The following is a 57,671-nucleotide window of genomic DNA, read 5'->3' on the forward strand; positions in this document are numbered from 1 at the left end:
AACTGTAAGAGAAATACCATCAATTGCTACAGAACCTTTTTTTACAATCAACCCTTTAAAGTTTTCAAAAGGCTTTATTCCGATTATTCTACTTTTCCCATGAATTTTTTGCATACAGACTGTGCCAATACAGTCAACGTGACCAAGAACTATGTGACCACCAATTCTATCTCCCATCTTCAAAGCGGGTTGTAAGTTTACAGGCATTCCCTCTTTTAAAAATTTGAGTGTTGTCCTTTCAATTGTTTCGGGGGAAAGGTCAAAGTCAAATTTGCTATTTGCAATATTTGTAACTGTCAGGCACACACCATCAACTGCTATGCTGTCACCAATTTTTGCTTCTATCTTTTTCACTTCTATACTCAGCTTTGCAATATCCTCAATTTTTTTCATTGTAATAACCCTACCAACCTCTTCAACAATACCGCTAAACATAACTTATATCTCCTTCAATGATAGTAGAGTTTTTAAAAATTGTGACTTTTGGATTTACAAGCTTTGGGAAAAACTCTTCAAAGCCTTCCGCACCAACTACACCTTTTGTGTTCTGACCCCCTATAAAAACATTGAATATCAATGAATACCAGTAATCAGCAATTCTTTTTTTCAAAAGAGAAAAGTTCAGCATACTTCCTCCCTCAACAAGAACTGATATTATCTTTTGCTGTGCAAGTTTTGAAAATACATCTGAAAGTTCAAGATGACCATCTTCTGATTGCTTTGCAAAGATTATTTTTATTCCTTTTTGAGAAAGAAGTTTTATTTTCTGGGTATCATTTACATTTTCACTGCACACAATGTAGGTAGAATACTCATCAGAGGTTTTTACAATATTGCACTCTAAAGGAATTCGAAGGTTTGTATCAATTACAACTCTTATAGGTTGTCTGATTATTTCACCATACCTCACATTTAAAATTGGGTTATCTGAAATTACAGTATTTACAGACACAAGGGTTGCCATATATTTTTGACGAAGGCTGTGTACAAAGACGTTTTCGTCATCTGTGTTAAACAAAAATCTCTTATTTGAAGGTGTTGCAATTTTGCCATCAATGCTCTGAGCAACTTTTATGGCAATGTAGGGAATACCCTTTTTCATGTATTTAAAAAACTCTTTGTTGACACTTTCTGCTTCTTTTTGAAGCACACCTTCCACAACTTCAATCCCGTGCTGTTTTAAAATTTGTATGCCCTTGCCATTGACAAGGGGGTTTGGGTCTCTTGTGGCAATTATAACCTTTTTAATCCCACTTTTAATGATTGCTTCTGTACAAGGCGGCTGTTTGCCAAAATGACAGCAGGGTTCTAAAGAGACATACATTGTTGCATTTTTGAGCGAGTTGCCATTTTTTATTGCATCTTCGATTGCCAAAACTTCTGCATGCTTTTCACCATACTTTTGATGATATCCTTTTCCAATTATTGTTCCGTTTTTTACAATCACGCATCCCACTCTTGGGTTAGGCAGCACTAAAGGAGAAGCTTTCTTTGCAAGCTCGAGTGCCATATTCATGTAATAGCTGTGAGATAGGCACTTCAATAATATCCTCCCCTCCAACGAAAATTGATACACAAAAAATTAAAGCCTCGAAAGTGTTTTTCCACCTTCGAGGCTTTTTGGGCTTTTATATGATGTATAAGAAAATCTTCCTTACACATCCACTCCTTCTCCCATCCGGACTGTAACCGTTGGCACCGGAATTTCACCGGTTCTGCAAAAGCCTCGTTGGCTTTTGCTCGCGGGCTTTTACCGCCAGTGGGGAATTTCACCCCGCCCCGAAGGATGGACTTTTACCATTGGCTTATATTCGATTTTATATTTCATTATATTCATAAGTTTTCAAAATTTCAATAGCAAAATTTACCTTATACTCGAATAGGTGTAAAGATATTTACCACAGCGAAAGAATGTACGAAAACAATAATGAAAAGCCCATAAAAAGAATTGTGGCTGCCTCCCTCCTGTTTGATATAATAAAAAAGTGTAATATTCCATTCAAAAGAAACATCAAAAAACTACCAGGATGGGAGGGCAGCCTACTATGAATATTATACCATATCATGAACTCAGAAAAATATCTCCTGAAAAGGCCAGAGAATTAATTCGAAAAGTATTTGAGGCAAATAACAAAAACATATCAAAAACTGCTAAAATATTAGGTGTATCAAGACACACTGTAAGAAGAGCAGTATATGGTCCTGTTGAGGATAAGTCTAGAAAGCCTAAAACTTGCCCTAAAAAACTTTCTTCTGAGCTTGAAAATCTCATTATCCAAGAGGCTAAAAAAACAGGATTCAGATACAGACGTCTTTCTCTTTATTTATTCAGAAAATATGGCGTTAAAATAAGTGAAAACACGATAAAATCTATTCTCAAAAGAAATAGTGTGCCGAGAAAGACAAGAAAGACGAAAAAGGGAGAAAGAAGTCTTTACGATTATGAGTCTCTCATCCCATTTTCTGAATTTCAGCTTGATACGAAACATCTTTTAGACAAAGAAAGCCTCCCAAAAGAAGTATATGAGCACATGATAAAATACAATCTACCGTGTTATGAGTGGAACATGATAGATGTTGCTACAAGGACAAGATTTACAGCTTATTCATATGAGCTTTCATCTACTTTTGGTTTTATGTTCATAACATTAGTAGTTTTATGGCTTAGGACACATAATGTAAGAAACCCAATAAGGATAAGATTAGATAATGGAGCAGAGTTTTGTGGTGGGAGCGAAAAAAAGCTAAAGGAGTGGAATGAGATGTTGTCATTTTTGGGAGTAGAGCTAAATCCTATTCCACCAAAAGCAAAACACTTGATGGGTATAATTGAAAATTCACATAGAGCAGATGATGAATATTTTTTGATGATTCATGCTGAAAGATGCATAACAAAAGACGAATTTATGACAAGAGCTCAAAAATGGCAGGATACGTGGAATTTTTATAGACCTCACAATGGTAAAGGAATGAATGGGAGGACACCTTTCGAAAAGTTTAGAGATTCAAAAATTCTGGTCTCCTCCCATGTATTTCAATTTCCTACTTTACTTCTTGAAGACTTATTAAAGAAAGTGGGGACTTTTTATTCTCTGTTCTGTAATAAATTAGGTGGTAAATATGTCTTCACCACGTGCCAAAATTTACCTTATACAAAGTTTGTAGACTACAGCAAGGCTTAATAGTAATAATGCCCGAGTTTTGCAGCAAAAAATTATTATCAAATTTTAAACAATTTGATTTTACTGAGATAGAAAGTCAAAAAATTTTTAAAATTTTAGCAAATTTTTGTGGTGTTTTTTAGCAAAATGTGATATAATACTCTTAAAATATTAATTATGAGATATATTGAGAAAAGGTGCACTTATCCCATTTGATAAACAACGCGGTTGGTATTGTGAAAAAATGCTTTGGTGGTGGAATTGGGGGCAGGCTTGGAGTGTTGCAGATAGTCTAAGATATTGGTTACTTAGTGCAAATAATGCTACATATATAGGGAGGTCACAACAGTTGAAAAAAAACAATGCAAAAAGGTATAATTTTGACCAGGTGATATTAAATGTTACTAAGTGTACAAAAAGTTAAAGAGATATATGGCATTAGTCGAAGGCTATTTCCTAAACTGGGAAAAGGAAGGGTTAATAATACCTCTCAGGCTCCCTAAGGGAAGGAGAAGGTATAAAAAAGAAGACATAGAAAAACTACTTGGCATGATAGAAGAAAAACCAAACCAACCGTTGTTTTGTATGCAAAACTCTCCACTAAAAAGCAAGAAGAGTACCTTAAAAACCAAATCAGAAGACTTGAGGAATACGCAGAGTCTCAAGGCTGGCAGTATTGAGGTTATATCTGAAATAGCCAGCAAAGTAAAATGAAAACAGGAGAGGGCTATTAAAACTTTTGAACAAAATCAAAAGAGGAGAAGTTGCAAAAGTTGTAATAGAATATCCTGACAGACTTGCAAGGTTTGGATTTGAATATCTTAAGTTTTTCATGGAGAGTTTTGGGGTAGAACTTGTAGTGTTAAATGGCAGAGAAAACGAAGAAGATATAAAAGAAGAACTGGCAGAGGACTTAATAGCGGCAGTATACATCTTTTGCAGCAAGGATTTATTGGCAAAGAGGTGCTAATAAAAGACATGGTAACAGTTCAGGCCAAGCTAATCTTTGAGGGCAGTGAAGATAAGCAAAGAGTATTAGACCTTATGAGAAGATGGTCCTCTTGTATGAGGTATGCATATAAGAGGCTTCTGGAAGGGCATAAAAGGAATGAACTCAAAAAGCAGCTGCAGGGGATTTTCAATCTTAATTCTCGATACGTTGATGATGCGATAATGAAAGCAAAAAGCATTTTGACCTCATGCAAAGAAAGAGGAGAAAATCCCAAGAAGGTTGTTTTTGGTGGCAGGCAGCTTTTTGAAAAACTCCAGAAGAGGCACATAAACGGTAAAGCGTACAAGAAACTTCAACTTAAGTGGCAGGAGAAGAGGAAAGGGAATCTGTACTCAAGAGGAGACAGGAGCAAGAAGGGGAATCTCAACACAAGGATTGAGATAGATGAAGATTGTACAAGACTTAGAATCAACGTAGGAGAAAGGGAGTACGTATATGCGAGAATACAGCCCGGATGGAAGATAAAAGATGGGAGGTATATTGATAGGAATCAACTTCTTGAGGCGATAAGTATTTGTGGACAGCCATATTCTGTCCAGCTGAAACTTAAAAGTGGTGTAGTATATGCCTACTTTGCTATTGAAGAAGTTTTTCCTCAGCCTGCGATAACGAGAGCGAATGGAGTTATAGGGATAGACACGAACGCATATCCGAGGCACGTGGCATGGGTAGAAACAGATGAGCATGGACAGCTTCTGGGATATGGCAGAATACCAATGCCAGAACTTGAGAGCGGGAGTTTTGAGAAAAAGGAGTATTACAGGTGGCAGTATGCACACATGATAGTACAGATGGCGAAAGAGAAGCAAAAAGCCATAGTGATTGAGAGCCTTAGCATAAAAGACAGGGGAAGAAGAGAAGATTTTTCAGGTAGAAGATCAAGACGAATAAGGCATTACTTTGGGTACAGATCACTTCTGGAGAAGGTAAAACTTTTAGCAAAGCGAGAAGGGATAGAGGTTATAGAAGTAAACCCTGCATATACTTCGGTAATAGGGATGCTGAAGTATGCACCGCAGTTTATGGTGAGCAAGGATGTTGCTAGCTCGTACGTGATAGCTCGAAGAGGGCTTGGCTTGAGAGACAGAATACCGCACAACTATATGATGTTTCTCGGTAGACTTGATGTAAACGAACTGGAGGAACTGAAGGAGTACGTAAGGAAGGTAGTTAAGAACACATACGTTAGGAAAAAGCAACTCAGAGAGATAGGTAGAGTGATAAAGTTTTTACAAAGCCTTGAGAGTGAGGCAGAGAGACTATCTGTACCACTGGATGGAACAAGTACAGGTAGTCGTGGCAAAAACCACAATCTCTGGCAAGTTCTCAAGGTAGCGGTGGTGACTCCACTCTCTCCTGAGAGGGTTTTAAGAGACCTCTCTGTCCTGAAATCGCTTTTGGTTTCGGGGCAAGTGGGGAAGACCTATAAAGGCGCAAGTTCCTGTTTCTTGGGACAGGGGCTATGGCTTTCCCAAATACCGCCTGCTGGGGCTGGGAAAGCTTGAAGGGCGGGCTATAAATACTCCAGCCGCCAAACTCGTGCAATTTTGCACAGTTTGGTTGACCAGGTGGGATTATAATTCTCAGTTAGACTTTAACTATTTATTGAAACCAGGAGATATATTATTCTATGATTGGAATTCTGACGGAACATATGATCATTCTGCTATTGTAGTGGTTTATGCCAGAGACCCTAATTCTGGGATAAACGGTGTTTTACAAGATCAACACACAACAGATAGAAAATGGGCTATATGGCACTTAAAGCCATATAATCTTAATCCTTGGTCTACAATTATATTTGCTGTTAGACCACAATAGGATAGGGAGGAAAAATTTTGTGAAAAAAAGAAAATTATTTGTATTAGGTTTATTAGCACTTATTACAATAGTTGCAACTATAATTAGTTATAATGCAAAAAGTATTCAGCAATTAAATAATGAGGAGGAAATAAAAAGAGTAGTGAAGAGTGCACTAAATATTTATAGTAAAATTGTGTATCCATCAGAGTATACAAAATCCCCAGATATTAAAATTCCTTCGCAGCTTATAGACAGAAAGATGAATGAAGTTACCCAAGAATGTGAGAAATATTACAGTGCAAAGTCAGGAATTTTAGCAAATAAAATAAAGGTTTTTCAAACAGCTGTTTTAGGAGATGCTTATTCACCTTCTGATATAAGGACTGTTGAATGGAAAATAAATAATATAAAATTTTTAGAAACAAGGATTGAAGGTGATACAGCAACAGTCATAGCAGATGTATATTGCGAAAACAAAATGATTGCGTTGATTCCAATTGATAATATAAATGAAAATGTAAAGCCTGAAGAAATGACAATAGAATATCAGAAAAGGCTGTATGAAGAAACGCAAAAACTTCCAAAAAAATTGGTGACATATAATCCCAAAGGTGTAATGAGGTATTATTTTAATTTAACAAAAGAAAACGGAATATGGAAAATAACTTCAGAAAACTTTAATTACCTGCCAGGTTATGAGCCTTAATATTATTTCAACTTCTGTTTTGTTGTATAAAAAGTTTCTATTTAAGGTATGTTAAAAGTTGTGTTAAAATTCAAGCTTCCTTTAGTGACAATAATGAAAAAAGAAATAATTAAATAATTCCTACTAATCTGGCTCTTTGTCAAAAAGATGTTGATATTTAGAATTTCACACTACTTTTGACAAAGAGTCTTTTTCTTCTATTTTACCTGCAAATCTCCTTTAATCAATATAGACAAAATATGGTCAATCAAGGCTTGTTAAGAATTTTGCACTTCCAATTTATAACGTTAGTTATAAAGTTAGGTTATATTGTTAATGCATTTTCTAATGCTGGGGACTCCATTTTTCCATTTTGTACGGCATAAGTTCTCTTCCTGTAAGTAAATATTAATTTCTAAAACTTCAACAGACTGAAAGTATCCACCTGAATTTACTTCTTGCCTTTTCAATATCATGCTATTTACACATAAAGCGGTGTTTGTAGAAAGAGCTTCCTTAATTCCTCAGGGTATTTCATATGGACAGAATAAAACTCTGCTTTTTCTGATATTGCAGCAATAAAATCGAGGAGTGAGAATATGAAAATAAAAATATTTTTAATGATTTTGTTTTTTATTCTTTTGGGAATAATACTTTTCTTTGGTAATGGAGAACCAAGATACTTTATAGTTTTTCTTCTTGCTTTTTTTCCAATTGGAACTTTTTTATTTTTTGCAGGTGCGTATAAATTTCTTATCTTGTTTTTGCAAAAGAAAGGCAATACTCAAAATGTTAGTAAAATTAAAAAGTGGGTTGATGAGAATCTGAATTTTTTATTAAAAATGATTATTTATCACTTCGTCTGTATTTTGATATTCATAATTTACACTTCAGCTGCATGGGATAGTTTATTAAATTCATCTTCCATTGATTCTTTTGTTATATACACACCAATACTAATTTATGAGATTAGAAACAATAGTTTTGTTTTAGTCCTTATATTGTTTTACATTTTTGCTCTTCCGTTTTGGATATCAATTGATATTTACATTTACAGTGTGGGATTTTTGATAACTTTTATTCAACACAAAATAAATATGCTTAAGTTTAATACTAAAATGATAGGTCCATTATCTCCATGGGAATATTGTATAGCAAGTTTTTTACAATTCGATTCACCGTTAACTATTTTAAACACTATTCTGCTCTATCTTTTTACACTGATATTAACTTTTGCTTTTGTTAAATTATCTTTTTCAAAACTCAGAAAAATTATATAAGTTGTGATAAATAAACATAAAAATTGTTAAGAATTTAAAAGTTATTTTCAAAAAATTTGTGAAGTGGAAAAATCGACTGAATATACGATAAGAATATCAAGTGAAGTTTCAATATCCAAAGGTAAGTAGTAGTTTACTAAAATTTTTGTTGAAAAACCAAACAACAATGTGATAAAGTATATAACAAAGAATAATCGAAATCGCTTACAACTTCTATATTTTATAAAATTGTGAAGCAAAATGAAAGGGGGTAGTGTATTTTGCCGTCAATTGAAGATGTTGCAAAAAGAGCTGGTGTTTCAAAGGCAACTGTATCAAGAGTTATAAATGGAACAGCGAATGTATCTGAAAAAAAGAAAAAGGCTGTTTTGGAAGCCATTAAAGCTTTAAATTATACTCCGAATGTAACAGCAAAGAATTTAGCAAGAAGAAAGACGGATACAATAGGAATAATAATCCAGCAACTGAGCAGCTGGTTTTACAGTGAAGTAGTTGCCTTGCTTAACCAGTATATAACTCAGCGTGGATACGGAGCTATATTTTGTCAACTAATAGATAATATTGACTACTTTAAGTTCCTTGTGGGAAGAGTGGATGGAGTTATAGTTTTTGGATATAAAACTATTAATAAACAAGCATTAAAACTATTATATGCTAATAATGTTCCAGTTGTTCTTGCTGAGAACAACACTGAGTTTCCAAATGTTCCAAGAGTAAATGTAAACAATCTGCAAGGTGGCTACATTGCAACAAAGTACCTTATTGAAAAAGGTTGCAGGAAAATCGTACATATATCAGGTCCACTTGAGTCTTTTGAAAGTATTGCAAGATATGAGGGATACAAGGCAGCATTGAGAGATTTTGGTGTAGACTTTGATGAAGAACTTCTCATCGAAGGAGATTTCATGTTTCAAAAGGCATATGAAAGTATAAAAAAGCTTTTAAAAAACAAAAAAATAGATGGTATATTTGCAGCCAACGACCTTATGGCATATGCAAGTATGTATGCATTGGATGAGATGGGGATATCTGTTCCTGATGATGTAAAGGTGGTTGGATTTGATGATGTGGATTTAGTAGGACTTCAGCTCAGCAAGATGCCAAGACTTACAACAGTTCGTCAACCAATTGACCTTATGGCAAAGACAGCTTGTGATATTCTTTTTGGAAAAATAGATGATCCAACCAAAAAATTTGAAAGTGAATATATTCTTGACACACAGCTTATAGTAAGACAATCTGCTTAATATATATTTTAAAATTCAAGAAAGGAAGGTGTTTTATATGTATTTTATTGGAATTGACGTTGGAACATCTGGGACAAAGACCATCTTAACTGACTCAAAAGGTAACATCTTAGCAACAGCTACATTTGAATATCCTCTTTATCAGCCTCAGATTGGCTGGGCTGAGCAAAATCCAGAAGACTGGTGGGATGCAAGTGTTAAAGGGATTAAAGCTGTGCTTGAAAAATCCAAGGTAAACCCTGAGGAAGTCAAAGCTGTGGGACTTACCGGGCAGATGCACGGGCTTGTAATGCTTGACAAAAACTACAACGTTATAAGACCATCAATCATCTGGTGTGACCAGAGAACGGCAAAAGAATGTGATGAAATAACAGAAAAGGTTGGCAAGGAAAGACTTATTGAAATTACAGCAAACCCTGCACTGACAGGTTTTACAGCGTCAAAGATTCTGTGGGTAAGAAACAACGAGCCCCAAAATTATGAGAAGGTCTATAAGATTTTACTTCCAAAAGACTATATAAGGTTTAAACTTACAGGCGAATTTGCAACAGATGTATCTGACGCATCTGGTATGCAGCTTTTAGATATTAAAAACAGGTGCTGGTCTGATGAGGTACTTGAAAAGCTTGAGATAGACAAAGAGCTTCTTGGAAAAGTCTATGAGTCGCCACAGGTTACGGGAAAAGTGAGCAGGCAAGCAAGCGAAATTACAGGTCTTTGTGAAGGTACGCTGGTTGTTGCAGGTGGAGGAGACCAGGCAGCAGGTGCTGTTGGAAATGGCATAGTAAAGACAGGAGTAATTTCATCTACCATCGGTTCGTCTGGCGTTGTGTTTGCTCATCTTGACGAGTTTAAGATTGACCCGCAAGGAAGGGTTCATACATTTTGTCATGCAGTGCCAGGAAAATGGCATGTGATGGGTGTAACACAAGGGGCCGGACTTTCTCTCAAGTGGTTTAGGGACAACTTTGCACACATCGAAAAAGCTGCGTTTGAGTTTATTGACAAAGACCCATACATTTTGATGGATCAGGAGGCAGAACTTGCAAACCCAGGCGCAGACGGACTTATTTTCCTGCCATATTTGATGGGGGAAAGAACGCCCATTTTAGACCCGTACGCAAAAGGAATATTCTTTGGGATAACGGCAAAGCATACACGAAGAGAGTTCATTAGAGCTGTCATGGAAGGTGTTGTATTTTCACTTAAAAACTGTCTTGATATTTTGTATGAGATGGGCATCGAGGTTAAAGAGGTGAGAGTTTCAGGCGGTGGTGCAAAGAGCAAGCTCTGGAGACAGATGCAGGCAGACATATTTGAGATGGATGTGTGGACGTTAAATTCTAAAGAAGGACCTGCGTTTGGTGCAGCTATCTTGGCAGCAGTTGGTGCAGGAGAATATCAGAAGGTTGAAGAAGCCTGCGATACTATGATTCAAAAGGTAGATAGCTGCAGACCAAATGAAAAACTATTTGAAATATATAGAAAAACATATAAACTTTACAACAGCATATATCCAAGGGTTAAGGATTTATTCAATATATGAGAGAGCCAAGTTTGGCTCTCTTTTTTGTCATTTTGTTTGAAGGATTTTTGCGCCCTTTGTCGAAATAATAAGGTGTATGACTTTCTTGACAGGGGGACTGAAGGTTGAAACTTCGAAGGAGTTTGTGGTTGGGAGTTTTTGAGTTTTTTCTTTTCTTTTTAATAGGTTTTCCACTTGCAGTTCAGGTTGCTGAACTTTTTTTTCATATTAGAAAACCCATCATTGAATATTTTCAAATTGTAACCTTGTTTCTTGCAATTGTATTTTTTACAGTTTTTTATATTATTAGATATAGTGGTATGTTAAAGAAATATGAAGTATTTGAGAAAAAACAAAAGTTTATAATTAAGAAACTAAAAGAGGAAAAGGACAATATTGAAAAAAGTTATTTTGATAGTATTCAACTGAACAAAGAGATGACAAATATTGTAAAGAGATTAATCGAAACAGAAAGAGATTTAAGAGAAAAAAATGAGTGGCTTAAAAATTTTTTTGAACTCTCGACCAGAATTATTAGTCTTTCAACTGTAGAAAATATAGTTGCAACTGTAGGTGAATATAGCCTTGGGAGTTTGCAATTTTTTCGCATGAGCGTTTATCATGATGGTGATGATAGGACCTTCAGAATCTTGGGGCAGTTTGGGCAAAAAGATGCGCATGAACATCTGCTTTTGAACAGGGCGAAAGAGGATACAAATATTGCTTATAAAATAGAAAATAAAAACATAGTAAAGATAGCGATTCCAGTTGTTTCAGAAGAAAAATGTGAAGGTATTTGTTTTTATGGAATAAAATGCAAAAGCACTTTGAGCGAAGATATTGAATATTATATCAGCCTGTGTAATTTTATAACTATAGCTATAAAAAATGCTATTTATTATTCAAATCTCAAAAAGCAAAAATCAGAAATTGAAGATTTATACGAAAAAAGCACTTACATGAACGAAAAGCTAAGAGAAACTGTGGAAGAATTAAATAAATCAAAAGCAGAACTTGAAAAGAAAAACAAAGAAATTGAGAAGTTTTTTTACGAAACAATCTTGTGTTTGTCTAAAGCAATTGAGTATAAGGATGTGTATACAAAAGGACACTGCGAGAGAGTGCAAAATATTGCTTTAAAGATTGCCGATGAGCTTTCACTTTCACAAGAAGAAAAGGATGTTTTAAAGGTTGCATGTTTGCTTCATGACATAGGGAAGATTGGTGTAAAAGAGGACATACTCAACAAGAGAGGTTCTTTAGAAGCTCATGAGTATGTAGAAATACAAAAACATCCTTTAATAGGTTATAATATTTTAAAAGATTTAGATTTTACCGAGAGAATCAAAAAGGTTGTGCTTCAGCACCATGAAAGGGTGGATGGCAGGGGTTATCCATTTGGACTGAAAGATAAAGAGATAGACCTTCTTGCCAAGATTGTAGCTGTTGCCGATGCATATGATGCAATGACCTCTGATAGACCCTACAGAAAAGCTTTTGATAAGGAGACAGCGCTAAGCGAGATGAAAAGATGTGCCGGCAGCCAGTTTGATACTACTATAGTAGAAAAACTGCTTAATTTAGCACAAAAAGGTTTAGTGATGTTTTTATAGAAAAATAAAAAGGTGTATGTTAAAATTATTAAATAAGCTTTGATAGGAGCAAGGAACAGAAATGTTCAAGGTCATATTGGCTATAAAAAACCAAAGACTATTTTCTATTGTAAAAAATACCTTTATTGAAAATGGCTATACCATTGCCGATACTGCTACAGACTTTGCAGATTGCCTGAGAAAGATAAGAGTTTTAAAACCAGATATTGTTATTATGGAGTATGGGTTTAGTGTTGGCAGTATGGTGGAGATGATAGATATTTTGAAAAATGATAGAATATGTCCTGTTGTCATCTTGGCAAACCAGGCACAAAGGTCTAATATAGAAAGCGTAATCTTAGAAGACGATGAGTTCAATATTTTTTTATACAGTCCATTCAATAAATGGGCGTTCATATCTTTTGTTGAGACTATTATAAAAAATTGGATGAGATTAAGAAAGTTAGAAGAGCAAATAAGAAAGCTTCAGGATGATTTAGAGACAAGAAAGCTTGTTGAAAGGGCGAAGGGAATTTTGATGAAGGAGCTAAAGCTTGATGAGGAAAGCGCAATGAAAAAGCTTCAAAAGCTCAGCATGGATCGTCAGATGCCTATTAAAGAAGTAGCAAAGAGAATCATAGAATGGAAACTGAAGAACAAAAAGTGAATAAGGTAAGTCTAATGAATGTGCTTATATTTGGCGGGTTTGATACAGAGAGTGGAAAACTTTATGTTATGAATGAGTACATAGAGGTACTTGTGATGCTAAACGCAAAACCCATAATTTTTCCTATAAGTATCTTGTCAACCGAGCTTTTAAAAGAGTACATACAGGTGTGTGAGTGTGTTCTTTTTTGCGGTGGTGAGGATGTTCACCCCAAATTTTACGGCAAAGAACCTCAGTGGGGAATAAGAAGAATCAATCTTTTAAGAGATAAAATAGAGCTTGAGGCAATGAAAATTTCATATGAGATGGACAGAAGAGTTTTAGCAATCTGCAGAGGCGTGCAGGTTATGAATGTTGCGTTTGGTGGGACTTTGATACAGGACATAGAGAGAAAATCCTCCATCTCTCATTACCAGAATCTTAATGGTATGTATGGATATCATACTGTTGAAGTTGTTGGAGGGTTGTTCACTTGCATCTTTGGTTCCCAAAAGATTTTGGTAAACTCTTTTCACCATCAGGCAATAGACCAGCTTGCACCTGGGTTTGAAATAGAGGCAGTGTCAACAGATGGTATTGTAGAGGCAATTTCAAAAAAAGATAGAAGTTTTTTTGTAGGTGTGCAGTGGCATCCTGAGCTTATGGCAAAAGATGATATGTTTCAAAGGAGGCTTTTTGAAAGATTTTTGAAGGAGTGATGTATTTTGAGTATTGATAAAATATCTGAAATAATTTTAAAATACAGCGGAAAAATAATTTATTCATTAATAGTACTGATTGCAGGTTTTTTAATATTAAAATTCTCTAACAGAATGCTGGAAAAATGGAAGAAAAAACAGAGAAGTTCTGTATTTCCAATTAATCAAAAGAGAATTGACACTCTTGCAGCACTTTTCAAAAGTATTATAAAATACTCTATATACTTTTTAATTGTTGTACTCATTCTTGAAAACTTCAATGTTTCTATCAAGACAATCTTAGCTGTTGCCGGGATAGGCGGGCTTGCGATAGGTTTTGGTGCACAGAGTTTAATTAAAGATGTGATAGCTGGACTTTTTCTTATCATTGAAGACCAGCTATCTGTTGGCGATTATGTTACAATAGATGGAAGAAGTGGTACTGTTAAAGAAATGGGAATAAAAACAATTAAGATTCTTGACTATAACGGTTCAATTCACATTATACCAAACGGTTCCATAGGTGCAATTACAAACTGGTCGAGGCATAACTCAAAGGCGATTGTAGATGTTAAGCTCAATACAAAGATGAACTTTGATGAGGTATCTTTAAAGCTCCAAGAGGTGTTCAAAGAAATTGAAGAAGAATTTAAAGAAGACATTGTCACACCACCACAGATTGTGGGTATAGTTGACACTAACTGGATAGAATATACACTCAGAATTGTGACAGAGACAAAACCTCTTCGCCACTGGGATTTAGAGAGGGCGATGAGAAAAAAGATAATTGAAAAGCTTTTTGTAAGCTAAAAAAACTAAAAACTTGGAAAGGGGTAGTAACTAAGGAAGATGAAAGTTTCAGAGCTTTTCATGCCAACCTTGAAAGAAACACCTTCTGATGCAGAGATAGAATCACATAAACTTATGCTAAGATCTGGTTTTATGAGACAGCTCTCCTCTGGCATCTATGTGTATCTTCCTCTTGGCTACAGAGTTTTGCGAAAGATAGAGAATATTGTCAGAGAAGAGATGGATAGAAGCGGTGCTCAAGAGGTTCATATGTCTGCACTTATGCCAAAAGAACTGTGGGAAGAGTCAGGAAGATGGGCAATATTTGGACCAGAGATGTTTAGAATAAAAGATAGAAATGAAAGGGAGTACTGTTTGGGACCTACTCACGAAGAAGCATTTACTTATATAGTCAGGAATGAGATTTCATCTTACAGGGACCTTCCAAAAATTTTGTATCAAATTCAAACAAAGTTTCGCGATGAAAGAAGGCCGCGGTTTGGTGTTATGCGCTGCCGAGAATTTACAATGAAAGATGCTTATTCTTTTGACATTGATGAAAAAGGCTTGGACATATCATACCAAAAGATGTATGATGCCTATGTGAGGATCTTCAAAAGATGCGGGCTTGATGTAAAGATTGTAGAGGCAGACACAGGTGCGATGGGCGGGGCAAGTTCACACGAGTTCATGGTTCCATCTTCAGTTGGCGAGGCAGAGATTGCATATTGCAAAGCGTGCGGATATGCTGCTAACCTTGAAAAGGCAGAATGTTTGGACATACCAGTGGAAACCAATGAGGATCTAAAAGAAAAACAGGAAGTCTACACTCCAAATGTAAGAACAATTGAGGAGCTTGTAAATTTCCTGAGTATCGACAGCACGAAGTTTGTAAAGACAATGATTTACAAGGCAGATGATAAATTTGTTGCAGTACTGGTGAGGGGAGATAGAGAGGTAAATGAGACAAAGCTAAAAAATCTTTTAGGAGCTACAGAGCTTGAGCTTGCATCGGCAGAGGATGTAGAGAGAATTACAGGTGCAAAGGTGGGATTTGCCGGACCAATTAGCCTTTCGATAGATGTGTATGCAGACAACGAGATAAAATACCTCAAAAACTTTGTGGTGGGCGCAAATAAAACAGATTATCATATAAAAAATGTAAATCTTTCAGATTTTAAAGTAACAAGATTTGCAGACCTCAGAAATATAACCCAAGACGACCTTTGCCCTAAATGCCGCTCTCAAAAGGTGACAATTGAAAGAGGAATTGAAGTTGGTCATATATTTAAGCTTGGCACAAAGTATACAGAGGCTTTTGGCTGCGTATATACAGATGAAAAAGGTGAAAAGAAATTCATGATAATGGGATGTTATGGTATTGGTATCAACAGGACAGCTGCTGCCATCATTGAACAGATGCACGATGAAGACGGTATAATCTGGCCAATAACAGTTGCACCGTATGAGGTAATTGTCGTGCCTGTGAATGTAAAGGATGAAAATCAGAGCAAGATTGCATTTGAGATTTATGAAAACCTTCAGAAAAATGGAGTTGAGGTTTTGATTGATGACAGAGATGAAAGAGCTGGTGTTAAGTTCAAGGATGCAGATTTAATAGGAATTCCATTTAGAGTTACTGTTGGGAAGAAGGTATCGGAAGGAAAGATTGAAATTAGAAACAGAAGAACAAAAGAATCTTTTGAATTTGAAATTGACAATGCAGTAGAGTTTATAATAAATCTTATAAAGCAAGAAAAAGCAAAGTACCAGGTATAATATTGAAATTGATTGTGAATAAAAGGGGCTGCAGATAAAAGCCCCTTTTTGTTATTTTAAGAAAAATTTCAATTTCGGGGAGGTCTTGAAAATGAGAATTATTGATGTTAGCATTCCAATTTCAAATGATATGGTTTATTTTCCTGGCGACCCCAAACCACAAATATCAAGAGTTTACAGCATGGAAAATAAAGATCCGGCAAATGTGAGTAAAATTATACTTTCATCTCATACAGGGACACATATTGATGCACCAGCCCACTTTATAAAAAATGGTAATACAATTGATAAGATTCCTTTAGAGAGGTTAATTGGAAAAGTCAGGGTATTAGATGTGGGTAAGGAAGATAGCATAACAAAGAAGTTTCTTGAAAGCAAGGATATTCAGTATAATGAGAGGATATTTTTTAAAACAAAAAATTCTTGGTATCTAAAAAGGGATACAAAGTTTTTTAAAAATTTTGTTTACTTGAGCGCCGATGCAGCTGAATATCTGGTAGAGAAAAAAGTTGAAGTTGTTGGGATTGACTATCTTTCAATAGAAGAATTTAATTCAAATAATTTTCCTGTGCACAGATTGCTTCTTTCAAATGATGTTGTTATTGTTGAAGGTTTATGTCTTTTAGATGTGAATGAGGGAAGATATAAATATGTAGCCCTGCCCCTTAAGATAGAGGAATGTGACGGTGCCCCTGCAAGGGTTATAATAATTGAAGATTAGTTTACAATATATTTCAATATAAACATATTGTTGGCAAATAAACATAATGTGTATTACAATATTATTCAAGAACAAAAAATATATGGTAGAATGAATGATTGCATTGGATGAAAGAAAAAGGTTGGAGGAACTTGGACTTAAGATAGGAATTTTGAGAGAAGAAAAAAGGATATCTCAAAAAGAATTGGCAAAAAGACTTGAAATTTCTCCTCAAGCCCTGGCAAATTACGAAAAAGGCAAAAGAATGCCCGGAATTAACATTCTTGTAAGACTTTCTGAAGAGCTTGATGTGAGTATTGATTTTCTGCTGGGGCTTACTGATATAAGAAAGCCAAGGAGTAGGATGGTAAAGGAACAATTGGAGATGCTTGAGAGTATTCAAGAAAAAGAAGAGATATTATCACTGATTGAAGAACTCTCCAATTGGGAACCTGAGGCTGTAAAGATTATTGAAAGATTTTTGAAGAGAGTTAGAAAAAACATAGAGAGTAGAGATAAAGGCAGACATATTCAATAATAGTATTATATGGTATCAGAATAGTGAAAAAAAAATAAAAAAACCTCCAACTATACAAACAATAAAAATACATTTAAAAATCCATTGATATTCAATATTTTATCTCAAAGGCATTAAATAGTCTATGGGAAAATAAGGCATCAAAATTTATAATGAGGTTTTTAAAGTGCTAAATTAGATAAAGCAAAAATTTTGTAGGTGATATTTACGGCAAGATACAATAGCTAATATAATTTTTTTGAATAAAACAATTGTTAGAACGCAAATAACATTTTTAAACAAAACCAAGCATAATCAAAAAAAAAAAAAAAAAAAAAAAAAAAAAAAAAAAAAAAAAAAAAAAAAAAAAAAGTTACACAACCACAAAATTGTGGTAATATATAATCAAAAATAAAGGGGAGGTAGTAAAATGGAGCTTTCAAAGATTCAAACACCGAGAAATCCGTTAAAGAGCGGTGGTCAATCTGCTACCATTTCAAGTCCAGTTCAGGGAGGTGTCCAAGAACAGCCTTCAGCAGGAAGTATTTTTGACTCTGTAAAGAAAAAAGAGAGAAGAGATGAACTCAAGAAAAACACAATAATCGAAAGGCTTGCTGCTGCCTCAGCTGAGACTCAGGCTGCTGTTGCTCAAGCAACGCGAAATGTCAATGAACTTCAGGTTGCAGTGCAGGAGATTGCAGCATCTGCTCAGGAAGCTTCAAAAGCTGCAAATGAATCATTAAAAGCTATTCAGGAGATCGAAAAGGTTGCAAAGGTGTCGGACGAAAAAGCAGCTGAACTTTCAAATTCTATTGCAAACCTTCAGACTCTTATTCAAGATATTTCAGATGAAATTGAAGAAATGATACGTGGAATAGAACTTGCAGCACAGACCTCACTTGAGTCGGCAGAAAATGTTTTGCAGCTTGAAAGACAGGCAAACGAAATCAGAAGTACTGCTCAGGCTGTTATGGAGGTTGCTGACCAGACAAATCTGCTTGCACTCAATGCGGCAATTGAGGCTGCAAGAGCTGGCAAACATGGTCGTGGTTTTGCTGTTGTTGCAGATGAAGTAAGAAGCCTTGCAGAAATAACAAACAAAGCTGCTATTGAGATTCAAAACATAATAGAAGAAATTCAAAAGGATGTAAACGTTGTAGCAGAGGATATACGAGCATTCCTGTAATGAACGAAAATGAGTGAAAATGACGAAAAATGAGATTTGAAAAGATAAGGTACCTCCTGGTAAAATACAGAATGTAAGTTGTACAACTTACGACAAAACACAACAAAGGAGGTACCCTCTTTGAAGTATACACAAAATGAAAAGATATTACAAGTAACAGAAAAAACTTTAGTTGTAGGAGTAGACATAGCGAAGGAAAGGCATGTTGGAAGAGCATTTGATTTTAGAGGAGTGGAGCTTGGCAAGAGAATAGAGTTTGAGAATAGAAAAGAAGGTATGGAAAAATTTTTGGATTGGGCAAATAAGATAATGAAAGCCAATGGCAAAGACAACATGATAGTTGGGATAGAACCTACAGGGCATTACTGGCTGTGCTTTGAGCAGTACTTAAGAGAGAATGGCATAAAAGTGGTTTTAGTGAATCCTTTTCACGTGAAGAGGAGCAAGGAGCTTGATGATAATACGCAAACAAAGAGCGATATAAAGGATCCGAAGACGATAGCGATGCTTGTGAAGGATGGAAGATACACAGAACCAAATATACCCGCGGGTATATATGCTGAGATGAGAGTAGCGATGAACATATATGAAAGGCTACAAAAGCGCTTGAGTGTTTTAAAAAATCAAATAATCAACTGGCTGGATATCTATTTTCCAGAGTTTTTAGAAGTATTTTCTGATTGGGAAGGCAAGGTAGCGCTACTGACTTTAAAAGAGATGCCATTGCCTTGTGATGTAGTAGAAAAGGGAGTGGAAGGGATTATAGAATGTTGGCGTGACAAAGTAGACAAGCGAGCGATAAGTCGCAAAAGGGCTATGGAATTAGTGGAAGCTGCTAAAAGGAGTATAGGTAAGAAAGAAGGTAGGAAGCTGGCAAGGCAAGAGATGAGATATTTGCTTGAAGAATATGAGCTTTTAAGAAAGCAGCTGGAAGGAATAGAAGATGAAATGGCAAAACTTTTGAAAGATGTTCCGAATGGAGAAAAGCTGCTTGAGATAAAAGGTGTTGGAGTAAAGACAGCAGTTGGTTTTATATCTGAGGTTGGGGATATAATGAGATATGAAGATGCTAAGCAGATACAGAAATTAGCGGGACTGAATATAGTTGAGAATAGTTCTGGCAAGCATAAGGGACAGACGTGTATAAGCAAAAGAGGGCGTGGGAGGCTTCGAAGTAGTTTATTTAAGGCTATGATTACAATAGTAGCAAAGAATGAAGAATTTAAGAAGTTGCATATGTATTACACTATGCGGCAGAACAATCCATTGAAGAAGAAGCAATCACTGATAGCGCTTTGCTGTAAGTTGATAAGGATATTTTACGCGATTTTAAAAAAAGGGATAAAATATGATGGGAACAAGATGTTGAGCGATATAAAGAGAGAGGCTTTAGCAACAACAGCGTAAAAGAAATAAAAAAATAAGTTAAGAAATTTTAGTTTAAAGTAGGAGCGAAAGATTAGCAGAATACACATCTTGAGGGGGTAAAAGTTTCTTAGCTTTGCGAGAAGAGTTAAGACATGTCGAGTAGCAAAGCGCCCCTTTTATTAGGGATTCAAATCATAGAAAGTATGTTAAGGTTAAGAATAGAAGGGAAGAAGAATTAGATTAAATTAAATGAATTTTTATAGGACGATTGGAAAATGAGAGCGGGTTAGTCGGAGTACAATCACCATAAGGGCGAAGACCCTGCATACGAGCATAACCGACATCCACGCCATGGTAGATGGGACGAGGGAATTGAGGGCAAGGTAAGAAAGACCCTGAGAGACATGAGAGGGTAAACACCATGGTTATTGTGGACGGATACCCGCCGCAATATGGTATAATATCTAAATTAATACAAAAAGCAGGTTGAATCTAATCTTCATGTGGTAGAATAAAGCAATAATAGAAATAACAAGCACTAAATAAATTTTTATAACTACGAAATTTGAAGAAAACGAAAGATATTTTGAGAAAATCAAAGGTATATTGAGAGAGAATTCCTGTTATTATGCTTACGACAAATCCTTCAGAAGAGCAAAAGGCATTAGAAGCAGGAGCAAATTTATATTTAAAAAAACCTGTAACAAGTGAGGAGCTAATATCACATGTCCAAAAATTTTTAGGATTGTAACAAGAAACTAAAAAGGTGGGATTACAATGACAGACCAGCTGTTTAGTGCAGCAGAGTTGGAGGAGATAAAAAAAGAGTTTGTTGTTGAGACATACGAGCATCTTGAGAATGCTCAAGATGCTCTTTTGCAACTTGAAAGTGACCCGAAAAATTATGAAACATTGAATTTTATATTTCGCGAAATCCATTCTATAAAAGGCGGAGCAAACTTTCTTGGTTTGCAGGATATCATAAATGTGTCTCATGAGATGGAAAGTTTGCTTGATAAGATGAGAAACTATGAGATAAATCCAACAAGTGAGGTTATAAATACCATTTTAGAAGGTATAGATATTATTCGAAGGTTAGCAGATATTATAAACAGTGGAAGTGGACAGGTTTTTGATTATTCGGCATATATAGAAAGATTAAAAGAAATAACAAATTCAAGTCAATCTTCCCAAGTAGTTTTGGACAAAGAATCAAATGATAAAAATCCAAACAGGTTTGAATTGGAAAGAAATTTTGACTATTCTCAAAATAGTAATGTATTAAAAACATTTGATTTAAATGAGATTGACGAAACCACTGATGAAGATTATTATAAAATAATTGTCTCTTTTGAGTATGGAAATGTAGTTTATGGGATTGAAGTGGAGTTTGTCCGAGAAATAGTAAAACCAGCTGATGTAACTCCTATTCCTTTTGCCCCTGAACATGTGATGGGACTTATGAATCTGCGCGGGGACGTTGTAACAATTGTTGATTTTGGCAAGTTGCTGGGGGTGGAAGGGAATGATGGTTGCAATCATAAGGTTTTAATAATCGGAGATGAAGCTATGACATTTGGACTTTTTGTTGATAATGTAAAAGAGGTTTTGAGCGTTCTTCCAGATGAGATAAAAGAAGCTAACATAGCATCTGTATCAACGGAAATTTTGAAAGGAATAGTAGAGAGGGATGGAGAATTTGTACAGGTGATAGATATAAAGAAGATTATAGAAAGGACAAAAAATAGTGTGGAGTTGATTTAAATGGCATGGTATATATATGCATTTTCCGTACTTATGTTAATAGTTATAGTTGCTGAAGGGTTTTTGATTGTCAAAAAGTCTAAAGAAATACAGAATATCATTTATTTTATGGCTACAAGAGTGGATGAATCTAAGGTACCTAAGGAATTCATAAATTTGTACAAAAATAGAATACAAATGATAGAAAAACCATTAAAAGATGAGATATATAAACTTCGATCAGAAAATGAGAGTTTAAAAGATGAAATAGAAAAAAGCAATTTTGAAAGTTATAGAAATGAGATTTATCAAAGATTTAAAACCTTATTTATGTCACTTGGTGAGGTTACAGAAGCATTTAAGATGGTATTGGATGAGATAAATGAAGCTTTGATAAAAAATTTAGATGATATGAATATTCGGTCAACTACAGTTGAAAGTGATTTGGTAAAAGGTAAAAATAAGATTTCCAAATCTGTTGAAGATATAAATCTTATTTTGAACCAGATGCGAGATTTATCAAAGGATGTTTTAAATCTTTCAAATCATATTGAGAAAATGGAAAGAGTTGCAGGAATTATTAACGATATTGTAAAAGAAATTTCATTTATTTCTTTGAATGCCCAGATTGAAGCTAACAAAATGAAAGATTCTTTAACATTCAGTTTACTGGCATCTGAGATGAGAAAACTTGCAGATGGTGGTAAACAAAATCTTAAGGAAATCAGCAAAGCAATGGCAAATGTTGTAGATGATATAAATGCAAACAATAAAAAGATTGAAAATTTTGTAAACAGGATTAAGGAGTTAGAAAACAGTACACGTGAGATAACAGATGAGATTGATTCTCTCAGTAACCTCATAAGTTCGGTGCTAGGGTATCAAGAAGAGCTATATAATCAGATAAAACAGCATTTTGCTGGCATTCAAGAGATTGTTGGAGTGCTTGAAAATATTCACACTGAAGCTGTTCAGATTGTAGAACAAGAATTTAAGGAAAATAAAGAGTTTGTAAAAGTTTAAAAAATGAGAGAGGTTATACTATGGGAAGAATAACCTTTCTGATTGTAGATGATTCACCGGTTTGGAGAAGAATTATAAGAAAATTTGTTGAAGAAAAACTCAAAGGGATAGTAGTAGCAGAAGCAAGTGACGGTCTTGAAGCTATAAACCTTTACAATAAACTAAAACCCAATGTGGTAACAATGGATATTGAAATGCCCGAATTAGACGGAATCAGAGCAATGGAAGAGATATTAAGGTATGACAAAAATGCAAAAATAATTGTTATAAGTTCTAAAGGGGAAGAAGATACAGTGAGAAAAGCTCTTTTGAAAGGGGCAAAAGATTTTATTGTAAAAGATTTAGAAACTGAAAAATGGTTGAAAAGATTTGAGAATGTTATAAAAAATGATGAAACAAAAAATTCAAAAAATACATTTTTTGATAATATCAGACGCTACATTGATAGATTTAAAAGACGATGAATTTTTTTGCGCGGGGGTAATCTCTCCATGAGCTTAAGAAAAGAGATATATGAGAAGATACAAGGTGGGAAGATAGAAGTATTTGTAGAAAACTTGAAAGGTTATTTTGGCAATATAAGCGATTATGTAATAGTTATCTGGACTGAAGATGGAACAATATTAGAGTTTAAAGAGAGCGGTGATAAGCTGCTTGGATATTTGCCTGAGCAAGTAGAGGGGAAAAAGTGGATTGATATTTTTATTGATGAAAAAGAAAAAGAAGAAATGAATTGGGTTTATAAAAAATTAGTAAATAATGAGCAAATTAAATATTATGTAAATCCTGTAAAAGACGTGAATGGAATAAAAAAGACATTCTTATGGTGTAACTCCAGAGTAGAGATTGCAGAAAGTAATAGAAAAGTTTTTCTTTCTATAGGTTTTAGTTTGGATGAGATAGAAAGATTGAATAAAAAGATTCAAAAATATGAAAGAGAGTTTAATAAGATAAATGAAGAAAGTGAGAGTTTAAAATTCAGATTATCGAAACAGGATATTGTTTTGAAACAAAAAGATGAAATAATAAAGGATTATAAAAACAAGCTCGAGTTTTTGGCTTTTTTTGACGAACTTACTAAGTTACCAAATAAGAATTCACTTATAAGATGGTTGAATTTAAGAATTAGTAATGTTGATAGAGACAATACTTATTTAATCTTTTTAGAGGTAAGAAATTTAGAAAAATTAAATGTTATGTATGGATATGACCTTGTAGATGAATTAATTGTTCAAATAAGTAAGAGAATTGAAGATATATTAAGCAAGGAAAGCAAAGTGTTCAAGATAGGTTTTGATCGATTTGCTATAATTTGCAAAGTTGAAAATGTTTCTGATCATATTGAAAATTTATTATCTCAATTGACTGTTATATATAATATCAATGGCAATTTAATAAGAGTAAATTACAATATAGGAGCGACTGTAATTGACGATGCTAATGATTCTACAGCATCTATTTTAAGAAAATGTGATTTGGCTTTGATAAAGGCAAAAGAAAAAGGATTAAATGAATATGAAGTATTTAAACCTTCTCTGGAAATTCAAACGTTAAAAGAAGGAATAATTGAAAAGGAACTTCGAAATGGAATGGATTTGAATGAGTTTATTTTGTTTTATCAGCCAATAATAAATCTGTACAATAGACAGATTTATGGACTTGAGGCTCTTTTAAGATGGCATTATCTGAAATCGGTATTTGTATCACCATTAGAGTTTATTCCAATTGCTGAAAAATGTGGCTTAATTGTGGATTTAGGAAAGATTGTATTGAAACAGTCTTTGGAATCAGCCAAAATATTTAGTAATTATTTCAATAGAGACTTTGTAATTTCAATAAATATATCACCACGACAATTTAGTGACAAAGAATTTATAAGTTCAATAATTCAAATAGTGGAAAATGAAAAAATTAAAAATCTAAAATTACAATTTGAAATTACAGAAAAAGTAGCAATTGAAAATATTAACTATGCCATTGAAGTGATAAATGAACTAAAAAAGTACAATATAACATTTGCTTTAGATGATTTTGGTGTAGACTATTCTTCTCTAAATTATTTAAGAAAATTACCTATTGAAGCAGTTAAAATAGATAAATCCTTTGTCCAGGAGATTGAGAATGAAGAAACATACTTTGTAGTGGAAACAATAATAAAACTTTGCAATAAATTGGGGTTAAAAGTTGTGGTAGAAGGTGTAGAAACAGAAAATCAGTATAAAATTTTAAAGGAACTTGGATGTGACTATGTTCAGGGATACTTTATAAGCAAACCTTTGAATTTTGAAGAGATTGTAAAGTTTATTAAAGAAAATGAATTTGGAAAATAAAAAATTTACAGAGGCACCAATGTGGTAAAATAAATGATAAGGTGCCTTTTTGTTTTTTTTCAATTAAAGTAGCAAGTTCTAAATAAAAGGAGAGGATTTTAAATATGATTTTTAAAGACAGGATTGACGCTGGGGAAAAGTTGGCCCAAAAATTAGAGGTTTTTAAAGAAAGACAAGATGCTGTGCTTTTTGCAGTTCCAAAAGGTGGTGTGGTTGTTTCAAAAGTAGTTGCAGATAGGCTTAAAATACCTTTCGATATTGTTATTGCTAAAAAAATAGGTGCTCCTTTTAATAAAGAATTTGCTATTGCTGCAGTGGATATAAACGGAGATGTGATTTTAAATAGTGAATATATAGAATATTTTTCTATAACTGAAGAGTATATAGAACACCAAAAGAAAAAAGTTTTGGAAAATATAAGGGAACAATTAATTAGCTATAGAGGTTCTGTTGAATATAAAAGCTTGGAAAACAAGGTGGCAATAATAGTAGATGATGGAATTGCAACAGGTGCAACAACAAAAGCATGCATAAGGTTTCTTTCAAAACTAAATCCTAAAAAAATATACGTTGCAACACCGGTAATTGCCCCTTCGACGTTAAAAGAGCTGGAAAAAGAATGTGATGGTATTTTTTATATTGTAAGCAGCGAGCCATTTTGGGCAGTTGGACAGTTTTACCTCGACTTTTCACAGGTCTCTAAAGAAGATATTAAAAAGATGCTTAGCTAAAACTTTTTTAAAAACTATGTGCACAAAAATGTTAACATAAAAAGGCTTTTGTGATAATATAAAATCAAACCAGCAGTTGAGTGTGATGAAGAGATGGATTTTTATAGAGTTGGTGATAAGGTCATAAGTCTTCAAAAAATAGTGGATGAAGTCAAGAAGATATTGGACCTTCGTCAAAAAGGATTTTCGCAGATTGAGGTTGCCGAAAAGCTGAAAATAGATAGGTCTTTTATCTCAAAGCTTGAAGGGCTTGGAGAAGTACGCAAGGGCAAAAATATTGCTGCAATCGGATTTCCTGTAAAAAACAAGCATGAGGTAGAGCAGGTATTGAAGAGCTATGGAATAAATTACTATCTTTTAATGACAGAAGAAGAAAGAAATAGTTTTATAAACTCCCTTTCTGCTGCTCAGCTTTTGAATATCATGGGTGAATATATAAATAATTTTAAAATGTTTGACATTGTAATTGCCATGGGTTCGGACTTTAGACTAAACTGGTTCAAAGCTTTTCTTGATTGTGAGGTCATTACAATACCTCTGGGAAAATCTCCGCTCAAATATGATGTTGAAGTTGATGTTGAAGAGCTGAAGAGAATTTTAGATTCTATTGTGGAGTAGAAGAAAGAAAAGGAGATGTTTTTGCATGAAAAGAGTAGTGAGTGTCAGTATTGGTTCGAGCAAGAGAAATCATAAAACAGTAGCTAAGATAATGGGTATTGACTTTGAGATTGAAAGAATAGGAACAGATGGAGATATAAAAAAGGCAATAGAGATTATAAAGTCCTTAGATGGCAAGGTAGATGCCTTTGGTATGGGAGGAATCGACATTGTACTTTACGGTGGAGGTAAAAATTATGTCATAAGAGAGGCTATTCCCATAAAAAATGCTGCTAAAAAGACGCCTCTTGTGGATGGCACAGGTGTTAAAAATACCTTTGAAAAGTGGGTTATAAAATATCTTCAAGACAACAGCATAATAGATTTCAAAGGAAAAACTGCACTTGTTGTATGCGCGCTTGATAGATACAAGCTTGCAGAGGGACTATATGAGGCTGGATGCAAGCTTTTGCTTGGTGATGCCCTGTTTGCCTTAGGAATTCCACTTATGATAAAGAGTCTCAGGGTGTTTTACTATCTTGCAGCTTTGCTTGTCCCATTGATAATAAAATTACCATTTAGCATGTTGTATCCCAATGATGATAAAAAAGAAGAAAACCCCAAAAAGCTTAGAAAGTATTGGAAATATTTTGAAATAGCAGACATCATTGCGGGAGATTATAAATACATTCAAAAGTACATGCCAGATAATTTGGAAGGAAAGATAATCATCACAAATACCATTACAAAAGAGGATGTTGAAGAGCTTAAAAGAAGAAAGCTAAAGATGCTTGTTACTACAACACCTGAATTTGAGGGAAGATCTTTTGGGACAAATGTTGTTGAAGCTATTTTAGTTGCTCTGACAGGCAAAAAATTGGAAGACATGAGTCAAGAAGAGATAGAAAAGCTCATAAAAGAGATTGATTTTAAGCCCAGGATAGAAATATTCTATTAGTAGAAGATATTTTCTTGGGTTGATAAAAATTTATACTATTACTTTTGTGTTAGAAGGTGAAAGTAGAATTTTTCTTCCAGAATATGCAAAGTTTTTTCCTCTATTCCTAAGAAAATTTCTGGTTGTAAATTCACAACCTAAATTCGAAGAGTATATAAGGCTAATTAATGGAATAGAAATGAGATTGGAATTCTTTATATTTCCAAAAACAGTAAATTTGTCAAAAAGATATAAAAAGATAAAATTGGCTATTGACCAACAAAGAAGAGGAAGAGTAATACACTTTGATTGGACATATGAAGAAAATGTTCACATTAATTGTTTTATTGCATATTATATTGTAAGAGAAATATTAAAAAAGTACGGTCAACGTTTAAAAAATAGAAAAATAGGAATAATTGGGCTTGAAAAAGCTAAAAAAAATGGACTTTTATATGAGCTTGCAGAAAATACAGATATTCTTTATACTTCATTTGATTCATTTCAAGAGACAAAAATAGCTGATGAACTTTTGGGAGAGTTCGGAACAGTTATAATAAACTGCTGGGAAGAAGAGAAATTGTTTGAAAATGTGGATATAGTGTTTGTGTTCAGAGAGTTAGACAAGAAAGCTTATGGGTTGAAAAGAGGGATAGTATGCTATCCTGAAAAAGGTGTGGTAGAAGATTTTGAATTTTTGAAAAAGTCCTTTTTTCTTTCTGAGATTTGTGTTGATTTTCTTCCTCTGAAAGATATATGTATATATAACGTGACACCCTTTATCAATTTGCCTATTAACATGGTTGAAATCATTTGTGAAAAGCTTCTTTTTACAACCATAAATAGTTTTTCAGATGCCAAAAAAGTCTTTACAAAAGACCTCTTTGATGTTAAAATAAAGCTCAAGTAATATAAAAAATTTAATATTTTCGAAGTGGTCAGAAAAGAGTGTTAAAAAGCTCTTTTCGGGCCTGGGAATTTTACCAGGCAGCAGGGATAAAAAAATCCTGCGGGACCCATGTTTTTACACAAAACATGAGTCTTGGCAGGATTTTTTTATTGTTTTAATAGTGTTGGCGAAGAAGCTTATGATGAAAGGGGTTTTAATGAAGAAATATGGAAAAGCAGGGTGCAGCACTTTTATCGGTTTTTTCTAATACAGCCCTGGTTTTATTCAAACTTATTGCAGGTAGTATTATGGGGTCTGTATCTGTTATCTCTGAAGCAATTCACTCTGGTATTGACCTTTTGGCAAGTTTGGTTGCATATTTTTCCATAAAGCAGGCGAGAAAACCAGCAGATAGTGATCATCCTTTTGGTCATGGTAAGTTTGAAAATGTTTCTGGTGCATTTGAGGCAATATTAATATTTTTAGCAGCAGCTATGATTATTTATGAAGCAGTGAAAAAATTTGTTAAAGGTGCAGAGATTGAAAAAATAGAAGCAGGGCTTGTAGTAATGTTGATTTCAGGTGTTGTAAATCTTTTTATATCGACAAAACTTTTCAGGGTTGCTAAAAAAACAGATTCAGTAGCTTTAGAAGCAGATGCAATGCATCTTTTTACAGATGTGTTTACATCATTCGGAGTATTTTTAGGGCTTGTTGCAATAAAACTTACACATGTGTACATTATAGACCCGATAATTGCTATCATTGTTGCTCTTATGATAATAAAAGCATCTGTTGATTTAACCAAAAAAGCTCTATGTGATCTTGTTGACAAGAGTCTTCCTCAAAACGAGATTGAGATAATTGAGAATATAATAAAAAGATACTCCCAGGTTACAAGCTTTCACAAGCTCAGAACCAGGAAAAGTGGAGACAGGCGCGAGATTGATGTTCACATTAGAATGGAAAATTCAACTACTTTAATCGACGCTCACAACCTCTGTAACCAGATAGAAAAGGATATAAAATCAGTTCTACCAAATTCGTATATTACAATCCACATTGAACCTGAAGATGAGAGATAGGAAAGTGTCACAAAAACTCGGCACGTGGTGAAGACATATTTACCACCTAATTTATTACAGAACAGAGAATAAAAAGTCCCCACTTTCTTTAATAAGTCTTCAAGAAGTAAAGTAGGAAATTGAAATACATGGGAGGAGACCAGAATTTTTGAATCTCTAAACTTTTCGAAAGGTGTCCTCCCATTCATTCCTTTACCATTGTGAGGTCTATAAAAATTCCACGTATCCTGCCATTTTTGAGCTCTTGTCATAAATTCGTCTTTTGTTATGCATCTTTCAGCATGAATCATCAAAAAATATTCATCATCTGCTCTATGTGAATTTTCAATTATACCCATCAAGTGTTTTGCTTTTGGTGGAATAGGATTTAGCTCTACTCCCAAAAATGACAACATCTCATTCCACTCCTTTAGCTTTTTTTCGCTCCCACCACAAAACTCTGCTCCATTATCTAATCTTATCCTTATTGGGTTTCTTACATTATGTGTCCTAAGCCATAAAACTACTAATGTTATGAACATAAAACCAAAAGTAGATGAAAGCTCATATGAATAAGCTGTAAATCTTGTCCTTGTAGCAACATCTATCATGTTCCACTCATAACACGGTAGATTGTATTTTATCATGTGCTCATATACTTCTTTTGGGAGGCTTTCTTTGTCTAAAAGATGTTTCGTATCAAGCTGAAATTCAGAAAATGGGATGAGAGACTCATAATCGTAAAGACTTCTTTCTCCCTTTTTCGTCTTTCTTGTCTTTCTCGGCACACTATTTCTTTTGAGAATAGATTTTATCGTGTTTTCACTTATTTTAACGCCATATTTTCTGAATAAATAAAGAGAAAGACGTCTGTATCTGAATCCTGTTTTTTTAGCCTCTTGGATAATGAGATTTTCAAGCTCAGAAGAAAGTTTTTTAGGGCAAGTTTTAGGCTTTCTAGACTTATCCTCAACAGGACCATATACTGCTCTTCTTACAGTGTGTCTTGATACACCTAATATTTTAGCAGTTTTTGATATGTTTTTGTTATTTGCCTCAAATACTTTTCGAATTAATTCTCTGGCCTTTTCAGGAGATATTTTTCTGAGTTCATGATATGGTATAATATTCATAGTAGGCTGCCCTCCCATCCTGGTAGTTTTTTGATGTTTCTTTTGAATGGAATATTACACTTTTTTATTATATCAAACAGGAGGGAGGCAGCCACAATTCTTTTTATGGGCTTTTCATTATTGTTTTCGTACATTCTTTCGCTGTGGTAAATATCTTTACACCTATTCGAGAGTGTCACAAAAACTCTATATTGAAATCAACTGTGTTCGATGATATAATATTATTTACAGACGGCGATGGAGTCCGCTGAATAAATGCCAATGAGGGCTGATGACTCCTACAGATGCTGCAGCGGTGCAACATCTGTAGGAGTTTTTTGCGTTTTAATAATCTGTTTTTTGCCTAAATTTTATATGGCAGAGGGGGTATTTTTAACAAAATGAGAAACATTTTAGCAATTGCCATTGGTGCTTTTTTCGGAGCAGTCAGCCGGTTTTTTATATCCCAAATGAGTATTAGTCACTTTCCTTTTGCAACACTTTTTATAAACGTTGTTGGTAGTTTTGTTTTATGCTTTGTTGCAGAGATAACGGTAGAACACATAAAAATTTCAGCTGCCTTAAGACACATGATAACAACAGGTTTTATAAGCAGCTTTACAACATTTTCTACATTTGTACTTGAAATTGTGAAGTTTTTAATGAAAAGAGAGTTTACAATTGCTGTTATATATCCTCTTTTATCCATTGTACTTGGGCTTTTAGCTTCAATTTTTGGCTTTGAACTTGCAAGAGCTATTTCAGAAAGACAGCAAAAAGAGGAGTATGGGGTGGCATGAACTATCTCATTGTTGGAGTTGGTGGAGTAATTGGAGCAATCTTGAGATATACAATTGGGAAAATATTTAGAGAAGTAATGGACAAAGACCATCCTGTATCTACATTGTTTATAAACGTGATTGGGAGTTTTTTAATAGGATATTTGTCAACAAAACATCTTTCGGGTGAATACAAACTTTTTTTGATGACTGGTCTTCTTGGGGGATTTACAACATACTCTACATTTATGCTTGAAACATCAAGGTATATAAAGAGAGAAAAACACATGAAAGCCTTTATTTATGTACTTGTCTCTATCATTTTTGGAATAGTTGCAGCTGGTGTGGGAATTTGGTTAGCAAGCTTTGTCTAAGTATTACTATATTTTGATTATTTTTTAGGTCTCATCACTTGAAACCACAAATTGAATTAATATATAATTTAAATATTGCAAATTCTAATCTTCTTAATTATTTTGAGGAGAGAGTAGGAAATGAAAATCCAAGCACCAAAAGGAACAAAGGATGTGCTTCCGGAAGAAAGTTATATGTGGCAATATGTTGAGAATAAATTCAGAGAGATTTGCAAACTTTATGGCTATCAAGAAGTTAGATTTCCCACATTTGAATACACAGAGCTTTTCCAAAGAGGAGTGGGTGAGACCACTGATATTGTCCAAAAAGAGATGTATACCTTTTTGGACAAGGGTGGAAGAAGTATCACCTTAAGACCGGAAGGAACAGCGTCCACAGCAAGACTATTTATTGAGCATGGTTTTGCATCACGTCCGATGCCGCAGAGGTTTTACTACATTATTTCAGCTTTCAGGTATGAAAACACACAAGGTGGTAGGTTCAGAGAGTTTCACCAGTTTGGAATTGAGAATTTTGGTTCTTCTTCGCCTGTGACAGATGCTGAGGTAATTTCACTTGCTTACAATTTTTTTACAAGCATTGGGCTTGACAATATTACTGTGAATATCAACAGCATCGGGTGTCCTGTGTGCAGGAAGGAGTATGTGAAAAATTTAAAAGAGTATTTTTCAGCAAATTCTCAAAAGCTTTGTGCTACCTGCCATCAGAGGCTTGATAAAAACCCCATGAGAATTTTGGACTGCAAGGAAGAAAATTGCAAGCTGGTTGCAAAAGACGCACCAAAACCAATTGATTATCTTTGTGATGATTGTAAAAACCATTTTGAAAAGGTAAAGACTTACTTGGATTCAGCTATGGTTGCTTACAAGGTTGACCCATTTATTGTTCGCGGCTTGGACTACTACACCAAAACGGTTTTTGAGGTTGTGGTTACAGTCTCCGATAAAGAGCTTGCAATCTGCGGTGGTGGAAGATATGACAATTTAATAGAACAAATAGGAGGACCGTCTATTGCTGGAATTGGTTTTGCAATAGGTGTTGAGAGGCTTTTGATGCTGCTTGAACAAAATGGGCTTCTTCCGGTAAAACCACAAATTCCAGAAGTGTTTGTGGCAGTTGTAGGAGACAATAGTATCAGGAAGGCTTTTGAAATTGCAAATAAGCTCAGATTTGAAGGAATTTCAACTGTAATTGAAGAGATGTCAAGAAGTTTAAAATCCCAGATGAAATATGCTGATAAGCTTGGTTGCCAGTTTTCTATAATCATTGGAGACGACGAAATTGCAAAAGGTGTTTGCAAAATTAGAAATATGAGGACATCTTCAGAGGAGATAGTTGAAATAAAAAATGCTTGCCACTATTTGAAAAAACAAGTTCAAAAATAACAAGGATGTTTTTGTAACTTTTAAAATTTTCAAAGAAGGTGATAGGTGTGGAAAGTATTAAGGACTTTAAAAGAACAAAATACTGTGGAGAAGTGTCGCTTGAGGATGTTGGAAAAGAGGTTGTGCTAACAGGTTGGGTTGATACAAGACGTGACCTTGGCGGCATAATATTTGTTGATTTGAGGGATAGGACTGGTATTGTACAGGTTGTCTTTGATGAGAAGATGGGGGAAGAACTTTTAGACAAAGCTGACTCATTAAGGTCCGAATACTGTATTGGTATTAGAGGTATTGTTGAAAAAAGACCACCTGAGACAATAAACCCTAAAATCAAAACTGGTGAGGTTGAGGTAAGGGCACAAGAACTCAGGATATTTAGCAAGTCCGAAACCCCGCCATTCCCAATTGAAGAGGGGATAAATGTAAATGAAGCTGTAAGGCTAAAGTATAGATATCTTGATCTTAGAAGACCTGATATGCAAAAAAACTTAATGTTTAGACACAAACTTTATCAAGTGGTTAGAAACTTTTTATCCCAAAACGGTTTTATAGAGATAGAAACCCCCATGCTTACAAAATCCACTCCAGAAGGTGCAAGGGATTATTTAGTTCCGAGCAGAATATTTCCGGGAAAATTTTTTGCACTGCCACAATCGCCGCAGCTTTTCAAACAGCTTTTAATGGTTGCAGGGTTTGATAGATATTTTCAGATTGTGAAATGTTTTAGAGACGAAGACTTGCGAGCAGACAGACAACCTGAGTTTACCCAGATAGACATTGAGATGTCATTTGTTGACGTAGATGATGTAATTGAAATAAATGAAAGATTACTACAGACCATTTTTGGAGAGATGCTGGGGATAGACTTAAAACTTCCTTTACCACGACTTACTTACAAGGAAGCGATGGAAAGATTTGGTTCAGATAAACCAGATACCCGTTTTGGAATGGAGCTTGTAAACCTCACTGATATTGCAAAAAATTGCGAGTTCAAAGTTTTTGCAGATGCGGCAAACAAGGGTGGTTCTGTCCGAGCTATCAATGCAAAGGGATGTGCGATTACATTTTCAAGGCGTGAGATAGATGCCTTGGTTGAGTATGCTAAGAATTTTGGAGCAAAAGGACTTGCCTGGATAGCAGTTGAAAGTGATGGGTTAAAATCGCCAATTGTTAAGTTTTTAAAGGAAGAAGAGATAAATGAGATTCTAAAAAGACTTGGTGCAGAAGTTGGGGACCTTCTTTTGTTCTCAGCAGACAAAGACGAGATTGTATTTGACGTTCTTGGAAATATCAGACTTGAGATTGCAAGGAAATTAAACCTTCTTGACAAGTCCAAATTCAATCTATTGTGGGTGACCGAATTTCCTCTATTTGAGTACTCAGAAGAAGAAGGAAGGTATGTAGCAAAGCACCATCCATTTACATCGCCTATGGACGAGGACATAGAGTTTTTGGAGACAGACCCGGCAAAAGTCAGGTCCAAAGCGTATGACATTGTTCTAAATGGAACAGAGATTGGTGGTGGTTCTATCAGAATTCACTCAACAGAGTTACAAAAGAGGATGTTCAAGGCACTTGGCTTTACTGAAGAACGTGCACAAGACAGGTTTGGATTTTTGCTTGAGGCGTTCAAATATGGAACACCGCCACATGGCGGAATTGCATATGGGTTTGATAGACTCTGTATGCTTCTTTTAGGACTTGATTCGATAAGAGATACAATCGCATTCCCAAAAGTAAAGGATTCTTCATGTCCGCTCACAGATGCGCCATCAGAGGTTGAACCCAAACAGCTTCGCGAACTTCACATCAAAGTTGATGTTGTAAAATAACAAGAATTTTTCACGGCTCCATGTCCCTAAAAAAGCTGAAAATTTTTGGTGGGACAGGAGCCTTATTTTTTTGCAAAATTTTTACCATGTCTTAGAGCAAGATGTTACAAATATCAGATCAAAAATTTAAAACAGATATGAAAGTTTTTTAGTTCACTATTTCCTATAGTATGGATTATATTATTTATACACTATATAACAAAATAGTAATGATTAAAGGGGAGGAAATACAATTATGAAAAGAACTATTTTAAGATTTAGTAAATTCTTAAAAATAGTGATTTTAATTACTTTCACTTTGCAAATATTTACTGTGTTTGCTAAGAATACACCATATGAAAGTAGGAAATATCCACACCTTCTTGGTAACCAAGCGGTGAAAAAACCATCAGTTGCTGGCAGGCTCCGTATTATCGAAAAGAACGGTAAAAAGTATTTAGCTGACAAGAAAGGCGAAATAATTCAGCTTCGTGGCATGAGCACGCATGGACTCCAGTGGTATGGTGACATTGTAAACAGAAATGCGTTTGCTGCTCTTTCAAAAGATTGGGGATGCAATGTTATAAGGCTTGCGATGTATGTGGGTGAAGGTGGTTATGCTTCAAATCCAGGCATTAAAGAAAAAGTTGTAAAGGGAATAAAACTTGCAATTGAAAATGACATGTATGTGATTGTTGACTGGCATGTGTTAAATCCAGGCGACCCGAATGCCCAAATTTATAAAAGAGCAAAAGACTTTTTCAAAGAGATAGCTACAAGTTTTCCCAATGACTATCACATAATATATGAACTTTGTAATGAACCGAATCCAAATGAGCCGGGAGTAGAAAATAGCTTGGATGGTTGGAAAAAGGTAAAGGCTTATGCGCAGTCCATCATAAAAATGCTCAGAAGTTTGGGGAATCAGAACATTATAATTGTAGGTTCGCCCAATTGGAGTCAAAGACCCGACTTTGCAATTCAAGATCCTATAGACGATAAAAACGTTATGTATTCAGTACATTTTTATTCTGGGTCTCATCCTGTAGGTGGGTATGTTTTTGAAAACATGAAAAAGGCATTTGAAAATGGTGTGCCAATTTTTGTGAGCGAATGGGGAACAAGTTTGGCAAGCGGTGATGGTGGACCATATCTTGATGAGGCGGATAAGTGGCTTGAGTATTTAAATGCAAACTATATTAGCTGGGTGAACTGGTCACTATCAAACAAAAATGAAACATCAGCTGCTTTTGTCCCGTATGTTAGTGGCATGCATTATGCCACTTCACTTGATCCTGGCAATGATAAGAAGTGGGATATGAAAGAGCTTAGTATATCCGGAGAGTATGTGAGAGCACGGATAAAAGGGATTGCATATAACCCTATAAAGAGAGACAAAGGAATAAAATGTCCTTTTAAAGATCTCAATGAAGATAATATTTTTTATGAACAAGTAGTAAAACTTTATTCAAAAGGAATTATAAAAGGTACTTTATCTTCTAAGTATTTGCCTGATAAAAACATCACAAGGGCTGAACTTGCTGCACTATGTGTAAGATTATTGAATCTGAAAATTGAAAAATATGACGGCAGGTTTTCTGATGTAAAAAGTAGTGACTGGTACGCAGATGTGGTTTATACAGCATATAAAAATGGTTTGTTTAAACAAGAAGAAGAAAAGAAATTTTTCCCTGAAAGAATCACTAAAAGAGAAGAAGTAGCTACTTTGGCAATCGAAGTATACAAAAGATTGATAGGTAAATTAGAGGTTAACGTGGATGATATTCAAGTTGTCGACGAAGACCTTATAAAGCCTCAATATAGAGAGTGTGTGAAATTAGCAGTTTATCTTGGTATTATTGACTTGGATTCAGACGGAACCTTTGCACCAAGTAAGAGCGTTTCGAGAGGGGAGGCAGCAACAATTTTTTATAATGTTTTGAACTTAGCAGGCAAGCTATGATACATGAAATTGAAAAAATTTTTTAACAAAAAGTTGCCGGCTAAATGCTGGCAGCTATTTTTATATTATTTTGACCCTTCAATATGACAAAATATTGCACATCATAATATCAATAATTCACAAAAAGACTGCAATTTTGTCAATTCATTTTGAGAAAAACAGGATGTAAACTATAATCGAAAACCTCAAGAAAAACCAAGTCAAAAGTTTCAATAAAAAAACTCGAGAAAGGAGACGGCATCAAAAATGGCAAACGGTCAGCGCACATATCGAAGCGGGTTTTTGAGAGAACTTAACAAGAACTTTCCGCTGTTTTTAATGGCACTGCCAGGAGTCTTACTTTTGATAGCATTTTCTTACTTACCTCTGTTTGGGCTTATCATTGCATTCAAAGATGTGCACTATGATTTGGGTATACTCAAAAGTCCGTGGGTGGGTCTGAAGAATTTTGAGTTTCTTTTCAAAACACCTGATGCTTTTATTATTACAAGAAACACCCTTCTTTATAACTTTGCATTTATAGTCTTTGGGAACTTGGCGGCAATAGCAACAGCTATTGCACTGAGCGAAATGAGAGCAAGATTTATGGCGAAGTTCTACCAGTCAGTGATGTTTTTACCATACTTTTTGTCGTGGGTTGTTGTTGCATATATGGCATTTGCATTTTTAAGTATAGACTTGGGAATTCTCAACACAATGATTCTTCCAAAATTGGGCTTGCAGCCAATTGCTTGGTACTTTGAAACAAAACCGTGGCCTGTGATATTGATACTTGCAAACCTGTGGAAATATACAGGTTACAATGCAGTCATATATTTAGCAGCAATTACAGGAATTGACCCTGAATATTATGAAGCGGCTTTGATTGATGGTGCATCAAAATGGCAGCAGATAAGACACATTACAATTCCGCTTTTGTCACCGCTTGTTGTTGTACTTGTTCTGCTCGGAATAGGCAGAATCTTTTATGCAGACTTTGGACTTTTTTATCAGCTTCCAATGAACAGCGGTGCTCTTTTTGATGTCACAAATGTTATTGACACTTATGTTTATAGGACTCTCATGGGCATGAACGATATAGGAATGGCATCTGCCGCAAGTTTTTATCAGTCAATAATGGGATTTATTCTGGTGCTCACATCCAATCTCATCGTTCGCAGACTTGACCCAGAAAAAGCACTGTTTTAAGGAAAAGACTTTTGTGGGCAAACAAACAGCATGGAAAGGTGATGATAAAGTATGCACACAAAGAGCAGATTTTTACAAATATCTATGTTTTCAGAAGTGATTCTGCACATCTTTTTCGGAATTGTAACACTTGCGTGTCTGGTTCCACTATGGGCTGTTATAGCGATTTCTCTGAGCGATGACAACAAAATCAGACAAAGTGGATATAGATTGTGGCCAGTTGGTCTTAGTACAAAGTCGTATGAGTTTGTGGTATCTCAAGGTAAAGCAATTTGGCATGCATATGGCATTACTATATTTGTAACTTTAGTTGGAACAGTGTTGTGTGTACTGGTTGTTTCAATGTACGCTTATATCCTGTTCAGAAAAGATTTTAAATACAGAAAATTTTTCACATTCCTTGGTTTTTTTACAATGCTAATCAATGCTGGGCTTGTTCCTTGGTATATAGTTTGTGTAAATGTTCTTCACTTAAAAGACACAATATATGCGCTAATTTTACCTTATGTAATGAATATGTGGTATGTACTGATTTTTAGAACATATCTTTCGATGTCTTTGCCTGATTCTATCATAGAGTCAGCTAAGATTGACGGTGCAGGTGAGTTTACAACATTTTTCAGGATTGTTATACCACTTGTAAAGCCAGGTCTTGCTACAATTGCACTGTTTGCAGCTATCACATACTGGAATGATTGGTGGCTTCCATTTATGTTAGTAGAAACAGAAAAACTTTATAATCTTCAATATATGATGTACAGAGTTCAACAAAAAATCCAGTATTTGGCAGAAATTGCAGCTAAACTTGGAGCATCAGGTATAGTTCCTACTGACTTGCCGACAGAGTCAGCACGAATGGCAATGGCTGTTTTAGGGATGGGACCTATAGTTTTAGCTTACCCGTTTTTCCAACGTTATTTTGTACAAGGTCTTACAATTGGTGCTATCAAAGGTTAGAGTGATAAGTTAAAATGGGGTATAAGCTTCAGAGTTGACGATTTAAGTCAACATTCTGAAGCTTATATACAAAAAAATCAAATTGTAGGAGGTTGGTTTTTGTGAAACTCAAAAAGTTTTTTGTAATGATGCTTGTTGTTGCTTTTGTGCTCACAAGCGTAGTTGGTGTTGTCACTGGGCTTGGTGCATCTTCTTCAAAGCTTCCTTATGTTAAGCTTACTTGGTACGTTATTGGAACTCCACAAAAAGACTGGGATTTAATCAACCAAAAAGTTAATGAGTACATCAAACCAAAGCTCAATGCTGAAATCAAAATGACAATGTTTGACTGGGGCGAGTACAATGATAAGCTCCAGACAAAAATTGCAGCTGGTGAGCCATTTGACATTTGTTTTACAGCTATCTGGACAAACAACTACAGAACGAACGTAGCAAAAGGAGCATTCTTGCCACTCAACAAACCAGGAAATGACCTTCTTTCAAAGTATGCTCCAAAAACTAAAAAACTTCTTGGTGATGATTTTATTAAGGGTGCTTCCATTAACGGAATTTTGTATGCAATTCCTGCAAACAAAGAAAAAGCTCACAACTGGGGTTTCATTGTAAGAATGGACTTGGTAAAGAAGTATAAATTAGATGATATGTTCAAAAAGGTTAAAAAGTTAGAAGATTTAGAGCCATACCTTAAGATAATCAAACAAAAAGAGCCAGGTGTATATCCGCTTGGAGCATATGCTGGTGAGTCGCCAAGATTCCTTTTGGATTGGGACAAAGTTGTAGATGATGACGTTCCTGTTTCGCTCTATCCAAACAATAAGAGTACAAAGATTGTGAATGAGCTTGAACAGCCAAATACAAAGGCTCTCTTTAAGACAGTTAGAAAATATTACTTGGCTGGTTACATCAGAAAAGATGCAGCAAGCGTAACAGACTGGATGTCTGATTTGAAAGCAGGTAAAGTTTTTGTAATGCCACAATCGCTAAAACCTGGCAAAGATGCTGAAATGTCAATTTCAACAGGCTATCAATGGAAACAGATAGATATAACACCACCTGTTATGTCAACAAGAGAATGTATTGGTTCAATGCAGGCAATCAATGCAAAGTCCAAGAATCCAGAAAGAGCTTTGATGTTCCTTGAACTTTTCAATACAGACAAATATCTTAACAACCTTGTAAACTTTGGTATTGAAGGTCAACACTATGTATTTAAAGACAAAGCAAAAGGCATCATTGCTCCTGGACCAAAAGCAAAAGACTACAGCCCTGGTCTTGGTTGGATGTTTGGAAATCAGTTTATAAACTACATCTATGAAAATGAAGACCCGAACAAGTGGAAGAACTTTGAAGAGTATAACAAAAAAGCATTGCCACTTCTGAGCCTTGGATTCAACTTTGATGACTCAAAAGTAAAAACACAGGTTGCAGCATGCAAAAACGTATGGAAGCAGTATATTCCAATGCTTGAGACCGGCAGCGTTGACCCAGACAGATACATTCCAGCGGCTATTGACAAGTTCAAACGAGCAGGTGTTGACATTATTATAAATGAAGCACAGAAACAGTATGATGAGTTTCTGAAGAAAACAGGAAGAAAGAAATAATTAAAAGAAAAATTACAGACGGGATACTGGTGCAAGAATGTAGCACTGGTATCCCGTTTGTTGCTAATATTTGAAAAGAAATAGATTGTGATTTTATCTCAATATAAGATAAAATAAAAGTGAAAATATTTATACTTAAAGAATTCAGGGTTGTGATTTTTATGAAAGATTCTTTTAATAAAAGACATATACTATCAATAGGTTTTTTAGTACCTCTTATAAGTACTCTTGCGCTTATAATTATACTTATTTTGAATACTCAGAAAACAGTAGAAGAAAGTGTAACTATTGAAAATGAGGAGTTTGAGGTTAGCAAAAAAATAAGATTTTTAAGTTCATGGGGTGGGAACGACCCTTATGCCGACACACTCTCATTTGTGCTTCAGAAGTTTCAAGAAGAAAATGCCGGCATAACCATCATCAATGAATCTCTGTTTGGTGATGATTTTTTGATAAAACTTCAGACAGATTTTGCATCTGGCAACCCTCCAGATGTCTTTGGCCTTTTTCCGGGTTCTGTTCGAGACATCCTAATTCAAAGATACCAAATAGCTGATTTAACAGATGTGCTCAAAAAAGATGTAAAATGGTATCAAAGTTTTTATCCTAACATGTGGAGATATGTGACTTTCAATGGAAGGATTTATGGTGTTCCACTTGAAACAATAGTTGAGTGCCTTTTTGTTAACAAGGATATATTTGAAAGGTACAGTCTAAAAGTTCCTCAGACATTTGATGAGCTGATAAATGTCTCAAAAATACTGAAGAGCAAAGGAATTATTCCAATTGCTTTTAATGCCCAGCCAGAGGGGACATACATATACCAGAACATTATTGTTTCGATAGGAACAAAGCATGATGTAGAAAATCCGCTCAAGAGCGGCAAATTTTCATCACCCTACGTAAAAGCACTTGACTATTTAAAAATACTTTACAAAGCAGGAGCATTTCCAGATAATTACTATTCACTTACAAGCAAACAACGAAATGATTTGTTTTTGACAAAGAAGGCAGCAATGATTGTCCAGGGTTCGTGGTTCATTCCAAAATGTGACCCAAAGACGGTTGATATATATTTTTTCCCCCAGATAAGTAATACTGGGAAAAAACATTTGATTTATGGTCTTGGTGGTGGAACATTTTATATTAGCAGTCAAGCTTGGCAAGATGAAACAAAAAGAAGCTGGGCGATAAAACTTTTAAAATTCTTAACTTCTGAAAAGATTGCACGAATATTTGTTGAAAGAACAGGGTTGATTTCAAATATAAAAATTATAAATCCTCCAAATGTTAATAATCCTCTGCGTTCAAAAGCGGAAGGTTTTATAAAAGAAGCCGATGTGCTTGTTGCACCGCCTGACCATTTTGTTGACAGAATGGTTTGGGAAGAGGTTATAACCAAAAATATTCCTTATTATCTACAGGGTACAATTTCTTCAAAGTTATTTTGGGAAAAAGCAATCAAAGCGTGGGAAGAGAATATGGAAAAATTGGGTGAATGAGAATGTTTAAAATAAAGATGATTTTTAGAAACTTAATAAAATATTATCGTACCATTTCCATAGACAAAAAATTTTTAGCAGTTTCATACATTCAAATATTTATTCCAATAATACTCATTGGGGTTTTGAGCTTTAGAATTTCGTCAGATTTGATATTCAAAAAATATGTAGGCTATACCTCTGATGTTATAAAAACAGCAAGACTGAGAATTGTTGACAAAATAAATGAGCTCAATAGTATAACTCAGGATATTTTATATCAAACAGAACTTTATAATGTTTTGGACAAATCAATGAAAAATGTGGATTATTACGATGAAGTTGCTTCACTTACAAACAAGTTTCGAAAAATAATCTTAGGGCATCTTGATGTGCAATCAATAGGGGTATTCACAAAAGAGAAAAAGCTGTGTATAGTTGATAACACTTCAAAAAAAGTAGGACTTGACGAGATAATACCATCTCAAATTTCTTTTGAAAAAGTGTATGACATTGCTGCAAAAGGAAATGGAAAACCTGTTTGGTATGTGGCTTCGCTGAAAAAAGACAAAGAAAGCAAAGTGGTAATCTTGGTTTTCAGAAGCATAAATAATCCACAGACGTTAAAGTTTGAAGGAATTTTAGCTGTTATGATAAACACAGAGCTCTTTGACAAAACATTCTCTGAACTTGTTGCAGAAAAAAGCCAAGCAATTGCGGTAGTGGGTGATGATATATTTATTTCTACAAAAGGCGAGATGAATGAGAAAAAAATCTTGAAGTTTATGTCTGGTGTGAAAAATGAAAACGGGGTTGTTACATATACCTCCAATGAATATATTGTCAATGTTCTGCCAATAAAACAGGTAAACTGGTACATAGTTACTTCTATTCCAGTCAAAATATTATTTGAAGATATAGACAAGCTTAGGATGTGGCTTATAATTTTGTGTTTTTTGTCATTTGTAATAACGTCAGCGATGTCGCTGATGCTTTCTATGGACTTTTTAAAACCAATTAATGCTATTGTGGAAGCAACAAAAAGAATTAGAAAAGGAGAATACAAGACAATAGAAAATCTTGACAGAAAGGATGAGCTTGGTATCCTAATTGATAACTTTAACAATATGGTGATAAAAATAAATCATCTGATAAATTCAATTTACAAGGAACAGATAACACGAAAAGAGGCAGAACTAAAAGTTTTGCAAACCCAGCTCAATCCACATTTTTTGTTTAACATTTTAGAATCTATTAATTGGCTTGCACAGCTAAATGGTGTATCCCAAATAAGCGATGTTGTCATTGCACTTTCAAAGCTTTTAGAGGTGAATCTAAAAGAAGAGAAGTTTTTAACCTTAGAAGAAGAGATAAAATATATAACCTCATATGTTTCAATTTTGAAGATAAATTTCGGTGAAGAGAATTTAAAACTTGAAGTGGATGTGGATAGAAAAGCTTTAAAACTTAGAATTCCTAAACTGCTAATACAGCCTCTTGTAGAAAATTCTATCTTTCACGGCATACGCCCAAAAGGTTTTGGCAAGATATTTTTGGGTGGTTATATTTGGAATGATAAGCTTACCATAATTGTAAAAGATGATGGTGTTGGGATAACACCTGAAAAGTTAAAAGGGATACGTCAAGATTTAGAGGAGGACAATGAGGTCTTCCTTGAACAGGAGGGAAGATCCTATACAAGAATAGGACTTTTAAATGTGGTAAAAAGACTTAAGCTCATCTATGGAAAAGATGCAAGCTTTTCAATTGAAAGCCTACCACAAAGAGGCACTACTATAAAGATTGAGATTTTTATGGACGCGCTTTCCAAAGCGGTAGAAGAAAGCTTACAGGAATTTTCTGACGAAGGGGAAGAGGAAGATGTATAAAATTGTAATAGTTGACGATGACATGCTTATTCGGAAAGGAATAAGAAATGTTATAAGATGGAAAGATTTAGAATGTGAAATTTGCGCTGAAGCTTCAAGTGGGGATGAAGCTTTGAAAGTGATTGAAGAGGTAAAACCTGATATTATTATTACTGATATAAAAATGCCCAATATGGATGGAATAGAGCTAATTGATAAGATTAAAAATATTATTCCCCGATGCAAAATTGTCATTTTGACAGCTTACAGGGAGTTTGAATATGCCCAAAAAGCTATAAAAAGTGGGGCTTTTGATTTTCTTCTAAAACCAACGAAGGTAGAAGATATAATAAATGTGGTGCAAAAAGCCATAAACGAGATAAAGAAAGAAAAGACAATAGTTGAGGAGCTGGAAAAGATAAATAGCATTTTGAAAGAAAAACTTCCCATCTTAAGAGAGAATTTCTTGTTCAATGTCATATTTGAAATGATTTCAAATGAAGATGAAGTTCTTCAAATGGCTTCGTTCTATGAAATTGAGATTGGCAGTTTCTTGATGATTTTAGCTGAGTGCAGTACTAAAGAAAAGGGGAAGCATAACACTCATTTATATCTTTTAGGGATATCAAATATGCTAAATGATTTTTTTGGTCAAGATTTTACTATCTATACTATTTATTTAAATAACTCACAAGCAGTATATATTGTAAGTTCAAAAAGAGAACTAGAAAAAAGTGAAGAAAGGAAGTTTTTTGAACTTTTAAGCCAATTAAAGAGAGCAGCGGTGGGGTGTTTTAATATTGATTTGACACTTGCAGTAAGTACATGGGGCAGAGGCATTATACAACTTCCAGACAAATATAAAGAGTGCATAGATGCTATAAATTATAAATTTTATTTTAATGAAGAAGATATCATATATTATAAAGACCTTTCTCACTTTTTCATGTATGTAGATGATAAGAGACTGAAAAATCTAAAAAATGAAATTTTAATGAGTGTCAGATATGGCAATTATTCAAATGTAAATAATCTTTTGATTGAACTTGAAGAGACTTTAAAAAAATCAAAAGCAGATAAACAGTACATTTTTAATTTTTATTATCTTTTGCTAATTGAAATAGATATGATAAAAGCTCAGCTTTCTTCAACCATAAATAAACATGATAATCAAGAGATGTTTGAAAGTATTGATTATTTTAATGAGATTATAAAATGCAAAAGTTTGTCAGAACTCAGCAACATCTTGCGAGTATCTATCCAGCGTACAATTGAAGAAATCCAAAAGCACAACCTAAACAAAATGGGCAGTTTGATAAAAAAAGTGGTAGATTACATAAAAGAAAACTACCACTCAGGCGAGATTTCCCTCAGCGATATTTCAGAAAAATTTTTTGTAAGTCCTTCTTATTTGAGCAGGCTATTTAAAAAAGAGACAGGAAAAAACCTTTCCGACTTTATAAATGAGTATAGAATAGAAAAAGCAAAGCAGCTTTTGATTACAACCGACCTTAAAACATATGAGGTTGCGGACAGGGTTGGTATTCCAGACCCGCATTACTTTTCAAGGCTTTTTAAACGCTACACTGGCTACAGCCCTTCTGAGTACAAAGAAGGTGCAAAACAAAAAGGAGAAAAAGTAAGCGAATAAAAAATTGGGGCATGGATAAATAGCCCCTTTCATTTTTTGTGTTTTAGTTATCTGATTTCATGTTCAAAACCTTATCAGTAACCAGAGTCTTCTCAACTCACTTTTTAAAATTTAATTAAGTGTTTTTGTAAAGGTTTTCAAAAATATAGGAGCTTCTTCAAAGTTCAAAACTTTTCCATTAATATCACCTTATATTATATTCAAATAATTCAGTTATATTACAAAGAAGGTACTTTCATACAAGTTAAATTAATAGTCTGCTACTTTTGCAAAACATTCTTTGTTTTAAAGAAGGATTTTTTGAAAAAATGAAGAATATATAATATAATAATATTAGTTTGTTTAATAAACAAACTAAGTATGTTTACAAACATTTTTAAAAAAGTGGGTTTACGTTAAGAAATTATTTATTATAGAAGGAGAGTGAGTTATAAAATGAAGTACTTCAAAGACATTCCAGAAGTAAAATATGAAGGACCAAAGTCAGACAATCCATTTGCTTTCAAGTACTACAATCCTGACGAAATTATTGACGGCAAGCCTTTGAAAGACCACCTTCGTTTTGCAGTTGCTTACTGGCATACATTCTGTGCAACAGGAAGCGACCCGTTTGGACAACCTACAATTACCCGTCCATGGGACAGGTTCTCAAACCCAATGGACAACGCAAAGGCAAGAGTTGAAGCCGCATTTGAGTTTTTTGAAAAGCTAAATGTTCCATTTTTCTGTTTTCATGACAGAGACATTGCACCTGAAGGAGAAAATTTAAGAGAAACAAACAAGAACTTGGATGAGATAGTTTCTATGATCAAAGAATACTTAAACACAAGCAAAACAAAAGTTTTGTGGGGAACAGCAAACCTATTTTCACATCCGCGATATGTTCATGGTGCTGCAACATCCTGCAATGCCGATGTTTTTGCATATGCAGCAGCGCAGGTGAAAAAGGCGTTAGAGGTAACAAAAGAGCTTGGCGGCGAAAACTATGTGTTCTGGGGCGGAAGAGAAGGTTATGAGACGCTTTTGAACACCGACATGGAGCTTGAGCTTGACAACTTGGCAAGATTTTTGCGCATGGCAGTTGACTATGCAAAAGAGATAGGGTTTGACGGTCAGTTTTTGATTGAACCAAAGCCAAAAGAACCAACTAAGCATCAGTACGATTTTGATGCTGCTCATGTATATGGATTTTTGAAAAAGTATGATCTTGATAAGTACTTCAAGCTCAACATAGAAGTAAACCATGCAACCTTGGCAGGACATGATTTTCACCATGAGTTGAGATTTGCACGAATAAACAACATGCTTGGTTCAATTGATGCTAACATGGGCGATTTGCTTTTGGGTTGGGATACAGATCAGTTCCCAACAGATGTAAGGCTTACCACGCTTGCTATGTATGAGGTTATAAAGATGGGTGGTTTTGACAAAGGTGGGCTCAACTTTGATGCAAAGGTAAGAAGAAGCTCTTTTGAACTTGAAGACCTGGTTATTGGTCACATTGCGGGGATGGATGCTTTTGCAAAAGGATTTAAGATAGCATATAAGCTTGTTAAAGATGGGGTATTTGATAAGTTTATCGAAGAGAGATACAGAAGCTACAAAGAAGGAATTGGAGCTAAGATTGTAAGTGGTCAGGCAGATTTTAAGACGTTAGAAGAGTATGCTCTAAATCTTTCTCAAATAGAAAACAAATCTGGCAAACAAGAGCTTCTTGAGATGATTTTGAACAAATATATGTTCAGTCAATGAGGTTAATATTCTATGAAAGCTGGAAGGAAACCTTCCAGCTTTTTTCATGCAACAATACTTTGAGATTTTTCTGTGAGCAGTAGAAGGAGTTTTAAATTTATATCTTCGCTTTTTTTGTGTTCAGGTGAGAAATACTGCGCAGGTGGTTCACCACAAATATCTGCTCCAACTATTTCAAAAGCTGATGAGAAATGTGAAACTATTTCGATTAAGGTTTTTGGCTTGCAGTGTCCTTGGTCCCAGGTTGTGTTTATTGAAGACTTTGTTAAGATATCTTTGTCAATGCTTATGTAAACCGGTAGGTTAGGTTTTATCTTTTTATAATCAAGTGGTGATAAAATTTTAATTTTGCTGCTGCTCACATTTTTTTTATCTTCTGAGAGGACAAAGATTTCAGCAATTTGATTTAATCCTGCGGCATCTTTTAACCATGAACCGCATGTTATAAATCCCGGATAACTATTTGAATAATCAACATGTTTATCAATAACTATTAAAGAAAAAGTTTTATTTATCTTTTTCAAAAGCATATATGTGAAGTGATGATATTCGCCAGCACCAAGAAAGAACAAGGAATTTTCAACTTTTTTTATCTTTTCTGAGATTGAGTCAAGCACCTTTTTTGAGCACATGTACTTGGTTGAAGACAGACTTTTAAGATCAATGCAAGTGCACATCTCTTTGAGTCTTGGCTGAAAAGAATAATACTCATCAAACATCAAAATATATGAAGAAGATAACAAGCGTTTCATGCTCATCATCTCCTTCTTTCGCAGTTTACATATATAATTATATCACCATATGAAAATGTTGTTATAAAGAAGCAAAACGGTGGTATAAAAGTGTATTGAAAGCAAAAGATACTGTAAGGAATTTATATAGAAAGGAGATGACTTTTATGAGCGCAAAAGATATGGTCTTAGAGGCTTTGAAGAGTTCTCCAGAGCCGATGAAAATTCAGGATATTGTTCAAAAGACAGGGCTTGACAAAAAAGAGGTTGAAAAAGCTATCAAGGAACTAAAAAGTGAAGGGCTGATAGAGTCGCCAAAACGCTGCTTTTACAAAGCAAAATAAGCCCTTAAAAAACTTGTTGCCTGTCCACTTTATAAGGTGCTAAAGAAGATGGACAGGCTTTTTTTATTTTTTTTAGCTACTTAAAGAGTTCACATGGTGTATAATATTCAAGTAGAAGGACTACAAAAAGTTGTGCAAGTTTAACCTTTTTTCTCTGTTGGGAGGAAAGCTAATAAAATGTTTAAGCTTTTGATTGTAGAAGATGAGAAAATAACCCGAGAAAGTCTTGAAACATTGATACCATGGAATGAGCTTGGAATTGGAGAAATTAAGAGTGCTAAAAATGGTCAGGAAGCATTGGAGACTGTAAAAAATTATATTCCCGATATTTTACTGTGCGATGTAAGAATGCCACGGATGGATGGTATTGAATTTTCAAAGAGGTTAAAAAATATTTTTCCAAAATGTAAAATAGTCTTTATAAGTGGCTATGCAGAAAAGGAGTATCTTTTGTCAGCTATACGTTTGAATGCAATTGACTACATCGAAAAGCCTCTCGATATAGAAAAGATTAAGAGCACAATGAAAAAAGTTGTGGAGATTATAGAGTTTGAGAGAAAAGAAGAGGAAGAAAAAGAAAGGCTGAAAGAACATTACAATGAGAGTATATATTACGCTGCTACACAGCTTGTTCAGCAGCTGCTAAAAGACCACACAGATTATAGCGTTTTCCAAAAGTATGCTGCCGAAGATTTTTTAACCTCAACATTAGATGTTATTGTAGGGTTTGTAGACTGGAAGGCTGAAGAGGACCATCTGGATGAAATGGTATCAAAAGAAATATATAACCAAGTTTTGGGTCAAGACCTTACATCAAGAATTGCTGTGTTATTTTCGTTTTTATCACAGAACAGTTTTGTTCTTATTTGCAGCGAAAAAAGTGAGATTGACATAAACAAGGCAGCGAATATACTAAAAGAGGTTTTTTTACAAAAAGGAGAGATTTGCCTGATGGTTGCTACCTCGATAAAGGCAAGTCAAGTAAAAGAGAGCATTGAAAACATGCTCAAGATACTCAAGAAAAATGTATTTTATAATGGTTTTGGCAATTCGTATACATATGAAGGTTTTGTAGACAAAAGAGAACAGGAAATTAGTTTTGACTTTGAAAAATTTGAGGAATATCTAAAAAGGGATGATATAAAGAGGGCCAAGGAGGAGATAGAAAAGCTGTATTTTTGGCTTAAGTCAAATCAAGGCATTGAGATTGAGAAGGTAAAAAATATATTTTTTGAGATGCTCTTGATTGCATACCAAATAGGGAGGCAAAGAAAAATAACACAGTTTTTAGATGAAGCTGGAAGAGCAAAAAAATGGAGCGAAATAGAACAAAAGCTTACTTTAAACCAGCTAAAAGAGGTTATTTATGAGACGCTTGATGGGATATTTGAGTTATTTACAACACGTGGCAATTTAAATCGAAAGGTGTATCAGATAATAAGGTTTATTGAAGAAAACTTCTATGACAAGCATCTGAGTGTTCAAAAGATAGCTAACCATTTTTATTTCAGTCCAAATTATTTGTGCAGTATGTTCAAAAAAGCAACTGGTAAGACAATCAACGATTACATAACTGAGGTCAGAATTGAAAAAGCCAAGCAGCTTCTAAAAGATAATAGCATCAAGCTATATGAGATTGCAGAGAAAGTTGGATTTGGAGACCCGAATTATTTTTCAGCCTTGTTCAAAAAGAAAGTTGGGATGACTCCATCTGAGTTTAGAGAGAGGTATTATGTATGAAAAGAGTTGCAAATATTTTTTCGAATATGAGTATAAAATACAAATTGTTTGCATCATATATGTTTGTGATTTTGATATCATTTGGCATATTTTCTTTTATGAACTACGTTATTGTTGGAAGGGATGTCGAAAAACAGGCTATTTATTCTTCTGGCAAGATTGTGGACCAGACAGCTTCTTTCTTAGAAAACAGGGTGTCATCAGTTAAAAATGTACTGAACATTTTAGCTCTTGATTCAACCGTGCAAGAACTTGTAAACAGGCCGGATGACTACTACTACGAAAATATCGGTAACTGGCTTGTAGACTCTCAGAGATTTACAAAACTTTTTTACAGCACATGCCAGAATTTTGACATACTCAGCATCTCAATTTATATGACACAGGGATTGGCAAGACTTAGCGAAACAGATAGCTATTTTCTCTTTGAGCGGATTGAAAAGCTTCCATGGTATCAGCAGATGGTTTTAAAAGGAGAGCTTTTTGCTTGGGTTACTCCCAAAATGCTAAATGTTGCGCGAAAAGATGTTGTGTCTTTGATAAGACTGATTCCAGACCCTAAGAATATTAGTGAATACAAAGCTGCACTCAGAGCTGATATTTCAATTGCTGAAATTGAAAGAATTCTAAATCAGGCTTTGTTTACAAGTAGAACACTTGCTTTTATTGTCAATTCAAATGGTGAAGTGGTTGCACGTTCTTTAAATAAGACAAACTTATCCCTTGGAGAGATAATAAAAGGGATAGAAAAGAATATATCATCTCAAGAGGCAAATGTTGTTGAGATGGAGGTAGGGGGAGAGAAACTTCTTGTTCGAACAAGGAATATTAGCGATACAGATTGGTATCTTGTACTGGTTACACCTTATAAAGAGATTCATGAGCTTAATATAAAGACTATTAAACAGGTCTTTTTCATGATATTCTTGATTGCACCTTTTACATTGATATTTGCTTTCTGGGCGGCAACATCAAGCACATCAAGAATAAAAAGGCTTACTCATAATATGAAAAAGGTTATTGAAAAAGGTGATTTCAATATAGAATTGGATACCCACTCTCAAGATGAGGTGGGTCAGCTCATATATACCTTCAACTATATGCTAAAGAAGATAAAAGAACTTTTGCATGAGCAGTACCAGCTTGGCAAGGAGAAGAAAAATTTGGAACTCAAAGCTCTTCAGTCACAGATAAATCCTCATTTTCTGTACAACACCCTTGACCTTATAAACTGGATTGCAATTAAGAACAAAAATGAAGATATTTCAAGGCTTGTAACCTCTCTTTCTCAGTTTTATAAATTAAGTCTTAGCAAGGGTGAGGATGTTGTAACAGTGGAAAATGAGATAGAACATGTGAAGGCGTATGTGATGATTCAAAATTACAGGTTTGACAACTGCATTGACCTTAAGATAGATGTTCCACAAAAACTTCTACAAGCGCGGATACCAAAACTGACACTTCAGCCGCTTGTTGAAAATTCTATTCACCACGGAATTTTGGAAAAAGAGGATCAGAAAGGTACTATAATCATAAAAGGTGAAATTATAGATGGCAAGATGGCTGCAATATATGTAATTGATGATGGTGTTGGAATTTGTGAAGAGGTCCTTGAAAAAATAAAAAAGGGAGAAGTTGAGACTACAAGAGGACATGGTTTTGGTATAAAGAATATAAACGAGAGATTGAAAATCTATTTTGGAAATGAAGCTGGACTGTTTTACGAGAGCAAAATCAACGAGAAAACAGTTGCAAAAGTCCTGTTTCCTGTGGAAGAATAGCCACAGCAGCTTTATAATTTTTTCCTTGCAATGCTTAAAAAGATAGGGGAGCTGGTTTTGAAAGGCCAGCTTCTATTTTTTTGCAATTTTTATCATCTTAATTTTACAAAGAAAATATTAATTTTGTCTAATATGAATTTTTAACTGACCTTTTATAATAAGAAATAGAAGAAGCGAGAATAAATGATTTGTTCAATCACTACAAAAGGAGTGGCTGAATTGAAAAAGAATGGTTTTTGGTATGAAATAAAAAAGAACAAGATACTTTATGCCATGTTCTTACCAGTAGCAATTTACTACATTCTGTTTGCCTATATACCAATGGGTGGAATTGTTCTTGCTTTTAAAGAGTTTAACTATCGAGATGGAATACTTTTCAGTCCATGGAACGGCTTCAAAAACTTTGAGTATTTCTTTGCTTCGGGCAGAGCTTGGCTTGTCACAAAAAACACTATTCTTTACAACTTAGCCTTTTTGGCTGCATACACAGTATTTTCGGTCGCATGTTCAATTTTTATAGCCGAGCTTGCAGGTAAGATATTTAAAAAGTTCATCCAGTCTGTTATGTTTTTACCGTATTTTGTATCATGGGTTGTTGTGGCAGCTATGATGTATAACTTTTTCAACTATGATTATGGTCTTATTAACACCTTGATAAAAAACCTTGGTGGTGAGCCAATAGATATCTACTCAAATCCTACTTACTGGTATTTCCTTTTGCCAATGTTATATGTATGGAAATGGGTAGGTTACGGAAGCGTTTTATATCTTGCAGCTATAATGGGATTTGACGAAGAGTGTTATGAGGCAGCAATAATTGATGGCGCAAATATCTTCCAAAGAATCTTTTATATTACAATCCCGATGTTAAAACCGACAATGATAATATTGATTTTGCTTGCACTTGGAAGAATTTTGCGTGGCGAGTTTGATATGTTTTATCAGATAATAGGTAATAACGGTCTTCTTCTTGACTATACAGATATTATCGATACCCTTGTGTTCAGAAGCCTTATGCAGGTTCAGGATATTGGGATGGCGTCAGCAGCAGGTGCTTACCAGTCTGTGCTGTGCTTTGTAATTATAATGCTTGTCAACTGGCTTGTTAGAAGATATGACAAAGACTATGCACTGTTTTAAATATTGACTTAAAAGGGGAGAGAACATTGAGAAAGGGTAAGGATTACATTCTGTTTAATATTATCGGATATATATTTATAACAATAATTGGACTTTTTACCTTCATACCTTTTGTTGTGCTTGTGGTAAGCTCATTTGCTTCAGAAAACTATATTATAAACCACGGTTACACTTTGATTCCAAAAGAATTTTCACTCAGTGCATATAAGCTCATTTTCCAAAACCCTCAAAGAATTTTCAGGGCTTACTTGGTAACCATTGTGGTAACAAGCGTTGGTACGAGTTTGTCGTTATTTCTTTCCACAATGGCTGCGTATGTTATGTACAGAAAAGATGTAAAATATAGGAATGCATTGGCTTTCTTCCTGTACTTCACAACACTTTTTAACGGTGGTCTTGCTCCGTACTATATAATCTTGGCAAACTACTATCATTTGAAAAACAACGTGCTTGTTCTGATACTTGTGCCACTTTTCAATGTGTTTTACATTTTAATCTTGCGCAACTTTATTAGAGGTTCTATTCCAGACTCTTTGATAGAGTCAGCAAAGATTGACGGCGCAGGAGATTTTACAATATTCTTGAAAATTATTTTGCCACTTTCAAAACCAGCTTTAGCATCTATTGGACTTTTCATAGCTCTCAATTACTGGAATGACTGGTGGACTCCAATGATGTTCATCGAAAAACAGACCTTGTATCCTCTGCAATATACCTTGTATTTAATCCTGTCAAGCGTCAATGTTGCTGCTAATATTCTGCAAAATGTTGTACGAATAGATATGCCAAAAGAAACTTTAAAGCTTGCAATGACAGTTGTTGCAACAGGTCCAATAATTTTCTTGTACCCGTTTGTTCAAAGGTATTTTGTCAGAGGCATTACACTTGGTGCTGTAAAAGGTTAAAAATGGTATCAACAGGTGCTTTTTGTAATGCCTGTTGGTATAGATTAAAATGAATCAGGGAGGTTGATTGTGTGATGAAAAAGAACTTCAGGCTTTTAGCGCTCATCTTGACAGTATGTTTTGTATTTTCAACCATTTTAGTTTCAATGTTTGTGGTTGGCTTTGGTGCGCAATCAAAAAGAACTGCACCCGGTTTTGACCCGAGCATTGATGTGTCAAAACCTGTCAAGATTGTTGGTTATCTTTTGGGTGATGCACCGGCTGAATTTCCAAACGTTATGAAAGAGCTTAACAAAAAGCTTCAAAAAGACATCAACGCAACAATGGAGATTAACTACATTGGATGGGGAGATTTGAACTACAAATATCCACTTATTCTGGCATCAGGAGAGAATGTTGATTGGATGTATGCAGCAAACTGGTGCTTCTACTTCCAGGAAGCTGCAAAAGGTGGATTTAAGGAACTTACAATGGATATGATCAAAAAATACATGCCAAGACACTACAAAGCAACACCTTCTGTTGCATGGCAGGAAGCAAAGGTAAAAGGGAAAATCTACATGATTCCGACTGCAACACCTGACAGAAAAGCTGATGTTGTAATTATAAGAGGGGATTTGAGAGAAAAGTATAAGGTTCCCCCAATCAAAAAATACAATGATATTGAACCGTTCCTTGCAGCAATAAAGAAAAATGAGAAAAGCATGATGCCAATGAATTTGGACAACCAGTACGACTTGAACTCAGTTATGTGGAGACTTTTGGTTGAAAAAACAGATTACTTAGAAGATGTTGCAAGAGTATCAACAGGCGGTACAGGACTTTTCACAACTATATATGACACCAAACCCAAAGTTTACTATATAATGGACAAAGAAATACTTCCTGCTTTCAAAGATGCAGCGAAAAAGGTAAAGTCATGGTATGACAAAGGATACATCAACAGAAACGCTTATGCTAACAAAGTAAGAAGTAAAGACGCATTCGATCAAGGCAAGTCTGCAGTTGCATTTGGAAATAGCCAAGATATACAATCTAACCTTGCAAATGCAAAAACGAAGGGCTGGAAAGTTGAAATTATTCCAATCTTTGATAAGAGAGGACACAGGCCAGCAGACCCATATATAAACAATGGTGTTGCTCTTGTTGCGAAGACAAAGAATGCAGAAAGAACACTTATGGCACTTGACTTGATTATGGAAGAAAAGTCTTACAACTATCTTGTTTACTTTGGAATTCAGGGCAAGAACTATATAATCAAGGATAACAAGATTGATTTGCCAAAAGGTGTTACAGCAGATAACAACACATATCCACCAGATGCTGCAGGGTTCTGGTTCACGAATAAAGACCAGTTCTTACCACTTGCAAGCTGGGATGACAATTACATTGCTCTTAGGAACACAATCAAGAAAGCACTTGTGAGCTCACTACTTTCTTCATTCTCACTTGACCAAACAAAGGTAAAAACAGAGATTGCAAACCTCAACAGTGTTATGACACAGTATTACAATCCAATATGTTTGGGAATGGTAAAGAACGTGGATGAAGCTTTTGCAACACTTGACAAGAAGCTCAAAGCAGCAGGTGTTGAGAAGGTTAAAGCTGAAGCACTCAGACAGCTTGAACAGTACTTCAGAGAGAGAAATCAGTAGGTTTATAGAATAATTTTTTGAAAAAGAAAGAGGCTACCAGTGCTCGGGAAAGTGTGGTGTTTTGCTGGTAGCCTCTGAACTAATTTAGTTAGAAAATAGAGCATAAAGGAGTTTTATAAATTAAATTATAGAGTAGCTTATTGTGAAATGCAAATTTTTGAGGCAAGTTCTTGCCTGCTTTTAAACAACAATAAAGGGGTGGAACAAAAAATGAAAAGAGTGTTTGCCATTTTTATATTGCTCATTTTTGTCATTTCTTTTGCTTTTCCTTTGTTGTCAACCAAGGTCTTTGCACAGAATTCAGCTCAGGTAAAGAAGCAAATTGGGATAAAAGTTGACCCAATTGGTCCTAATATAGCTGTAGGCAAAAATATTTTTTCTGACAGTGAAGCTACAACAAATCCGGCAACCCTTGCAAATGACGGTGATGAGACTACTTTTTGGAGTGCACAGGATGCAGGCATTCATTGGCTGAAGATTGATTTGGGAGATGTTTATGCAAATCTCTTTGCAACCGAAATAGTTTTTAATGGTAATGGGAGCTATCAGTATAAAATTGAATATTCAATAGATGACAATAGGTGGACAGTATTAGTAGACAAATCAAATAATATTGACACTTCACAAACGCAGTATGACAAGTTCATACCACCTGCCTCAGGGATAAGATATATCCGTGTCACAATCACCTCAACACCAAACAATCAGCCAGCTTCAATAAAGGAGTTCAAGGTATACAAAATGGTTGATGATACTTTCATAAAGGGCGCAGATGTATCAATGCTAAAACAAATAGAAGATTGTGGCGGTAAGTTCTATTTGAACGGAGTCCAGATGGATGCACTTGAGATTTTGAAATATTTTGGAGTTAACTGGATAAGGCTTAGAATATGGAACCACCCATATTATACCGAAGATAAAAGTCAGCCGATGGGTGGAGGAAACTGTGATGCTGAAAACATGCTGGTGATTGCAAAAAGAGCAAAAGGTTTAGGAATGAAACTTTTGCTTGATTTTCATTACAGTGACTTTTGGGCAGATCCAGGAAAACAAGACAAGCCAAGAGCATGGGCAAATCTTTCATTTGACCAGCTAAAACAGGCAGTTTACCAGTATACTTATGACGTCATAAAAATGTACAAAGATCAAGGTGCACTTCCTGACATGGTTCAGGTTGGAAATGAGGTTAATGGCGGTATGCTCTGGCCGGACGGGAAAACATGGGGCGAAGATGCTGGAGGATATGACAATTTTGCAGAGCTTCTAAAGGCAGGGATTAGAGGTGTAAGGGATGCAGCTGGTCCTGATAATCAGGTGAAGATTATGATTCACCTTGCTAACGGAGGGGACAATGAACTATACAGAAGAGTATTTGACAATTTGACGCAGCGTGGTGTTGAGTTTGATGTAATTGGACTTTCATATTACCCATACTGGCATGGAAAACTTAGTGATTTAATCTACAATATGAATGATATTAGCAAAAGATATAACAAAGAGGTAGTTATTGCAGAAACAGCGTATGCATACACTTTAGAAAATGGAGATGGACTGAATAATATCTTTGGCACAAGGGAAGCTGCAACAGCTGGGTATGAGCCATCAGTCCAAAATCAAGCACTGGTTATTAGAAACATTGCAAATGCTGTAGCACAAGTTCCAGGTGGCAAAGGACTTGGCATATTCTATTGGGAGCCAGATTGGATACCTGTTGAAGGTGCTGGCTGGAAGACAGGCGAAGGAAATGGATGGGATAACCAAGCTATGTTTGATTTTAATGGAAATGCTTTGGATTCTCTGTATGTGTTCAAGATGCTCAATAACATCATGATTGTAGATTATAAACCAGTTGTTGTTGGAACAGCTCCAGGTGAAATGCCAAAACTTCCTGTTAAAATCACAGCTGTTTTGAGCAATGGTCTTACAAAAGAGGTTGATGTCACATGGGACAGTATTGACCCGTCAGAATATGCCCAAACTGGTAGCTTTGAAGTTTGTGGGCATGTTGAAGGTAGCGAGGTTACACCTGTTGCAAAAGTAAAAGTAGCAAATCTTATACAAAATTCTGGCTTTGAAGATGATTTGAATGGATGGAATGTAGAGGGGCAGACTGGAGCAGCAAATGCAAATAGTAGTGCACCTGTCCG

48 protein-coding genes, 2 pseudogenes and 2 riboswitches (2 of these 52 only partly in view) are annotated in these 57,671 nt (G+C 34.9%); of the genes and pseudogenes, 45 read left to right on the forward strand and 5 right to left on the reverse strand.

Annotated features, from left to right (window positions below; genetic code table 11):
* Positions 1-435, reverse strand: the 5' portion of a protein-coding gene (locus COB47_RS02515; protein WP_013289838.1) for a riboflavin synthase. 144 nt of this gene lie to the left of the window's left edge; 435 of the gene's 579 nt are visible here — the first part of the coding sequence; the start codon lies at positions 433-435; the stop codon falls past the left edge of the window.
* The gene (gene ribD / locus COB47_RS02520) at positions 428-1,543 is read right to left on the reverse strand and encodes a bifunctional diaminohydroxyphosphoribosylaminopyrimidine deaminase/5-amino-6-(5-phosphoribosylamino)uracil reductase RibD (protein ID WP_013289839.1); all 1,116 of its coding nucleotides are present in this window, start codon (positions 1,541-1,543) and stop codon (positions 428-430) included. The genes COB47_RS02515 and ribD overlap by 8 nt, the downstream gene beginning before the upstream one ends.
* 119 nt (positions 1,544-1,662) lie before the next feature.
* A riboswitch (FMN riboswitch) is annotated at positions 1,663-1,791 on the reverse strand.
* Positions 1,792-2,045: 254 nt separating this feature from the next.
* Between ribD and COB47_RS02530 the strand changes: the two genes are divergently transcribed.
* The 5 genes and pseudogenes from COB47_RS02530 to COB47_RS02555 all read left to right on the forward strand — a co-directional run bounded on the left by COB47_RS02530 (position 2,046) and on the right by COB47_RS02555 (position 6,682).
* Complete coding sequence (locus tag COB47_RS02530; protein ID WP_013289840.1) at positions 2,046-3,182, forward strand: helix-turn-helix domain-containing protein; 1,137 nt, start codon at positions 2,046-2,048, stop codon at positions 3,180-3,182.
* Between the two features lie 377 nt (positions 3,183-3,559).
* Positions 3,560-4,171 (forward strand): annotated as a pseudogene (locus COB47_RS02540) (IS607 family transposase).
* Positions 4,140-5,678, forward strand: a complete 1,539-nt coding sequence (locus tag COB47_RS02545; protein WP_013289841.1) for an IS200/IS605 family accessory protein TnpB-related protein — start codon at positions 4,140-4,142, stop codon at positions 5,676-5,678. The pseudogene COB47_RS02540 and the gene COB47_RS02545 overlap by 32 nt, the downstream one beginning before the upstream one ends.
* 34 nt (positions 5,679-5,712) lie before the next feature.
* Positions 5,713-5,994: an amidase domain-containing protein gene (locus COB47_RS02550; protein WP_237698983.1), complete on the forward strand. Its 282-nt coding sequence runs from the start codon at positions 5,713-5,715 to the stop codon at positions 5,992-5,994.
* Between the two features lie 19 nt (positions 5,995-6,013).
* Positions 6,014-6,682 carry a hypothetical protein gene (locus tag COB47_RS02555; RefSeq protein WP_013289842.1) on the forward strand — a complete coding sequence of 223 codons (669 nt, stop codon included), beginning with the start codon at positions 6,014-6,016 and terminating at the stop codon, positions 6,680-6,682.
* A gap of 299 nt (positions 6,683-6,981) precedes the next feature.
* Here the strand turns inward: COB47_RS02555 and COB47_RS12505 are convergent.
* Positions 6,982-7,244: pseudogene (locus COB47_RS12505) on the reverse strand (IS256 family transposase); the annotation flags it as partial.
* A 16-nt stretch (positions 7,245-7,260) separates the two neighbouring features.
* Here COB47_RS12505 and COB47_RS02560 point away from each other — a divergent pair.
* The 21 genes from COB47_RS02560 (at position 7,261) to COB47_RS02665 (ending at position 29,323) form a co-directional block, all read left to right on the forward strand.
* Positions 7,261-7,941 (forward strand): hypothetical protein, encoded by a 681-nt coding sequence (locus tag COB47_RS02560; protein WP_013289843.1) that lies wholly within the window; start codon positions 7,261-7,263, stop codon positions 7,939-7,941.
* Positions 7,942-8,201: 260 nt separating this feature from the next.
* Positions 8,202-9,188 carry a LacI family DNA-binding transcriptional regulator gene (locus tag COB47_RS02565; protein WP_013289844.1) on the forward strand — a complete coding sequence of 329 codons (987 nt, stop codon included), beginning with the start codon at positions 8,202-8,204 and terminating at the stop codon, positions 9,186-9,188.
* A gap of 37 nt (positions 9,189-9,225) precedes the next feature.
* A complete protein-coding gene (gene xylB / locus COB47_RS02570; protein WP_013289845.1) occupies positions 9,226-10,734 on the forward strand; it encodes a xylulokinase in 1,509 nt (502 codons plus the stop codon).
* Positions 10,735-10,838: 104 nt separating this feature from the next.
* Positions 10,839-12,326 (forward strand): HD-GYP domain-containing protein, encoded by a 1,488-nt coding sequence (locus COB47_RS02575; RefSeq protein ID WP_013289846.1) that lies wholly within the window; start codon positions 10,839-10,841, stop codon positions 12,324-12,326.
* Positions 12,327-12,387: 61 nt separating this feature from the next.
* Positions 12,388-12,972 (forward strand): ANTAR domain-containing response regulator, encoded by a 585-nt coding sequence (locus tag COB47_RS02580; RefSeq protein WP_013289847.1) that lies wholly within the window; start codon positions 12,388-12,390, stop codon positions 12,970-12,972.
* On the forward strand, positions 12,948-13,670 hold the full coding sequence (locus COB47_RS02585) for a gamma-glutamyl-gamma-aminobutyrate hydrolase family protein (RefSeq protein ID WP_013289848.1): 723 nt from the start codon (positions 12,948-12,950) through the stop codon (positions 13,668-13,670). The genes COB47_RS02580 and COB47_RS02585 overlap by 25 nt, the downstream gene beginning before the upstream one ends.
* Positions 13,671-13,676: 6 nt before the next feature.
* Positions 13,677-14,459, forward strand: a complete 783-nt coding sequence (locus tag COB47_RS02590; protein ID WP_013289849.1) for a mechanosensitive ion channel family protein — start codon at positions 13,677-13,679, stop codon at positions 14,457-14,459.
* 39 nt (positions 14,460-14,498) lie between these two features.
* A complete protein-coding gene (locus COB47_RS02595; protein ID WP_013289850.1) occupies positions 14,499-16,217 on the forward strand; it encodes a proline--tRNA ligase in 1,719 nt (572 codons plus the stop codon).
* A gap of 91 nt (positions 16,218-16,308) precedes the next feature.
* Complete coding sequence (locus tag COB47_RS02600) at positions 16,309-16,938, forward strand: cyclase family protein (protein WP_013289851.1); 630 nt, start codon at positions 16,309-16,311, stop codon at positions 16,936-16,938.
* 94 nt (positions 16,939-17,032) lie between these two features.
* Entirely contained in the window at positions 17,033-17,455 is a 423-nt protein-coding gene (locus tag COB47_RS02605; protein ID WP_013289852.1) for a helix-turn-helix domain-containing protein, read from the forward strand.
* 409 nt (positions 17,456-17,864) lie between these two features.
* Positions 17,865-18,620 (forward strand): methyl-accepting chemotaxis protein, encoded by a 756-nt coding sequence (locus COB47_RS02610; protein WP_013289853.1) that lies wholly within the window; start codon positions 17,865-17,867, stop codon positions 18,618-18,620.
* A 120-nt stretch (positions 18,621-18,740) separates the two neighbouring features.
* Entirely contained in the window at positions 18,741-20,027 is a 1,287-nt protein-coding gene (locus COB47_RS02615; RefSeq protein ID WP_013289854.1) for an IS110 family RNA-guided transposase, read from the forward strand.
* A gap of 738 nt (positions 20,028-20,765) precedes the next feature.
* Entirely contained in the window at positions 20,766-21,752 is a 987-nt protein-coding gene (locus COB47_RS02625; RefSeq protein WP_013289855.1) for a chemotaxis protein CheW, read from the forward strand.
* On the forward strand, positions 21,753-22,754 hold the full coding sequence (locus COB47_RS02630; RefSeq protein WP_013289856.1) for a methyl-accepting chemotaxis protein: 1,002 nt from the start codon (positions 21,753-21,755) through the stop codon (positions 22,752-22,754).
* A 20-nt stretch (positions 22,755-22,774) separates the two neighbouring features.
* Positions 22,775-23,218: a response regulator gene (locus COB47_RS02635; RefSeq protein WP_013289857.1), complete on the forward strand. Its 444-nt coding sequence runs from the start codon at positions 22,775-22,777 to the stop codon at positions 23,216-23,218.
* 27 nt (positions 23,219-23,245) lie between these two features.
* Positions 23,246-25,084 (forward strand): sensor domain-containing protein, encoded by a 1,839-nt coding sequence (locus COB47_RS02640; protein ID WP_013289858.1) that lies wholly within the window; start codon positions 23,246-23,248, stop codon positions 25,082-25,084.
* 104 nt (positions 25,085-25,188) lie between these two features.
* Entirely contained in the window at positions 25,189-25,815 is a 627-nt protein-coding gene (locus COB47_RS02645) for a phosphoribosyltransferase (RefSeq protein WP_013289859.1), read from the forward strand.
* Positions 25,816-25,908: 93 nt separating this feature from the next.
* Positions 25,909-26,433, forward strand: coding sequence for a helix-turn-helix domain-containing protein (locus tag COB47_RS02650; protein WP_013289860.1), 525 nt, complete (start codon positions 25,909-25,911; stop codon positions 26,431-26,433).
* Between the two features lie 25 nt (positions 26,434-26,458).
* Complete coding sequence (locus tag COB47_RS02655; RefSeq protein ID WP_013289861.1) at positions 26,459-27,370, forward strand: hypothetical protein; 912 nt, start codon at positions 26,459-26,461, stop codon at positions 27,368-27,370.
* A 19-nt stretch (positions 27,371-27,389) separates the two neighbouring features.
* Entirely contained in the window at positions 27,390-28,259 is an 870-nt protein-coding gene (locus tag COB47_RS02660; protein ID WP_013289862.1) for a hypothetical protein, read from the forward strand.
* A gap of 206 nt (positions 28,260-28,465) precedes the next feature.
* Complete coding sequence (locus COB47_RS02665; protein ID WP_013289863.1) at positions 28,466-29,323, forward strand: cation diffusion facilitator family transporter; 858 nt, start codon at positions 28,466-28,468, stop codon at positions 29,321-29,323.
* On the opposite strand, the gene COB47_RS02670 is transcribed toward COB47_RS02665, so the two are convergent.
* Positions 29,230-30,435 (reverse strand): IS481 family transposase, encoded by a 1,206-nt coding sequence (locus COB47_RS02670; RefSeq protein ID WP_013289864.1) that lies wholly within the window; start codon positions 30,433-30,435, stop codon positions 29,230-29,232. The genes COB47_RS02665 and COB47_RS02670 overlap by 94 nt on opposite strands.
* Positions 30,436-30,659: 224 nt before the next feature.
* A riboswitch (Fluoride riboswitch) is annotated at positions 30,660-30,723 on the forward strand.
* A gap of 92 nt (positions 30,724-30,815) precedes the next feature.
* On the opposite strand from COB47_RS02670, the gene crcB (COB47_RS02675) reads away from it, so the two are divergent.
* The 12 genes from crcB (COB47_RS02675) to xylA all read left to right on the forward strand — a co-directional run bounded on the left by crcB (COB47_RS02675) (position 30,816) and on the right by xylA (position 47,228).
* Positions 30,816-31,214: a fluoride efflux transporter CrcB gene (gene crcB, locus COB47_RS02675; protein WP_013289865.1), complete on the forward strand. Its 399-nt coding sequence runs from the start codon at positions 30,816-30,818 to the stop codon at positions 31,212-31,214.
* Entirely contained in the window at positions 31,211-31,567 is a 357-nt protein-coding gene (gene crcB, locus COB47_RS02680) for a fluoride efflux transporter CrcB (RefSeq protein WP_013289866.1), read from the forward strand. The genes crcB (COB47_RS02675) and crcB (COB47_RS02680) overlap by 4 nt, the downstream gene beginning before the upstream one ends.
* 120 nt (positions 31,568-31,687) lie before the next feature.
* Positions 31,688-32,953 carry a histidine--tRNA ligase gene (gene hisS / locus COB47_RS02685; RefSeq protein WP_013289867.1) on the forward strand — a complete coding sequence of 422 codons (1,266 nt, stop codon included), beginning with the start codon at positions 31,688-31,690 and terminating at the stop codon, positions 32,951-32,953.
* Positions 32,954-33,000: 47 nt separating this feature from the next.
* Positions 33,001-34,785 carry an aspartate--tRNA ligase gene (gene aspS, locus COB47_RS02690; RefSeq protein WP_013289868.1) on the forward strand — a complete coding sequence of 595 codons (1,785 nt, stop codon included), beginning with the start codon at positions 33,001-33,003 and terminating at the stop codon, positions 34,783-34,785.
* 235 nt (positions 34,786-35,020) lie between these two features.
* Complete coding sequence (locus COB47_RS02695) at positions 35,021-36,727, forward strand: cellulase family glycosylhydrolase (RefSeq protein ID WP_013289869.1); 1,707 nt, start codon at positions 35,021-35,023, stop codon at positions 36,725-36,727.
* 246 nt (positions 36,728-36,973) lie between these two features.
* Positions 36,974-37,915: an ABC transporter permease gene (locus COB47_RS02700; RefSeq protein WP_013289870.1), complete on the forward strand. Its 942-nt coding sequence runs from the start codon at positions 36,974-36,976 to the stop codon at positions 37,913-37,915.
* A 51-nt stretch (positions 37,916-37,966) separates the two neighbouring features.
* The gene (locus tag COB47_RS02705) at positions 37,967-38,872 is read left to right on the forward strand and encodes a carbohydrate ABC transporter permease (RefSeq protein ID WP_013289871.1); all 906 of its coding nucleotides are present in this window, start codon (positions 37,967-37,969) and stop codon (positions 38,870-38,872) included.
* A 101-nt stretch (positions 38,873-38,973) separates the two neighbouring features.
* Positions 38,974-40,476 (forward strand): ABC transporter substrate-binding protein, encoded by a 1,503-nt coding sequence (locus tag COB47_RS02710; RefSeq protein WP_013289872.1) that lies wholly within the window; start codon positions 38,974-38,976, stop codon positions 40,474-40,476.
* A gap of 161 nt (positions 40,477-40,637) precedes the next feature.
* Positions 40,638-41,978 carry an ABC transporter substrate-binding protein gene (locus COB47_RS02715; protein WP_013289873.1) on the forward strand — a complete coding sequence of 447 codons (1,341 nt, stop codon included), beginning with the start codon at positions 40,638-40,640 and terminating at the stop codon, positions 41,976-41,978.
* Positions 41,975-43,846 carry a sensor histidine kinase gene (locus COB47_RS02720; protein WP_013289874.1) on the forward strand — a complete coding sequence of 624 codons (1,872 nt, stop codon included), beginning with the start codon at positions 41,975-41,977 and terminating at the stop codon, positions 43,844-43,846. The genes COB47_RS02715 and COB47_RS02720 overlap by 4 nt, the downstream gene beginning before the upstream one ends.
* On the forward strand, positions 43,839-45,476 hold the full coding sequence (locus COB47_RS02725) for a response regulator transcription factor (protein ID WP_013289875.1): 1,638 nt from the start codon (positions 43,839-43,841) through the stop codon (positions 45,474-45,476). The genes COB47_RS02720 and COB47_RS02725 overlap by 8 nt, the downstream gene beginning before the upstream one ends.
* 435 nt (positions 45,477-45,911) lie before the next feature.
* Entirely contained in the window at positions 45,912-47,228 is a 1,317-nt protein-coding gene (xylA, locus tag COB47_RS02730; protein ID WP_013289876.1) for a xylose isomerase, read from the forward strand.
* 44 nt (positions 47,229-47,272) lie between these two features.
* Here xylA and COB47_RS02735 read toward each other — a convergent pair whose 3' ends face one another.
* Positions 47,273-47,980, reverse strand: a complete 708-nt coding sequence (locus COB47_RS02735; protein WP_013289877.1) for a hypothetical protein — start codon at positions 47,978-47,980, stop codon at positions 47,273-47,275.
* Between the two features lie 146 nt (positions 47,981-48,126).
* Between COB47_RS02735 and COB47_RS02740 the strand changes: the two genes are divergently transcribed.
* The 7 genes from COB47_RS02740 to COB47_RS02770 all read left to right on the forward strand — a co-directional run.
* The gene (locus COB47_RS02740) at positions 48,127-48,303 is read left to right on the forward strand and encodes a helix-turn-helix domain-containing protein (RefSeq protein ID WP_013289878.1); all 177 of its coding nucleotides are present in this window, start codon (positions 48,127-48,129) and stop codon (positions 48,301-48,303) included.
* 177 nt (positions 48,304-48,480) lie between these two features.
* A complete protein-coding gene (locus COB47_RS02745; RefSeq protein ID WP_013289879.1) occupies positions 48,481-50,043 on the forward strand; it encodes a response regulator in 1,563 nt (520 codons plus the stop codon).
* Entirely contained in the window at positions 50,040-51,824 is a 1,785-nt protein-coding gene (locus COB47_RS02750) for a cache domain-containing sensor histidine kinase (protein WP_013289880.1), read from the forward strand. The genes COB47_RS02745 and COB47_RS02750 overlap by 4 nt, the downstream gene beginning before the upstream one ends.
* Positions 51,825-52,007: 183 nt before the next feature.
* The gene (locus tag COB47_RS02755; RefSeq protein WP_013289881.1) at positions 52,008-52,964 is read left to right on the forward strand and encodes an ABC transporter permease; all 957 of its coding nucleotides are present in this window, start codon (positions 52,008-52,010) and stop codon (positions 52,962-52,964) included.
* Between the two features lie 26 nt (positions 52,965-52,990).
* Positions 52,991-53,869 (forward strand): carbohydrate ABC transporter permease, encoded by an 879-nt coding sequence (locus tag COB47_RS02760; protein WP_013289882.1) that lies wholly within the window; start codon positions 52,991-52,993, stop codon positions 53,867-53,869.
* Between the two features lie 74 nt (positions 53,870-53,943).
* Positions 53,944-55,524, forward strand: a complete 1,581-nt coding sequence (locus COB47_RS02765; protein WP_013289883.1) for a DUF3502 domain-containing protein — start codon at positions 53,944-53,946, stop codon at positions 55,522-55,524.
* A 210-nt stretch (positions 55,525-55,734) separates the two neighbouring features.
* Positions 55,735-57,671, forward strand: partial view of a glycosyl hydrolase 53 family protein gene (locus COB47_RS02770; protein WP_013289884.1) — the 5' portion only. The gene runs 1,318 nt beyond the window's last position; 1,937 of the gene's 3,255 nt are visible here — the first part of the coding sequence; it begins with the start codon at positions 55,735-55,737; the stop codon falls past the right edge of the window.

The organism is Caldicellulosiruptor obsidiansis OB47, assembly GCF_000145215.1.
Lineage (GTDB): Bacteria > Bacillota > Thermoanaerobacteria > Caldicellulosiruptorales > Caldicellulosiruptoraceae > Caldicellulosiruptor > Caldicellulosiruptor obsidiansis.

Coding starts and splice junctions, on each gene's coding strand:
- COB47_RS02530 (WP_013289840.1), top strand. CDS start 2,046: ATGAATATTATACCATATCATGAACTCAGAAAAATATCTCCTGAAAAG.
- COB47_RS02545 (WP_013289841.1), top strand. CDS start 4,140: ATGGTAACAGTTCAGGCCAAGCTAATCTTTGAGGGCAGTGAAGATAAG.
- COB47_RS02560 (WP_013289843.1), top strand. CDS start 7,261: ATGAAAATAAAAATATTTTTAATGATTTTGTTTTTTATTCTTTTGGGA.
- xylB (WP_013289845.1), top strand. CDS start 9,226: ATGTATTTTATTGGAATTGACGTTGGAACATCTGGGACAAAGACCATC.
- COB47_RS02580 (WP_013289847.1), top strand. CDS start 12,388: ATGTTCAAGGTCATATTGGCTATAAAAAACCAAAGACTATTTTCTATT.
- COB47_RS02585 (WP_013289848.1), top strand. CDS start 12,948: ATGGAAACTGAAGAACAAAAAGTGAATAAGGTAAGTCTAATGAATGTG.
- COB47_RS02595 (WP_013289850.1), top strand. CDS start 14,499: ATGAAAGTTTCAGAGCTTTTCATGCCAACCTTGAAAGAAACACCTTCT.
- COB47_RS02600 (WP_013289851.1), top strand. CDS start 16,309: ATGAGAATTATTGATGTTAGCATTCCAATTTCAAATGATATGGTTTAT.
- COB47_RS02605 (WP_013289852.1), top strand. CDS start 17,033: ATGATTGCATTGGATGAAAGAAAAAGGTTGGAGGAACTTGGACTTAAG.
- COB47_RS02610 (WP_013289853.1), top strand. CDS start 17,865: ATGGAGCTTTCAAAGATTCAAACACCGAGAAATCCGTTAAAGAGCGGT.
- COB47_RS02625 (WP_013289855.1), top strand. CDS start 20,766: ATGACAGACCAGCTGTTTAGTGCAGCAGAGTTGGAGGAGATAAAAAAA.
- COB47_RS02630 (WP_013289856.1), top strand. CDS start 21,753: ATGGCATGGTATATATATGCATTTTCCGTACTTATGTTAATAGTTATA.
- COB47_RS02635 (WP_013289857.1), top strand. CDS start 22,775: ATGGGAAGAATAACCTTTCTGATTGTAGATGATTCACCGGTTTGGAGA.
- COB47_RS02640 (WP_013289858.1), top strand. CDS start 23,246: ATGAGCTTAAGAAAAGAGATATATGAGAAGATACAAGGTGGGAAGATA.
- COB47_RS02645 (WP_013289859.1), top strand. CDS start 25,189: ATGATTTTTAAAGACAGGATTGACGCTGGGGAAAAGTTGGCCCAAAAA.
- COB47_RS02650 (WP_013289860.1), top strand. CDS start 25,909: ATGGATTTTTATAGAGTTGGTGATAAGGTCATAAGTCTTCAAAAAATA.
- COB47_RS02655 (WP_013289861.1), top strand. CDS start 26,459: ATGAAAAGAGTAGTGAGTGTCAGTATTGGTTCGAGCAAGAGAAATCAT.
- COB47_RS02665 (WP_013289863.1), top strand. CDS start 28,466: ATGGAAAAGCAGGGTGCAGCACTTTTATCGGTTTTTTCTAATACAGCC.
- COB47_RS02670 (WP_013289864.1), bottom strand. CDS start 30,435: ATGAATATTATACCATATCATGAACTCAGAAAAATATCTCCTGAAAAG.
- crcB (WP_013289865.1), top strand. CDS start 30,816: ATGAGAAACATTTTAGCAATTGCCATTGGTGCTTTTTTCGGAGCAGTC.
- crcB (WP_013289866.1), top strand. CDS start 31,211: ATGAACTATCTCATTGTTGGAGTTGGTGGAGTAATTGGAGCAATCTTG.
- hisS (WP_013289867.1), top strand. CDS start 31,688: ATGAAAATCCAAGCACCAAAAGGAACAAAGGATGTGCTTCCGGAAGAA.
- COB47_RS02695 (WP_013289869.1), top strand. CDS start 35,021: ATGAAAAGAACTATTTTAAGATTTAGTAAATTCTTAAAAATAGTGATT.
- COB47_RS02700 (WP_013289870.1), top strand. CDS start 36,974: ATGGCAAACGGTCAGCGCACATATCGAAGCGGGTTTTTGAGAGAACTT.
- COB47_RS02705 (WP_013289871.1), top strand. CDS start 37,967: ATGCACACAAAGAGCAGATTTTTACAAATATCTATGTTTTCAGAAGTG.
- COB47_RS02715 (WP_013289873.1), top strand. CDS start 40,638: ATGAAAGATTCTTTTAATAAAAGACATATACTATCAATAGGTTTTTTA.
- COB47_RS02720 (WP_013289874.1), top strand. CDS start 41,975: ATGAGAATGTTTAAAATAAAGATGATTTTTAGAAACTTAATAAAATAT.
- COB47_RS02725 (WP_013289875.1), top strand. CDS start 43,839: ATGTATAAAATTGTAATAGTTGACGATGACATGCTTATTCGGAAAGGA.
- xylA (WP_013289876.1), top strand. CDS start 45,912: ATGAAGTACTTCAAAGACATTCCAGAAGTAAAATATGAAGGACCAAAG.
- COB47_RS02735 (WP_013289877.1), bottom strand. CDS start 47,980: ATGAAACGCTTGTTATCTTCTTCATATATTTTGATGTTTGATGAGTAT.
- COB47_RS02740 (WP_013289878.1), top strand. CDS start 48,127: ATGAGCGCAAAAGATATGGTCTTAGAGGCTTTGAAGAGTTCTCCAGAG.
- COB47_RS02745 (WP_013289879.1), top strand. CDS start 48,481: ATGTTTAAGCTTTTGATTGTAGAAGATGAGAAAATAACCCGAGAAAGT.
- COB47_RS02750 (WP_013289880.1), top strand. CDS start 50,040: ATGAAAAGAGTTGCAAATATTTTTTCGAATATGAGTATAAAATACAAA.
- COB47_RS02755 (WP_013289881.1), top strand. CDS start 52,008: ATGATTTGTTCAATCACTACAAAAGGAGTGGCTGAATTGAAAAAGAAT.
- COB47_RS02765 (WP_013289883.1), top strand. CDS start 53,944: ATGAAAAAGAACTTCAGGCTTTTAGCGCTCATCTTGACAGTATGTTTT.